This window comes from Pseudomonas fluorescens (genome assembly GCF_001623525.1).
GTDB lineage: Bacteria > Pseudomonadota > Gammaproteobacteria > Pseudomonadales > Pseudomonadaceae > Aquipseudomonas > Aquipseudomonas fluorescens_Q.
The window spans coordinates 1,545,271-1,601,037 of record NZ_CP015225.1; the positions used below are offsets into that span (position 1 = coordinate 1,545,271).

A 55,767-nucleotide genomic window follows, 5' to 3' on the forward strand; every position below is an offset into this window, starting at 1 on the left:
TACGCCGAACACTGCTTCGGCGAAGGCAAGATGCATGACACGGCGATGCTGCTGGGGTTGCTCGGCGGGCCGGACTACGACAAGCCTGCCGAAATCATCACCGAGCCTTTCGGCAGCTCCGGCACCGGACAGATCAACGCCATTTTTCCAGTCTGAACAGCAGCTGCAAGCCGCAAGCTAAAAGCTGATCGCTTGCAACTTGTCGCTTGTAGCTCTCCACTCAAAGCTGCCGACGCAGGAGGCCCCCATGCCGCATTTCATCGCCGAATACACCGACAACATCGAACAACAAGCCGACCTGCCCGGCCTGTTTGAAAAGGTCCACGCCTTGCTGGGCGACAGCGGCGTGTTCCCCCAGGGCGGCATCCGCAGCCGGGGCGTGCGCCTGGACACCTGGCGCATGGCCGACGGCAAGCACGACTACGCCTTCGTACACATGACCTTGAAAGTCGGCCACGGCCGCGACCTGGCCACGCGCCAGAAAGTCGCGGAAAAACTCTTCGAGGTGATCACCGCGCACTTTGCCGAGCTCCAGGCCCAGCGCCTGCTGGCCCTGTCGTTCGAGATGATCGAGCTGCACGAACAGCTCAATTTCAAGGCCAACAACGTCCACGCCTTCCTCAAGGGCCAGGCCACCTGAATCCGTCTGCCTCGCGTTCCCCATCGGCCTCTCTGACAAAAAGTACAAGATCATGAGCACAGCCCATACCGCCAACACCGCCGGCACCGTCGCGCACGACCGCACCCATGCCACCATCACCTGGCGGCTGATGCCGCTGCTGCTGGTCTGTTACCTCTTTGCCCACCTGGATCGCATCAACATCGGCTTCGCGAAGATGCAGATGAGCGCCGACCTGCAGTTCAGCGACACCGTCTACGGCTTCGGCGCGGGGCTGTTCTTCATCGCCTATGCGCTGTTTGGGGTGCCCAGCAACATGGCCCTGGACCGGGTCGGTCCGCGGCGCTGGATCGCCACGCTGATGGTGGTCTGGGGCGCTTTGTCCAGCGGCATGTTCCTTATCGACAGCGCCGCCGGTTTCTACGTGTTGCGCTTTCTGCTGGGCGTGGCCGAGGCCGGTTTCTTTCCTGGCATCCTGGTCTTTCTCAACCGTTGGTATCCGGCCCGGCGCCGGGCCCAGGTGACCGCGTTGTTCGCCATCGCCGTGCCGATGGCCGGGGTGATTGGCGGGCCTTTGTCCGGCGGCATTCTCGAGCACTTCCATGATGTTGGCGGTTTGCGTGGCTGGCAGTGGATGTTCGTCATCGAAGGGCTGCCGGTGATCCTGCTCGGCCTTGTTGTGCTCAAGTGCCTGCCGGACGATTTCGAGACGGTCAAGTGGCTCACACCGCACGCCAAGCAGCAGCTGCGCGAACAACTGAGCCTTGAAGAACAGCGCAAATCCATTACCTCGTTTTCGGCGATTCTCAACAATCCGCAGGTCTGGTTGTTGGTGGCGGTGTACTTTGCCGTGATGTTGGCGGTGAATACCCTGGCCTTCTGGATGCCCACCCTGATCCATGGCGCCGGCATCGGCAGCGACGGCAAGGTCGGGCTGCTCAGCGCGGTGCCCTACCTGGCCGGCTGTTTCTTCATGATCGGCTGCGGGCGCTCCTCCGACCGCCATCGCGAACGTCGCTGGCACCTGTGCGTACCGCTGTTGATGGCCGCGCTGGGCATTGCGGTCACCGGGCTCTCACCCGGCAATCCAATCCTGGTGCTCAGCGGCCTGATTGTCGCCGGCATGGGCGCCAGTGCGGCGTTGCCGATGTTCTGGCAACTGCCGCCAGCCTTCCTGTCCAACGGCACCCAGGCCGCCGGTATCGCGCTGATCAGCTCCTTCGGCAGCATCGCCTCATTCTTCGCGCCCTACCTGATCGGCTGGATGCGCGACACCACCCAGAGCGCCAGTCTCGCCTTGTATGCGCTCGCCCTGCTCATCGCCCTTGGTGGCTTGCTGGTGCTGCGCACACATGCCGCCATCGTCAACCCTCAATAAGAGACCCTTGCCATGCTTGACCAGAACCTCATCCAACAAGCCGCCGCCCGCCTCGACCATGCCGAACGCTCCCGCGAGCAGGTGCGGCAGTTTTCCCTCGATCACCCGGACATCACGATCGAGGATGCCTACGCCATTCAGCGCGCCTGGGTCGCGCAGAAAATCAAGGACGGGCGCAAGCTGGTCGGCCACAAGATCGGCCTGACCTCCCGGGCCATGCAGGTGTCGTCGAACATCACCGAGCCGGACTACGGCGCGCTGCTGGACGACATGTTCTTCGACGAAGGCACCGATATTCCGTTCGAGCGTTTCATCGTGCCGCGGGTGGAAGTGGAGCTGGCGTTCATCCTCGGCAAGCCATTGAAAGGCCCGAACGTGACGGTTTTCGACGTGCTCGACGCCACCGAATGGGTGATTCCGGCGCTGGAAATCATCGATGCGCGCATCCAGCAGATCGACCCGCAGACCAAGGCGACCCGCAAGGTGTTCGACACCATTTCCGACAACGCCGCCAATGCCGGCGTGGTCATGGGCGGTCGCGCCGTACGCCCGACCGAGATCGACCTGCGCAAGGTGCCGGCGGTGCTGTACCGCAACGGTGTGATCGAGGAGTCTGGCGTCTCGGCGGCGGTGCTCAATCACCCGGCCAAAGGTGTGGCCTGGCTGGCGAACAAGCTGGCGGCCTATGACGTCACCCTGCAACCGGGACAGATCATCCTCGGTGGTTCCTTCACCCGCCCCGTGGCAGCCAACCCCGGCGATACCTTCCATGTCGACTACGACATGCTCGGCGCCATCGCCTGCCGTTTCGTCTGATCGGAGACCGTTTCATGGACATGCCCATCAATACCTTCAAGCAACGCCTGCGCAGCGGCGAGGCGCAGATCGGCCTGTGGCTGGGGTTGGCCGATGCCTACTGTGCGGAACTGGCGGCCAACGCCGGCTTCGACTGGCTGCTGATCGACGGTGAACACGCGCCCAACGACTTGCGCACCTTGCTCGGCCAGCTCCAGGCCGTGGCCCCCTACCCCAGCCAGCCGGTGATACGCCCAGTGATCGGTGACACGGCGCTGATCAAGCAAGTGCTCGATATTGGCGTGCAGACCCTGCTGGTGCCGATGGTGGAAAGCGCCGACCAGGCGCGCGAACTGGTGCGCGCCATCCACTACCCGCCCCATGGCGTACGTGGTGTCGGCAGCGCACTGGCCCGGGCGTCACGCTGGAACAGCATCCCCGGTTACCTCGACAAAGCCGACGAACAGATGTGTCTGCTGGTGCAGATCGAAAGTCGCGAAGGCCTGGCCAACCTGGACGCCATTGCCGCGGTGGACGGTGTCGATGGAGTCTTTATCGGCCCGGCGGACCTGAGCGCGTCCATGGGTTTTCGCGGCAACCCCGGCCACCCGCAGGTACAAGCGGCCATCGAAGACGCCATCGCCCGCATCCGTCAGGCCGGCAAGGCAGCCGGGATTCTCAGTGCCGATGAAAAACTGGCCCGGCGCTATATCGAACTCGGCGCGGCGTTTGTCGCGGTGGGCGTGGATACGACGGTGTTGATGCGGGGCTTGCAGACATTGGCGGCGACGTTCAAGGACACACCAAAGCCTGCGGCTGGCGGTGTGTACTGACAGCACCACAAACCCCGTGGCGAGGGAGCTTGCTCCCGCTGGGTCGCGAAGCGGCCCCTTGATTCCGACAGTGAATTCAAGACTTTTGGGCCTGCTGCGCAGTCCAGCGGGAGCAAGCTCCCTCGCCACAAAAGCAGACCAGCCTCAGCGCCTGATCGCCTTCAGGTCATTGAGTAACCCCAGCAACGTCTGCAATTTTTCCTCCCCTAACTTGTCCTGCAGACGCTGATAGTTCGCTTCCATGCTCTGGCTCATCGAATCGAAGCTCGCCTGCCCTTGCGGCGCCAGGCGCACCAGCACCCGGCGCTGATCCTGTTCAGCCTTGCGCCGCACCACCATGCCTGCCGCCTCCATGCGCACCAGCACGCCGGTCATGCTGGGCTTGAGGATGCAGGCCAATTCGGCCAGGCGATTGATCTCCAGCTCATCGTGCTGGCTAAGAATGCGGATGACTCGCCATTGCTGCTCGGTCAAGCCATGTTGATTGAGGGAAGGCCGGAAAAAGCCCATGGCCGCTTCACGGGCCTGGAGCAGGGTCAGGGTCAAGGATTGGCGCAGCTTGGGCATGGGTGGGGTTCGCGAGAAGAGTTAGTTAATGAGTTAACTAAATCTTAACAGCTTCCAACCCATGTCGGACCATCCGTTCACAGAATCTGGATCAAGCGAGGCCTCTGTGGCGAGGGAGCTTGCTCCCGCTGGGCTGCGCAGCAGCCCCTGGATCAGTCGCAGCGGAGTGTCAGGCAATCTGAGCTTGGAGTGTTGGGGCCGCTTCGCGGCCCAGCGGGAGCAAGCTCCCTCGCCACACGTATCGATGCGAGTTCAAGCGCCCTTGATCACACCCTTGAGCACCGCTTTGAAATGCTCCACCTGGGCCTCGCCGAACTGGCCGAACACCTTGTCCTGCTGTTCCTTGGCGATGCCCCAGAGCCCTTCGGTCTCATCGATGCCCTTGGCGGTCAGGCGTACCCGTTCGCCTTCATCGGTCACCAGGCCCTTGCGCTTGAGGTTGGCTACGGCTTCTTCGATCTCGCGCGCCGGCATCGCCACTTCCCGCTGCAAGTCACACAGGTTCAGCCCGGCGTCGTTCTCCAGCACCATCAGCATTCGTGCCTCACTGGTGCGCAAGCCAGTGGACAACTGACGCGGCTGGTAGCTGGCCTGGTAAGCCCGCAGCGCCTGAGTCATCAGGTAATACAGATTGTGACTCAAGCGCCCCTGGAAGTGACTGCTGGGGGACTGGCCCTCTTCCCGTCTGGTCATGCGAGTGTGGGGCAGCACCATCGAGTAGGCGCCCTGGTGATAGAGCAATGGAGAGCGTCCAAAATCATCAAACGCCACGACCTTGCCGATCATGATCCAGTGATCGCCGCCATCGACCTGCTGGAATTTTTCACAGTGAAAACGCGCCGAGCAATCGACAAACACCGGGGCGCCGCCTTCGCCGGTTTCGAATTCGATTTCGGCGAAGCGGTCCTCCTTGGGTCGTGCGAAGTTGTTCGACAGGTCGATCTGGTCGGCGGCCAGCACGTTCACCGCAAAATGGCTGGCGGCTTCGAACACACCATGGCTGCTCGAACGCTTGTCGATGCTCCACAAGATCAATGGCGGGTCCAGGGACACCGAGTTGAAACTGTTGGCTGTCACACCGACCTTGCGGCCATCTTCAGTGGCAGCGGTGACCACGGTCACGCCGGTGGCGAAGTTACCCAGGGCCCGGCGGAATGCGCGGGTATCGAAAGCGGTATCACAAAGACTGGACATGCAAGACTCCCGGCCGCCTCGAGCGACGGCCTCGATTATTGTTCTAGGGGTACAACGAACAGGCGGTCAAACCATGGACGGATCAGGCTCAAGGCCCATCAACTCACGACCGAGAATCTGCGCACAAACGTCGTAGTCGGTATAGGCATGGGCGCCGGTCAGGTGGGCGTCGCGGAACAGCCGTTGCAACTCGTTGTTCTCGAACCAGGCGCCGCCGCCAGCCGCCTCCATCAAGCGGTCGACAGCCTGTATGCACATTTTGGTGGCATAGCCCTGGTTGGTCCGCCAGAACGCCAGGGTTTCCCGGCTGGGGTATTCGTGGCGCTCACCGTATTCGGCGTGCTCCTGCCAGGTTTTCTCCAGAAAGGCACGGGCCGCGGCCACCTGATGGGTCGACTCGGCCAGGCGCATCAACGCCGGGGTAGCGGCACCGACTGCCGCACCGGTGTAGGCCCGCACGCGGTTGCGGGTCTTCTCGCGAAAGACCTCCAGCATGCGTTCGGCCACGCCCAGGCTGACCGTGGAAAAACCACTGGCGAAGTAAGGGCGGTATGGCGAGTAGAAGATCTTGCTATCGGGGTACAGGCCGAATCCGCCGGACTTGCCCTCCATCATGTCCTTGGCTTTCTGGATCCGGTGTTCCGGCACGAAAGCGTTGTCGATGATCAACGTCTTGCTGCCACTGCCGCGCATGCCCACCGCGAACCAGTCATCGCGAATCTCATAGTCGCTGCGCGGCAGCACCGCAAAGCAATAGTCCTGGACGCCTTCGGCGTTTTTACGGCGAAACCCAACGATCGCCCATTCGGCATGATCGCAGCCGCTGCTCCAGCCCATTTCACCGCTGAACGTCACACCGCCCTCGACTTCCTCGGTGCGGCCAAACGGCGCGATACTGCTGCTGGCAGTGGCATCGGGATCATCGCCCCAGATTTCCTGCTGGGCCCTGGCCGGGAACATTGCCAACTGATGGCTGTGGGTGCACAACAGGCTCATGGCCCAGGCCGTGCTGGCGCAGGCGCCGGCCAGCAGCGCGATGCAATCGGCGAACTGCGGCAGGGAAATCTCCAGGCCACCGTAGGGTTTCGGCTGGAAGGCCCGGTGCATGCCGATGCTTTTGAGCAAGGCGATATTCTCGGCAGGGACGCTACGGTCCTTCTCCGCCTGGAAGGCATTGGCGGCAATGACCGGCAGGAGGGGCTTGAGGTCTTCGAGCAGCGGGTTTGGCTTTTTCATGGACAGGCTCTTTTATTATTGGCATCTGCCAATCCCGTCTCTGCCCGGCAACCTGAGGTTGCACAAACAGCGGGATCAGTGATTAAGGCCGGTCCAGTATGGGCAATCACAGGCGGGTGAAAAATGCACCTTCCAGATCCAAGATTGTACTTTTCATGGGGCAGCTTTCGGCGCCATGGCGCGCTCGGTCAAATCCCCCGGCACGGATGATCAAGACAAGCGCCCCGCCAAGGCTCTTAATAGGGCCATCCCCTGCAATGCCTTGCGAAGGCGTGGCAACGGAGTTTCCTTTCACTTTGTCAGGTTGCGTCATGATCAATATCGAAACGCCCACCTATTACACGGCCACCAAGAAATACAACCTCAGCTTCCCCACGTTGGAACAGGACGTGGACGCCGATGTTGTGGTCATTGGCGGCGGTTTCTCCGGGATCAATACCGCGCTGGAGCTCGCCGAAAAAGGCATCACCAACATCGTGGTGCTGGAGGCGCGTTACCTGGGGTTCGGCGGCACTGGGCGCAATGGCGGGCAGATTATGGCCGGCATCGGTCATGACCTGGAAAAGATCAAGAAGGACGTGGGTGAAGACGGCCTGCGCCAGATCTTCGAGATCAGCGACCTGGGCGCCGACATCATCAAGGACCGTATCGCCAAGTACGCCATCGATGCCGACTTCTGCCACGGCTACGGCTACATGGGCTTCAACGCGCGCCAGGAGAAAACCCTGCGGGCCTGGGAAAAAGACTTCAAGTCAGTCAATAGCAAACACGAGATCCGGTTTCTCGGCGGCTCCGACGTGCAGCAGATCATCGGTTCCAAGGCCTATGGCAGTGCCTTGCTGCACATGGGTGGCGGGCATGTGCACTCACTGAACCTGTTATTGGGTGAGGCCAAGGCCCTGGTCAGCCACGGCGTACGGATTTTCGAGAACAGCCCGGCGCTGGAAGTCAGTTATGGCGAGCGCATCACCGTGCGTACCGGGCGTGGCTCGGTCAGGGCCAGCAAGCTGCTCTGGGCCTGCGACAGTTTCCTCAACAAGCTGGAACCGGAGCTGCATCGCTCGACCATCAACACCTACGCCTTCCAGATGATGACCGAGCCACTGTCGGACGAACTGATCCAGCGCATCAGCCCGATTCGCGGTGCCTACAGTGACATTCGCCCGGTGATCGACTACTACCGCGTCACCAACGAAAACCGCCTGCTGTTCGGTGCCGCCACGCCGTTGGTGGAGCACATCCCCCAGGATCTCAAGGCCTGGAACCGACGCCTGATGCTGAAGATCTTCCCTTACCTCAAGGACGTGAAGATCGACCTGGCCTGGGGTGGCCCAATGGCGTGCAGCCCGAACCTGTTCCCGCAGATCGGCACCCTGCCCGGGCGCAGCAACGCGTTTTTCGTCCAGGGTTACTCAGGCTTTGGCGTCACGCCGAGCCACATCATCTGCAAGGTGCTGGCCGAAGGCATGAGCGAAGGCTCGGCGCGCTACGACCTGGTCAGCTCGATCCAGCGCCCGACCATCATCGGCAAAGACGCCATTCGTCCATTGCTGCTGACCGCTGGCAAGTCCTGGCACCAGCTGTCGGGCTACTGGAACGGCCGTCGCTGAGATGTGTGGTTGAACATACACCCTGTGGCGAGGGGATTTATCCCCGCTGGCTGCGAAGCAGCCCCATAAGCAGCGCAGATGCAGGTTTTTTCAGGGGGCGCTGCGCGCCCAGCGGGGATAAATCCCTCGCCACAAGAACCCCTTCCAACTTCGCTATTTTTTAATCATCAGGAGTTACTGCCATGCCCCTTATCACCGTCAAAAAAGACATCCAGCTGTCCGACCTGGACGCCTGGGGCACCGTCGCCGATCTCGGTTCGCAGATTCTCGAAGGCGAAGTCAAAGCCTTCGGCAAGATGACCTTCGGCGCACCCACCGACCCCGTCAGCAGCGCCTACTTCGGTACCACCCAAGGCAAGTTCCGGATGGTCTATCCCTTCGCCGAACAAGCCACCGTGGTCACCGGTGAAGTGGTGCTCACCGACGAGGCCACCGGCCAGAGCACCCGCTACAAGGCCGGCGACAGCTGGTTCGTGACCAAGGGCACACCAGTGCTGTGGGAAGTGGTCAGCGAGAGTTTCGTCAAACACTACTTCGCGGTAGCCTGATCGGACTTGGCTGCCGGCCCGACCGGCAGCCCTCTCGGCGAAGGTGCGACCATGAACCTCATCCCCACCCAGGACATCGCCGGCCAGTGCCTGCACGCATTTACCCAGCTCGTTCCCGTCAGCCGGGCGGCGTTCTACTGCGTTGATCGGCAACTGCAGGTCCACGACTTCAGCCTGCACAGGATGAGCGGCGAGATGCACCGCGACTATCTGGACAACTATCGCCAATTTGATCCGCTGCACCCGCGCCACTGCGTGTCCAGCGAGTTGGCCGTGGTGCCGTTGAGCCTGGCGATGACCCGCCAACCGCTGCGTGACAACCATCGTTATCGGGACTTCCTGCAGCGCTACGGCGTGGTCGACGTGGTGGAAGTCTTCGCCCATCGCGATGGTCAGCCTCAAGCCGCGATTTCGTTGTTGCGCACCGCCGAGCAAGGTGTCTTCACCAGCCAGCAGTTGAGCCAACTCAGCGCGTTGCAGGCCTTGCTGCAACTGGCCGCGGCCCATTTGCCCAGCCATGAGGACCCACTGGGCGACTTGACGCCCAAGGAGCGCCAGATTGCCTGGCTGCTGCGCCAAGGCGTCAGCAACAAGCAATTGGCCCGGGAGCTGGAGGTGGGCTTGCCGACCATCAAGACTCACCTGATCCACCTGTTTCGCAAGGTAGGCGTGAGCAGCCGCACCGAGTTGGTCAGCGCACTGTTCCTCTGATCAACCATTTGGTTGATAGGCCGCCGTTACCCGGCACCGCATGATCCGAGTGGCTAATTCAACCACCGGAGCCTTGTAATGAGCACATCTTCAGACTGGATCACCGTCGGCGCCCTGGCCGATGGCTTTGCCCCCGAAGCCTTCATCCTGCCAAACCTGGCCGACCTGGACGGCAAGACCTTCACCCTGCATTTCGCCAATGGCTGGCAGATCGAGCATCGCTTCGAGCAGGACACCCTGACCTGGAACGCCGCCGACGGGCACTCCAACGGCAGCGCGACCTACCGGGCCACATCCGTACGCCCGGGCCTATACCTGGTGGACTTCATCAAGCGCGAAGGCGAGCTGACGCTGTCGGTAAGCCTGGTGCTCGATACCGCCAGCGCCGCCTTCACCGCCGTGATCGGCCGCATGCCGAGCCAGCCGGAAACCGGCGAAGGCCTCTACAGCCGGGCGCTGGCCGGCAAGCCCCTGACCTCGGTTCAAGCGCAGTTCCTGCACGGCAGCCTCGATCGTCCCTGGCAGCCTGGCCTGTGCCCGCACGCACCGACCACCGAACTGGTGGGGCTGCGCAACCTGTATCGCTACAGCCCGAGCGAAGTCTACGAACACATTTACCTCAACGACCAGTTCTACTCGTGGCAGTGTCTCAAGGGCGTTGAGCAAGGCCTGTGCGACACCGATCGCTGCGACACCTACAAGATCGCCGATCAGTTGTACCTGTTCGTGTGGCGGGAAAAAATCATCCCGACCCTGGGCCTGGTGCTGATCGACCTGCAACAGCACCGCAGCGACGGCAAGATCTTCGGCTACGCCGGAGCGTCGTTCGATGAGTTCTCCAATTTCCCGGTCAGTTCCTACTGCCAGGTACTCAATCAGACGGAGTATCCCGATGCCTGAATCACGTACCGTGGTGATCACCGGTGCCGGTACCGGCATCGGCGCCGCCTGCGCCCGCCTGTATGCCGCCGAAGGCGCCAACCTGGTGCTGATCGGCCGCCGTCGCGAGCCCCTGGAAGCACTCGCCGAGGACATCGGCGGCCTGGTGCTGGTGGGCGATGCGGCCTGTCCGAACACCTGGGACGGCTTCGTCGAGCAGATTCGCAAGCGCCATGGCCGACTCGACGTGCTGCTGGCCTGTGCCGGTGGTATGGGCATGGGCAGCGCTACCGAGACTCATCCATCGGCCTGGGAAGCGGCCCTGCGCAGCAACCTCGACAGCGCCTTCTACAGCGCCCGGGCGTGCCTGCCGTTGCTGAAGGAAAGCGCCGGCAACATTGTGCTGATTGCCTCCATCGCTTCGTTGGCGGCAGGCCCCCACGTGTGCGGCTACACCACCGCCAAGCATGCGCTGTTGGGCCTCAACCGCTCCCTGGCAAGGGATTACGGGCCTCACGGCGTACGGGTCAATGCAATCTGCCCAGGTTGGGTCCGCACCCCCATGGCCGATGAAGAAATGCAGGCACTGATGCAGTTCCATGGCGAAACGTTGCAACAGGCGTATGACCGGGTCTGCGCCGACGTGCCGTTGCGCAGGCCGGCCAGTGCGGAGGAAATCGCCAACGTCTGCCGCTTCCTGGCCTCCCCTGATGCGTCGATCATCACCGGGGCGACGCTGGTGGCCGATGGCGGCTCCAGCATTGTCGATGTACCGACACTGGCCTTCAGCCGGATGGAGGCCAGCGATGTCTGAGGATCTGGATTTCAGCGGCCAGACCGTATTGGTCACGGGCGGCGCCCAGGGCATTGGCCGGGCCATTGTTGAAGCGTTTGCCCTGCGTGGGGCTCGCGTGGTCATCGCCGACCTTGGCCTGGCGCGCGCCGAAGCGGTGGCCGACGAATTGACCGCCGAGGGCTGTCAGGTACAAGCGGTGGGGGTTGACCTGGCCGACGCAACGGCGGTCTTCGGGATGATGGCCGAGCTGGAGCAGCGCTTGGGGAGGCTGGATATCCTGATCCACAACGCCGGGTATTTTCCGCTGACACCGTTCGCCGAGATCACCCCGTCGATGCTCGATCGTACGCTGGCGGTGAACCTGTCGGCGCTGTTCTGGCTGACCCAGGCCGCGTTGCCGATGTTCCGACGCCAGGGCCAAGGCTGCGTGCTGGTGACCTCCTCGGTCACCGGCCCGCGGGTGGCGTATCCAGGGCTCAGCCACTACGCGGCCTCCAAGGCCGGGGTCAATGGTTTCATTCGCAATGCCGCGCTGGAACTGGCGGCCGAGAATGTCCGCGTTAATGGGGTCGAGCCGGGCATGATCGCGACACCGGCCATGGCCAACCTGGGCGACGATGAAGTCAACCAGGACATTGCCCGCCGAGTGCCGCTGGGTCGATTGGGCCAACCGAGTGACATCGCCGGCGCCATGCTGTACCTGGCATCGAGCCTGGCCAGTTATGTGACCGGGCAGACTTTGGTGGTCGACGGGGGTTCGACGTTGCCGGAGGTCTGAACCTGAGTGGGGGGAGTCAGCTTGCGGTGAGGGTGGATGGACCACCGTCATCGCGAGCAAGCTCGCTCCCACACTTTCCAGTGTCACCCACAAAAATCATGTTCATCACAAATCCCTTTGTGGGAGCGGGCTTGCTCGCGATAGCGATCATCCAGTCAGCGACGACCTCATTCAAGCCACCCCCTGCCCCTCCTGCAGCCGGCTGGAACGAAACTCCTTGGGCGACAGCTCGAACTGCTTCTTGAACGAACGGCTGAAATGCGCCGAATCGGTAAAGCCCCATTTGTAGGCAATCGAGGTAATGGACTCGTCCCGCAGGAACGGATTGGTCAGGTCATCAGCGCTGCGCTTGAGCCGGGCCCGCTGGATATAGCGGCAAACGCTGTCATCCTGCTCTTCGAACAATCGATACAGGTGCCGCACCGAAATATTCAGTCGATTGGCCAGGCCCACCGGGCTGAGGCCGGGCTGGGTCAGTGACTCATCGATGACCTTCTGTACATAGCTGCGCAGATGGCTGCCCTGCAACGCAACCCCCTCATCACGGGCATCGCTACTGTGCTCCAAGGCCGAGCCCAACAGTGAAACGAAGGCACTCTGCAACGCTTCACCCTCGCCCGCGGCGCCCTCGCCGTCGGGTGTGTCCCTGCACAGCTGGTCCATCAAGACATGCAGCATCCGCCCACACGCCTTGCTGGACGAAACCTTGCCGAAAGTCTTGGTCTCCCCGCCCAGTTGTCGCGACACGTCCTGGCGAGACAAGGACAGCACCGCGTGCTCGATCAGGCCGAACGGGCTGATCTCAAGCGCCCCCACGGAATCCATCAGCAGCAGTTCACCGGGTGCCAGCTGAATGCTCAAGCCGTTCTGGGTAATGCGGCAATAGCCGCTGCGCTGGCTGACCAGGAAGCAATCCTGGTCATCGTCGTGATCCGCGTTGGGTAAGTGACGCTTGATGCTACCGGCGTTGGTGCGCAGGTTCGCGAGGGCAAGGCCACCCCGATGGAAATTCGACACTTCACCAATAAACAGCGAACGATTGAAGGCCAGCTCGGTATCGAAGTGGCCGCAAGTCGCCCGCAGATCCCGGTTCCAGGTGTCCAGACCGTCCTGCCCAACCTGTTGCATGCTCATGGCATTCTCCGCAGTGGCTTATTGTTTTTGTGCGGCAATAGTTAACATGTTATCTATATGCACGCAACAAGTACCTGATCGCCAGAGCAGTAGCAGGAATGATGCCAGGGCAGCACAACAGAATCAGAGCGTTGCCAGTACCCGCTGCAGACCGCTCAAGGTTGCCAGCAAGACGCCGCGCTGCTCGCGGCTCAACGGGATATACCGACGAAAGGCCGGCATGCGATTGACCACTTCGCTACCGCCCATGTGTTCCACGCGCACGCACCACTGGCGTCCCTGCAAATCGATGCGCAACCGTTTGAAATCCAGGGGCATGAGGGCCTGATACAGCACAAGATCCTGCTCCACCGCCGCCTGCAACCGGGCCGCCAGGTCACTGCGCCCGTCCCGCTGCCGGCAGCGAATACCACTGCGCCGAACAGCCCCGCCGTGGTGCAGCTCCAGGCGCGCCGTGCCCTCTCGGGAGGCAGGCACGCGTAGGACGAACTCGGTCATCACCAGGTGCATCAACAACTGCGACTCGGTGCGTTCGACGATCTCCAACTGCAAGCTGCCATCGTCGGTGGCTGCCGTCGCCGTAGTCGGGCCCGTCACCTCGAATTGCGCCAGCGCCAGGTTGCGCCGCAGGTGCTCCAGGGTCACCCCGGGCCGATACCCGGCCGGGGTGCGCTGGGCGCTGAACGACTCAGACAGTTTTTGCAGCAGGGTCGACAAACTCGCCCGCAAGTTGCCCTGGCTCATGGGAGAACTCCTTGGCCAGCACGTCTTCTACCGGCGCTGGCTTGAATGGATTGACCTTCTGTACCACCAGGGTCCAGAACAAGGCGTACGCTGCCGTGCCGCCGAGCATCACCGCGAAGGGCACGTAGATGTCTGCCGGGTTCATGCCGGGCGGCGTGATGAACCACATGCCCAGCATAATGCCGACACTGGACAGGATCTGTGGCAACGGGAACCACGGCGAGCGATAGGCCCGCGGCAGATCGGGGCGACGAATCCGCAGGCTGACCACCGACACGGTCACCAACAGGTAGGCAAAACTCCAGGCGCACACCGCAGCCAGCACCAGGTGCATGATGTTGTCGGTATTGCCGCCCAGCCACCACGCGTGCAGGCACGGAATCAGCATCGCCACCAGGATGCACAGTAACGGCGTCTTGAAGCGCGGGTGCAGATAGGTGAAGATTTTCGGCAACGCACCGTCCACCGCCATGCCGTAGAGAATCCGCGGTACGCCGGCCATCAGGGTGTTGATGGTCGCCGCACCGGCAAACAGAAAGCCAATGCCCAGCCACATCGGACCGATATCGCCCATGACCTGTTCGGCGAAGCGTGGAATCGCCATGGGGGTGTCCAGCAGATGCACGCCGCTGGTGGCATCGAGCAGCACGTTTTCCACTTGGCGCTTCATCGCCGCACCGTAGATGAACATGCAGGTGGCGACGCTGAACAAGCCCAACATCATCGCCCGGGGCATGGTCCGGGCGGACTGGCGCAGGTCCGGTGCCAGCGGCGTGACGAATTCGCAGCCGACAAACATGAACATGGCCATGCCCACCAGCGACAGCACCGTGACCATATCGGTGCCCACCACGGACGCGCCGAACCAGCCCTCCAACTCCACTGCCGGAGCGGCGATCAGGCCCAGCACGCCGAACACCATCAGGGTGGTCCACATGCCGAACGTCAGGATGATTTCGGCCCGGCCAAAGGCGCTGACGCCGAACGCGTTGAGCACGCCAAAGACCACCACGAACCCCACGCCCAGCAACCAGGAGCCGCCTGCCGATTCGGCCAGGGTGTTGAGGTGCTCGAAGTTCACCAGGGCCATGACGCCGGCCAGGATGGTCTCGGCGGTTCCGGCGAACACATGGACGATCAGATAGGCCGACAAGGTGCCCGTAATCGCGAAGAAACGTCCCATGCCACAGTTGATGTAGTCATAGACCGAGCCGGTGGTCGGAAGAATCGACGCCGCCTCGGCAAACGTCGTCGCCTGGGCCAGCATCATTACCACGGCGATCAGCATCGCCACGGCAAAGGCGCTGCCGCCAATGCCAAAGCCCATGGTCGCGGTGAGAATCACGGGACTTGCCATGATCAGGCCAATGGTGCTGGCCAATGCGGTGGGAAAGCCCACCGAACCCCGGTTCAAGTGCTCGGTGAGCCTGTCATTGATCGACATGGTGCAAGGTCCTCGAAAGCGGATTTTTAGTATGGATGCCACAGCCGTCCAGGAACCGGCGATCATGCCTTCCCCAACCAGTCCCTGATCGAAACGGCGTTGCGTGCAGCCTTACTCTGCGCCGCGCCGCGCCGGGCGTCTTGCCCATGTCTGCCGCCGGTTTTGTTGCTGCCTGCCAACACCGCCGCGCTGGCGGCCTGGATCAACTCCATGGCAGGCAGGTGAAAGACTTCCCTGGGTACCTCTCCCCTTAATGCGCGCTCTACTGTCCTATCGCACTGGGGAATCCACCATGGAGCACACACGCCGTACACCTTTGCTGCGCAATGCCATCGGCCTGGGCATTGCCCTGATGGTCGCCGATTCATCGGCCCAGGCCTATGAGCTTTATTCCGACGAAGACACCACCGTCACCGGCAACTTCCTGGCGGTCTACGGGCTGTTCAACAGCCGCAAGAACTACGACGGCACCGCCGGTGGTTCGAGCTGGCGCGAAGGCTTCATTAAGTATGGCCTGAGTATCGACCAGACACTCGGCAGCCTGGGCAGTGTCTACGGGACGGCCAACCTGGTCAGCTCCGGCACTTGGGGCGATGGCGATGCAGCCGGCTTGAGCGACGGCTCCGAACGCACCACCAAGTTCGATGAAGCCTTTGCCGGCTGGCGTTCGGGGGACCTGTTCCCGGCATTGGGCAAAGACGGTGTCGACCTGTCCTACGGCCGCCAAGTGATCACCCTGGGAGACGGTTTCATCATCAACGACGATGGCCTGAACCTGGGCAAAGGCGTGGCCGATGGCGAGCTCAACCGGGGCGGCGCCTATTACCTGGCGGCCCGGCATGCCTTCGACGAGACCGCTGTCGTGCGCCTGGGAGGCAAGGAAGGCCTGCACGGCAGCCTGATGTGGATCAAGTCCGACAACCGCGCCCAAGCCAACACCGAAATGGCCGCCGGCACCCTGGAATACACCGCCGCGCCTGGCACCCTGGGGCTGACCTATATCCATGGCATCGATGTCGATGACCGCTACGCCAGCGACTTCCAGAAACAGCGCGAAGGCATGGACATCTATAGCCTGCGCGGCGCCGGCAATGCTGGCATCGAAAACGCCCACTTCGCCTTCGAGTACGCCTGGCAGGACAAGGACGCGGGCCCGGAGAAAGCCTGGTACGGCGAAGCCGGCTACACCTTCGCCGACCTGCCCTGGACACCGGACCTGACCTATCGCTACAGCCGTTACTCCAAGGACTGGGACTCGATGTTCAACGGCCAGAACCGCGGCTACGGCACCTGGTTCCAGGGTGAAGTGGCGGGCAACTATGCCGGCCCGTTCAATAGCAATACCGCCATCCAGCACGTGGGCCTCAAGCTCAAGCCGGCAGAAACCGTGACCATTGGCGCACTGTTCTTCGACTACCAGACCCTGCATGCCCGTGACGCGCTGAACCTCGATGCGCAGGAGCTGGACCTGTACGTGGAATGGGCGGTGAATGAACACCTGATCATCACGCCGCTGGTGGGCCTGTACAAGCCTGAGAAGGACGCGGACAGCGGTGGCAATCAGGTCGCCGGCAACGGCACCAACGTCTACAGCCAGTTGGTGGTGGCGGTTCCGTTCTGAACGTGGCGGGAGCTGCCCCGACGGCAGCTCCCGCTCGGCTTACTGTTTGTGCTGATGCAACATGGTCTGGATCTGATGGGTCGCCTGCCGGGTGCTCTGCGCCAGCTTGCGCACCTCATCGGCCACGACTGAGAAACCGCGCCCGACATCTCCGGCCCTGGCGGCTTCAATCGCGGCGTTCAAGGCGAGCAGATTGGTCTGGTCGGCAATGCCCTTGATCACCCCCACCACCGTGGCAATCTGGGCGTAGGTCACCTGGTTCTGTTCGAGCATGCGCTGATGGGTGGACTGGGCCGAGCGCTCATCGCTGATATCACGCACCGCACCAATGACCCGCACCAGTTGCCCATGCGAGTCGCGTACCGCCCGACCGCGTTCACGACACCAGATGTAATCCCGGGTCTTGTGGCGCATCCGGTATTCGAAGACGTATTCACCGCTGCCCTGGGAGCCAAGGATTTCCCGGTCGAAAATGGCCATGATCTTGGGCAAGTCGTCCGGGTGGGTGATGCCGACCTGGGCATCCCAGCCATCGGGCAAGTCATCCGGCCCATACCCCAGCAGCGAACGGAACTGACTGGAAAAGCGCATACCACTGGCCGGGTGCTGGAGGTCACCGTTGACGACCGTGATATCCCAGCAGCCTTCAGTCAAGGTCGATTGCAGCAACTCCCAGATCTGCGCATCCTGGCGTTGTTGCTGTAGCTGCTGGCGGTGTTCGCCCAGACGAACTTCAAGCGCCTGCTCGCGCTCAAGGGCTTGCTCCAATTGCTGGCGAAACCTGTGCATCTCACGCTCGCAATGCTGCCATTGCAGGGTTTGCGCCTGCACTTGTGCTTCGACCTGATGCAGATGTGCAGTCGCGCTCGCCACCTGCCGTGCATGCTGTTCAAGGACGGTGCGCAGTTGCGGATACGCGTCGAGCTGCGGCGTGTCCTCCGTTTCGCCGGTCAGCACGCGTTGCACCTGCGCAGTCAACGCCAGTCTCTGTTTGTTGGTCTGGAGAAACATCGCCCGCCCCTATGCCATCAAGTCGAAACCCGGATCTGATCGCAAACCGGCCAGGCTGGCTTGTCCCTGCCTGCACGAGGCCTTGCTCCTGGCTGCCAACCACCCAGGCTGGCAGCCACAGACATACGGCGCGGCAGGCACAGTCAAGCTGGATGGTCCTGCCGGGATTACCCTCGGGGCTTTCCCTATTCGTGATCAGGAAACCCTCATGAGCGATATTGCCCTGCTGCCTCAGGTCGAAGCCTTCCTCGGCAGACATCACGCCCTGTTCATCGACGGTGGCTACGTCGAAAGCCAGAGCAGCCAGACACTTGACGTCGTCAATCCTGCCAACGGCCAAGTCATCGCCCAGGTCAGCGACGCCACTTCCGGCGACATTGATGTGGCGGTGGAGTCGTCCCGCCGCGGCTTCAAGCAGTGGTCCCAAACGGCACCCGCGGTCCGCGGCCATGTGCTGCTCAAGTTGGCAGACCTGCTGGAACGCAACCGCGAAGAGCTGGCGCAGATCGAGACCTGCCAGTCGGGGAAGATCATCCACATCTCCCGGGCCTTCGAAGTCGACCAGGCCGCTCATTTCCTGCGTTACTACGCTGGCTGGGCGACCAAGATCAACGGCGAGACGATCACCCCATCACTGCCCTCCTTCGCTGGCGAACGCTACACCGCGTTCACCTTGCGCGAACCGGTTGGGGTGGTGGTCGGTATCGTGCCGTGGAATTTTTCCACCATGATCGCCATCTGGAAATTGGCCTCAGCCCTGGTGACCGGTTGCAGCATCATCATCAAGCCCAGCGAGTTCACCCCGCTGACCATCCTGCGCATCGCAGAACTGGCCATCGAGGCCGGCCTTCCGGCCGGTGCCCTGAATGTGTTGACCGGCGGCGGCCAAGTGGGCAAAGGGCTGATCGAACACCCGGGCACCAACAAGGTCTCATTCACCGGTTCCGTGCCCACCGGCCTGGCGGTGGGCCAAGCGGCCATGGGCGCCGGGTTGACCCGTGCAACCTTGGAACTGGGCGGGAAGAATGCGGCGGGGTTCCTGCGGGATATCGATCCCGAGGTGGCGGTCAACGGCATCATCGAGGCCGGCTTTCTGCATTCGGGACAGATCTGTGCCGCAGCGGAACGGTTTTTTGTCCATCGGTCGCAGATCGAGTCGATCATGGACAAACTGGCCCAGCGCCTGAGCAAACTCACCATCGGCTCGCCCCTGGACGAACGCACCGAATTCGGCCCGGTGACCAACCGCCAGCACCAGCGCAAACTCGCGGAATTCTTCGCCAAGGCCCGCGCACAGAACAACACCATCGTCCACGGCGGCAAGCTGATCGATGGACCGGGTTGCTATGTGGAGCCGACCATCATCCTCGCCAATCGCCGCGACGACAGCCTGCTCAACGAAGAAACCTTCGGCCCGATCGCCACGTTCTTCCCTTACGACAGTGAGGAGGAACTGCTGGAGCTGATGAACGACACTCCCTACGGCCTGAGCGCCAGTCTCTGGACCAACGACCTGGGCAAAGCCCTGCGCATGGTTCCCGCCATCGAAGCTGGCACGGTCTGGGTGAACATGCACACCCTGCTCGACCCGGCGGTGCCTTTTGGCGGCAGTAAATCTTCAGGGATAGGCCGTGAATTCGGCAGTGCATTCATTGATGATTACACCGAACTGAAGTCGGTGATGATCCGCTACTGACCTTCAAGGGCTCTGTGACAACCCCAGAGCCCTACCCGCAAAAATCCCCCTTGTGGGAGCGGGTTTGCTCGCGAAAGCGGACTATTCAGTCAACCATGATGCCGACTGACCCAACGCCTTCGCGAGCAGGCTCGCTCCCACAGTTTCACCGCCGGCAGGCGTTGACCCGTGGAACTCGGCCGCGCCAGGGCTGGGCGCGTTCCAGTTGGGCGGCCAGGGCCAGCAAAGTGTTTTCCTCGCCAAAGCGACCGGCAAAATGCGCCCCCATCGGCAGGCCATTGGCGCTCCAGGACAACGGCACGGACATCGCCGGCTGACCGCTGGCATTGAACAGTGCAGTGAATGGCGAATAGCTGTGGTAGCGCTCGATCAGTTGATCCAGGCTCATGCACACATCCTGCAGATCCAACTCGCCAATCAGCACCGGTTCACGGGTCAGGACTGGGGTCAGGATCACGTCGTAGTCCTGCATGAACACCGCCAACTGCCGGCCGAGGGCATGAATCCATTCCACCGCCGCGGCATATTGGGCGCCGCTGACGTTGCCCTTGTCCCGCAAGATGATCCGGGTGCGCACCTCCAGCTCTTCGGCCTGCACGGCAAACCCACGCATCTGGCCCAGCAGGTCGACATAGTGACGAGAGCTGGCGCCAATGATGGTGAACACGTGGTCGAGAAACTCCAGCAATCCCACCGGCAGGCTCACCGGTTCGACACGGTGCCCCAAGGACTCGCACAACCGCGCGGCCTCGCCCACCGCCTGAAGGCTCTGGGGTGACGTAGGCCAAGGCTCGAGTTGCTCGACCAGGGCAATGCGCAACGGCTTGGGATCAGCCTGCACCGCCATCACATACGGCAACGCCTGGACCGGCGCGGCATAGGGCGCCCCCAGGTCCATCCCGGCGGTGGCGTCCAGCAGCGCCGCACTGTCGCGCACCGACAAGGTAATCGCATGGGGCGTGCCCATCCCCGCCCAGCCCTCGCCCACTATCGGCCCCGACGGCAGCAAGCCACGGCTGGGCTTGAACCCGAACACACCGCAGCAAGACGCCGGCACCCGCAATGAACCACCGCCGTCGTTGCCATGGGCGAACGGCACCACCCGGGCCGCCACCAACGCCGCCGCGCCGCCACTGGAGCCACCGGCGCTGTGGTCGGTGCTCCAGGGGTTGCGGGTGGCGCCGAAGCGCGCGGACTCGGTGGAGTACGAGGTGCCGAACTCCGGCGAAGTGCTGGTGCCCATCACTTGACATCCGGCACGACGCAGACGCGTCACGACTTCCGATTCGAAATCCGCCCGGAAGTCGCCCAGTGCGCGTGAGCCGTTAGTCATCGCCGCGCCGTGGACCGGCGAAAACAGGTCTTTGATCAAGGTTGGCACACCGGCCAGCAAACCTTGGCCAACCTCTGGCGTACGCGCCGCCTCCCGAGCCGAATCGTACAAACGCTCTGCCACCGCATTGAGCTGCGGCTCGACCCGCTCCAGGCGCTCGATGGCGGTTTCCAGCAGTTCGCCGGGCTGGACTTCGCCACGCCTGACCCACTCGGCCAGCGCCGTGGCGTCTTCACTGTCCATCAAATGGTGGATGTCTTGCATACCCATGTTTCAGATTCCTTATGTCACGACGATTGATGTGATCCGACGGTGCTCGCCTGCCCCTGGCCCCGTGCACGCAGACCGGCAATGACCCAGAACAATGCCAAGGTAAAACTGGCCAGGGCCAGCCACTGGATGGCGTGACGCAGGTCACCGGCGAAGACAACCACCGACGCCACCACCAGCGGACTGACGAATTGGCCGATGTACAGGCACGAGGTAAACCCGCCCAAACCCCGGCCGCGGGTGTTGGCGGTCAAGGCATTCATCACCGGCGCCATCACATTGGGCACCAGCAACCCGGCCCCCAGGCCCTGGATGAACACCGCCACCAGCACAGCGTTGTAGCTTTGTCCGCGCATCAGCAACCACAGCCCCAGGCCCATCAAGCCGAGCAACAATGCGTTGCAACCGGCGATGCCGAAGCGACGGCGCAGCAACGGCCACATCAGCGAACCGCCCAAGGTCGCCAACAGGCTCAGCCCCGCCGCCAGGCCGATCAGCGTGCTGGAGGTGATGCCCAGGCTGACCAACAACGTCGGCGCCTGGATAGGCATGATGAATGTCAAGACCATGCCGCCCAGAATCATCAGGTAGCCGACCAGCAGTGGCAGCACGGCGACCTTGGCCGGAGCCGACTCATCGACGCGCTGCTCGACCTTCTGCTGCTTCGTCACCGGCGGTTCCCAGAGGACTTTCATCATGGCCGGCACCAGCAGCAGTGGCAGCAGATACAACAGGAATGGCGCACGCCACGAGTGCTCGCCGAGCACACCGCCCACCACGAAAAACAGCGCCCCCACCAGGCCAATGGTCACCACCTGCCGGTTGACGTAACGCAACCGCTCCTCGCCCTGCCAATAGTCAGCGATCAAGGTTGCGCAGCAGGTCATCACCGCAGCCTCCGTACACCCGAACAACAGCCGCACACCGACTATCGAAGGCAGGCTATCGAGCAGGGCCGGCAATGCGCCGAGCAAGGCGTAGAGCACCGTGGCAATCACCAGCAACGCCTTGCGTCCAACCCGGTCGGCCAACCAGCCAGCCAAGGGTGCGCACACTGCAATCGCCAGGGCGGGACCGGTAATCGCCAACGGCACCAGCAGATCGGCGCGCGGTTCCAAGGGACCGAATTCGGCCCCCAACCGGGGCAGGATCGGCGTGACCATCACCGCGCCCATGATCGTCAGGCTGCTGCCCAGCATCAGCACCCCGCCTTCGCGCCAACTGGCCTGGCGCGACGGGGTGGCCGCCGTTGAAACGGAACTTGATTGGTTCATGACGAGCCCCTTCTAGAAACTGTGGGAAATACGCAGCGCCGCGGTATAGCCCTCGGCGCGGTTGCGCGCATCGAGCTCCTTGTAGACATGCAGCCACACGGGTGGAATGCCGGGCTTGAAGTAGCTCACCGCCGGCCCGACCGCCAACACCCGGGCGCGATTGCCGGTTTCCAGCCCCGGCGCGTCGTCATCGGTGAACTGCCGGTAGTAGTACCCGCCCACGCCCAAGGTCCATGGCCCGACGTGCTGGCCCACGGCAAATTCGTGACGGTACTCGACGCCATTCTTGTAGTCGGTGGCGTGGTTGCGGGTGTTGATGTCGGCTTCAAAGCTGGAAGACACCTCGAAGCCGCTGTCGAAGATGTAGGTGGCGTTGAGGATCGGCGAGAAGGTCCAGTGGTTGAGACCCGGCGAGATCAAGCGATCCTTGTCGTAGTCGCCCGTGGGGGCCTGGATCTGGAACTGTGCATTGACGAACAGGTTCGGCGACAGGGTCCATTGCAGGATAACCGGCAACACCTGGATATCAGCCAGGCGAAACGGGTCGGCCGCAAGGTCCAGCGGACCGACAGGCGTCTGCACCTGTAGCGAAGCGTCCATCTGGAAAAACGGCACGACGGCGCCGAAGCCATACTTGGCACCCAGCACCGTGTAATCGGTCATGCGCATGTAGGCGACGCCGATGGACAAGACATCCAGGGAGAAATTGTTGTCCACGGACTTGCCGTGGCGATCCTTCTGCACGTTGGCCGAATAGAACGCTGTACGCAGGCCGACGGTGCCAAAGGGCGTGGCCGGCGGCATCATGCCCGCGCCGAAATCATAGACCCCGACCGCCGTGGTCGGCGCGCCGTTTTCGGTGCCATGGGCAACGGTGCAGGCACCGAGCAGCCCCAGGGTTAACCACGTACAGTGCCAGACGTTTGTTTTTTTGTTTTGGTACATCGAATGCCCCTCCGACCATGTGGTGTTGGGGTCATCCTAGGGAGCCAGCCGGTCAGCCGTTATCCGTTTTCAGCACAGATGCGTGCGACGCAAGGTGTGTGACGGGGTTTCGCCAAACAGGGTCCGGTAATCACTGGAAAACCGGCTCAAATGCCAGAACCCCCAGCGTGCCGCCACCTCCTGCACACCCAGCACCTGATCGCCATTGCGCAGCTCACGGCGCACCGCATTGAGGCGCAACGCCCGCAGATAAGCCACCGGATTGATGCCCAGGGTCTCCTGGAAGCAATACTGCAGTTTGCGTCGGCTGGCACCGATGTGATTGCACAGGTCGAGGATCGACAGCGGCTCATCGACATGGGCCAAGGCGTACTCCCGGGCGCGGTCGACCATGCGTTTGCGCGCCGTGGGACTGAGCGGTGGTGCTTCGTCCGGCGCCACCAGTTCCAGTATGTGCAACATCACCGTGTCGCGCAGGCCCCGGCGAATCGACTCGTACCCCAGCAACGAGTCACGCCCCTGCTCGCCCCCTTCAAGCTCATCGAACAACGCCGCAAGCTCGGCGGGCAGCGTCGAGTTGCCAAGACGGTAACACTTGGGAAGATCGGTAATTCGAAAGCGACTGCCTTGTCGCTCCAGCACATGCTCCAACGCCTGCTCGTCGATGGCGACACCGAGCAGATCCAGATGCTGGGGCGTGCGCAACTCAGGCAGGTTATGCCCATGGGCGACCAATAGGCTCGGTTCGACAATCGGGTGCCCGGAGCAAAAGACCGGCCCATCCGCACTCAGTGGCACGCTGAAGGTGATGGCGCCCTCCCAGGCCATGCCTTGCTTGGTCAGGGCCTGATTAGAGCGGTCGCGCACCAACTGCATCCAATCCGAGCGGAACTCGATCAACTCGCCGTCGAAGCGACCGGGGGTCAACTGGTCATAGCAGACCTGCCACCCCCCCATGTTGCGGGCGTGCTCATCGATGTCAGCGGTGCGGAACCGATTGATCGGCAGCGTCGGCAACAGGTCCGACGAGACCGCTGGCTGCGCCATGTTGGAGTTGTTCATTGACCCGACCTTTGATGATTCCAGGGCTTACGGGTCAAAGCTCAGGCAAGTTCCATTCCGCCCCGTGGACCGGTCGGGCAATTGTGCCGAAAACGGATAATCGGCCCGGATTCAGCTGCCGGCGTCGGCATGGGCCTCTTCGAAGAAATAGTCCTTCCAGCTGTCGGCCTTGTTTTTCAACACGCCCAGTTCATGCAGTTTTTCGGCATAGATGTAGGTGCGTTGCGGAACGACGATGAAGTCGATTTCGGGGTCGGTGACGATTTTTTCCACCAGCGCCAGCGGCAACTTGGACTGTTCAACGCGGATGTAGGTCTGGGCAGCGGCCGGCTTGTCGGCCTTGATGATGCCTTGCGCCTCCACCAAGGCATCGTAGAACGCCTTGTAGGTCTTGGGGTTTTCGTCGTGGAATTTTTCCGTGGTGTAGAGCACGTTGAACGTCGCCGGCCCGCCCAGCACATCATAGGAACTGAGCACCTTGTGCACATTGGGGCTTTGCAGTGCCTGGTACTGGAACGGTGGGCTGGAGAAGTGCGAATTGATCTCCGACTGGCCGGCGATCAGCGCCGCCGTCGCATCCGGGTGCGGAAGGCTGACCGAGATGTCGTCGAATTTCTTGAAATGATCGTTGCCGAACACCTTGGCGGTTTCGATCTGCAACGTGCGCGACTGGAACCCGACACCCGCCGCCGGGACGGCGATCCGGTCCTTGTCGGTGAAGTCCTTGAGGCTCTTCACGTTCGGGTTGTTGGTCAGCAGGTAGTTGGGCATCGACCCCAGCGAGGCGATGGCCTTGACGTTCTGCTTGCCGCGGGTCCGATCCCAGATCGTCAGCATCGGCGGAACGCCCGCCGACACCACATCCAGGGCGCCGGTCAGCAAGGCCTCGTTCATCGCCGTCGCGCCGGAAATGCTGTTCCAGTCCACTTTGATATCCAGGCCCTGGGCCTTGCCATGCTTCTCGATGAGCTGCTGGTCACGCACCACATCCAGGATCAGGTAGCCGATACCGAATTGCTGGGCAATGCTGATCTTGCCCTCGGCATGGGCCAAGGGATTGAGCAGCGCAGTGGCCGCCAGGGAAACCAACAAGGTGAGCGCAGGACGCTTGAAAGCCATGGTCTGGTGAACCTCACAGTAGGTGAAAAGACTGAAGGTCACGACTTTAAAGCTATAAGAATATTAATTTAAATACCTTAATAGAATATAAATAGCACCTAAATATTCAGTATCCGAGCCTATGAAGCCGCACTCACGGGCACGATCACTTGATAACCTTGCAGACCTCCCCTGACGAACACCCGGCGCGAAGCGAACATGAACGAGATGTCCCTGGATATCGGCATCGCCACCGAGTCCGCTTTCAAATGGCCCAGGTGCTGGAATGGCGCCTGGCTAACACAGGTCGGTAGTCAATCGAGCATTTCGGCACTTTGGCCGAGCGTTTCGGCACAGTAACCACTCCTTGTTCATCCTAGACTCGAGCTTCACTTTTAAGCCCCAGATGGAATCACGATGAAAATCAGGTCACTCCTGCCTGCACTCACCATGGCCGTAGCATTCAGTGGATACGCTGCCGATTTCTCACTGACCAGCCGGGATATTGCTGACAACCGTCCGCTGACCAGTCGCGAAGTGTTCCAGGGCTTCGGTTGCGAAGGTGGCAACACGTCTCCTGAGCTTTCCTGGACAAACGCCCCCGCGGGGACCAAAAGTTACGCGATCACGGTCTATGATCCCGATGCGCCGACGGGTAGCGGTTGGTGGCATTGGACAGTGGTCAACCTACCCGCTTCTACCCATAGCTTGCCAAGCGGAGTGGGAGCGAATCTGCCTGCCGGTGCCGTACAAGGGCGAACCGATTATGGCCAGCCAGGATTTGGCGGGGCTTGCCCACCGGTAGGGGATAAGCCCCATCGCTATCAATTCACCGTATGGGCATTGAAAGTCGATAAGCTCCCCCTCGACGGTGAGGCCAGTGGCGCCTTGGTTGGATACATGCTCAATGCCAACGTCCTGGCCAAAGCGACGATCACTTCAACTTACGGACGTTAAAAACGATGCGCGCTTGTGACGGCATACAGCACCGGGAAAACATTATCGATGCGTGTGTCATACAGGCGCGACAACCCCTTAGCTTGTCAAGGGTACCGGTGTTCGCGACCACTCTGTGTCGAGTGCGGCAGGGGGAAAAACTGTTGCAATGGGATGACCGGGAGATGCGCGCGGGGCCGCAACATCTGATTCTGATGCCGGCCGGACGCGAGCTTGGTATCTCGAACTTCCCCGGCCCTCACGGTCACTACATCGCCGATGCGGTCACCTTTCCGCTCTCGACACTGCGTAACTTCAGCAGCCGATATAGCCAACAGATCATGAGCCGTCGCGGTGCACTGAAGACCGATCTGTGCGTCCCTCTGGACAGGCACACGACACAGGCATGGAATCAGCTGTTGGCCTCCATCAATGCGAACGCCCCGGACGCATTACGCACGCTCTATGGGGAAGCGGTTCTTCTGAGCCTGTGCCTTGGTGGCCAGATCGGACCTTTGCTGATGGGGCGCAACGATCCCATTTGCGAACGTGTGCAGCAGATGGTGATGGGCAGCCCGGAGAGAGACTGGACGGTGGCGAGCGTTGCCCAGCAACTTAACCTGGGTGAGTCGACATTGCGCCGCCAACTGGCGAATGAGGGGGACAGTTTCCGGAGCATCCTGGAGGGCGTTCGACTGGCGACAGCATTGCAATGGTTGCAAACAACGTCTCGTCCCATCGGTGAAATTGCCGGAGCCTGCGGTTACGCCTCGGCCTCACGTTTTGCGGTGCGCTTTCGCTCGCGCTATGGCCTGTCGCCACGTGAATTGCGGGCAACGATTTAAGCATTGCGGTGAGGTTCCCTCCGCTCGACATAACCTGGCACACCGTCGATATCCTTCGGGTCTTCGCCGGTCTTTCCCGACGCCTGCCAACGATCCTTGGGCAGGCGTTTTTTCCGGTGCTCGTCCCCAAGCCAGCCTGAATATCGTCACTGCCCAGCAAAATCCGCATCAATGCCCGCCCATCGCCCTCCGTGCACAAGGTAAGGTAGGCAGAAATCATCCGGATCGAGGTGTGCCGTGGCGTCCTATTCCTTGCGTCAGCTGAAGTACTTTGTCACCACCGTCGAATGTGGCAGTGTCGCCGAAGCCTCTCGCAAGCTGTACATCGCCCAGCCGTCGATCGCTTCCGCCATCAAGGGCTTGGAAGACAGTTTCGGTGTGCAATTGCTCATTCGTCATCACGCCCAGGGGGTATCGCTGACGCCCGGCGGCGCGCGCTTCTATCGCAAGGCCCAGGAGCTCTTGCGCATGGCCCGGGAGTTCGAGCAGAACGCGCTGGCCGATAACGATGTGGTCAGCGGACAGATCGACATCGGCTGCTTCGAAACCGTCGCCCCGCTCTACCTGCCACGGCTGATCGCGGGCTTTCGCGAGCGCTTCCCGGGGGTGGAAATCCGCGTGCAGGATGGCGAGCAACAGGAGCTGGTGCAAGGCCTCACAGGGGGGCGTTTCGACCTGGCGATTTTTTATGAACACGACCTCGACAGTACCATCGAGACCGAAGCACTGACGGCGCCGCAACGCCCCTACGCGTTGTTGCCGGTGGGGCACCGCTTCGCCGACCAGGCCCAGGTGTCGCTGCGCGACCTGGCCCTCGAACCGATGATCCTGCTGGATGTGCAGCCCAGTCGCACTTATTTCGTGAGCATCTTCGAGGAGCTGGGCCTGACGCCCAACATTGTCTTCAGTTCGCCGTCCATCGAGATGGTGCGGGGCATGGTCGGCCAGTCCTTTGGTTTTGCCGTACTGGTGACCCGCCCGCACTCCACCTGCACCTACGATGGGCAACACCTGGTGTGCGTCGACATCGCCGAGGACGTGACCGGTTCGGCACTGGTGGCAGGCTGGCTCAAGCGCGCGCACCTTACCAAGCCGGCGCAGTTGTTTGTCGACTACTGCAAGGAACAGTTCAGGCAATGGTTGCCTTGAGCCACGACAGGCCAGGCACAATTGCCCGCCCCGGCCTGTAAGTAAAACACCAACCCCGTGGCGAGGGAGCTTGCTCCCGCTGGGTTGCGCAGCGACCCCATGCAAGCCGAACGCGGTCAGGCTGATACACCGAGGCGCCTGGTGTCGGGGCTGCTGCGCAGCCCAGCGGGAGCAAGCTCCCTCGCCACAAGGGATATGTCTAGCGAGCGGCCCAGGCGTTGAAGCGTTGTTCCAGTTCCTCGCCATGATCGACCCAGAACTCCGCGTCCACGGCTTGGGCTTCAGCCAGGTTGGCCTCGGCGGTGGGCAACTGTTCCTGTACCGCCGTCGGCAACAGCGCCAGCGTCTTGCGGTGCACCGGCCCATAAGGGATGTTTTCCGAAAACACCTTCTGGGTCTGCGGCTGGCTGGCAAAGGCAATGAACTGCTCGGCCAGGGCCTTGTTCGGCGTGCCCTTGACCACGGCCCAGTACTCCGGGTCGTAGAGGCTCTGCGGCCAGACGATGCTCAGCTTCATGCCTTCTTTCTGCGCCGACGCGATGCGTCCGTTGTAGGCCGCACTCATCGCCACGTCCCCCGCCACCAACCACTGCGCCGGTTGCGCGCCGGCTTCCCACCACTGGATGTTCGGCTTGATCTGGTCGAGCTTGGCGAATGCCCGGGACACGCCTTCCGGGGTGTTCAGCACCTTGTACACGTCCTGCGCCTTGACCCCGTCGGCCAGCAAGGCGATTTCCAAAGTGTACTTGGCGCCCTTGCGCAGGCCGCGCTTGCCCGGGTACTCGGCAACGTTCCAGAAATCCGCCCAGGACTTGGGGGCCTTGGCCAGCTTGCTCTGGTCATAAGCCAGGACCATCGACCAGACGTAGGTGGCGACCCCACATTCATTGAGCGCTCCCGGCACATAGTTCGCCGGGTCGCCCAGGCGCCCCAGGTCAAGCTTCTCGAACAGCCCCTCCTCGCAACCACGCAACAGCTCGGGGCTCTCCACTTCGACGACGTCCCAGCTGGTGTGGCCGGCGGCGACCATGGCCTTGATCTTCGACAATTCACCGTTGTATTCGCCAGCCACGATGTTTCCCGCACCGCTGGCGTTGAAAGGTTGGAAGTAGGCCTTGTCCTGGGCCTGCTTGGTGGCGCCGCCGAAGGAAATCACGGTCAGGCTCTGTGGCGCGGCCAGGACACTGGTACTCAGCAACGCCAGGGCACACGCAATATTGCAACGCAAGGATCTGGACATGAAGCGGTTCCTCGAAAATACCGGCTCGCCCGCACGAGCCGGTGACGGGACTCAAAAGTGACCGTAAATACGGGCGGCAAGGTCTACAGCAAAGGCTCTTGTCGGCCTGTTCATGGGTGTCGCCTGGCTGACCACGAGGAATCTCCTTCCATTGAAATCGTGCTCCTCAGGCACCTTGCGGTCAGCAATCATTGGGTTCACAGAGATAGCTCGCCAGCCGATCCATCAAGCGGTCGCAGGCGGCCATTTGTTCAACGCTCACGTATTCGTCGGGCTTGTGCCCCTGGTCCATGCTGCCGGGACCACAGACCACCGTCGGCACCCCGGCCTGATGGAACAGGCCGCCTTCGGTGCCAAAGGCGACGGTGCCGAACGCGTCGCTGCCGCACAGTTGCGCAATCAGTCGGGCGGCCGCGCTGTCCGGCGAAGTGGCCAGGCCCGGGTAGGCCGACAACGGTTCGAAGCGGATAGCCGTATCCCCCGCCACCGCCTGCATGGCCGGCAGCAGGGTCTGCTCGGCATAACCTTGCAATTGCTCGACCACCACGAGGGGATCGAAATCCGGCAAGGCGCGCACCTCGAAATCGAAACGACAGTCCGCCGGGACGATGTTCAGCGCCGTGCCGCCGTGGACCACCCCGACCTGCACCGTGGAACACGCCGGGTCGAAGCGCGGGTCGTGCCGTGAGGGTTCGGCCAACTGCGCGCCGATCTCGCCCAACCGCCCGATCAGGCGCGCCGCCTGTTCGATAGCGTTGACCCCATAAGGGGCGTAGGCCGAATGGCAGGCCGCCCCTCGCACATGACAACGCATCGCCAGCTTGCCTTTGTGCCCCAGCACCGGTCGGAGTTGGGTGGGTTCGCCAATCAGGCACAGGGCCGGTTGCGCGATCCGCCGAACCAGCACCTCCAGCAAGCTGTGAACGCCCAGGCAACCCACCTCTTCGTCATAGGAAAACGCCAGGTGCACCGGTCGCCGAAGCGGGCTGGACAAGAACACCGGCACCGCCGCGAGCACCGAGGCCAGATACCCCTTCATGTCCGCCGTGCCGCGCCCGAACCATTTCCCGTCCATCTCGGTCAGGCAGAACGGATCGACCGTCCAGGCCTGCCCGTCCACCGGCACCACATCGGTATGCCCGGACAACACCACGCCACCGGGCACCGCAGGGCCAATGCTCGCCAGCAGGTTGGCCTTGGTTCGCTCGGCGTTGTAGATCAGCTCGCTGTTCACGCCCAGCCCTTGCAAGTAGTCGCGCACGAACTCGATCAAGGCCAGGTTCGAATCGCGGCTGACCGTGGCAAAGCTCACCAGCTCGGCAAGCAGCGCGCGACTGCGCAGCTCACTCATCACCCGGCACCCCATAACTCGGCGCCAGGGTCGGGTTGAGCGCACGGGTCAGGTAATCCTGCAATTGCGGCTGATAGGCGAGCCAGAGTTTTTCCAGCTCGCCGATGGGACTTTCCTCGGCCCAATCCACCCGCAGATCGACGATGGGCCAGGTCAGGTCATCCACCACCGACAACGCCGCCGAGTGCACCGCCCCGGCTTCGCCACCGGCCGCCTGCCCGGCCTGCAGCGCGCTCAGCAGGCGTGACGCGAGACAGCCTTCGCTGCGTTCGAAAGCCGCGACCATGGCCTCGATCACCCCCGGGTTGGCCAACAGATTGCCGGCCACCACGCACTGATCACCGGCCAGTGCGTTGTGAATGCCCAGGGCGTGACTGCCAGTGAAAATCGCCGTGTGTCCGTGGGCATCGACCACGGCCACCTGGCGGTACTGGCTGTAGCCGTTGCGCGCCAGGGCGCGGTCCACCGCCTCTTGCGCCGTCAGGCCGCCCGCCAGCTCATCCAGGATCAGCGGGCCGAGGGCCGGCAGCGTAATGTTCTGGCTCGACACCGCGCCGACGCCGGCGCGCAACCAGGGGCAACGGGCACCGACGGCAATGCTCGAGGAACTGATGGCGATGCCTAACTGGCCAGTTTCGGCGCAGCGCCCGACGATGGAAAAAGTCATGCCGCACTCCTTATTCGGGGATCACCGCAATCACGTCGATTTCCATCAGCCACTGCGGCTGGCCCAGGGCACTGACCACCAGGCCGGTGGAGATCGGAAACACGCCCTTGAGCCACTTGCCGACCTCCTGGTACACCGGCTCGCGATAACGCGGGTCGATCAGGTATGTCGTGGTCTTGACGATGTGGCTCAGGTCGCTGCCGGCCTCTTCCAGCAATTGCTTGACGTTGCGCATGGCTTGCTCGGCCTGGGCGCGAGGATCGCCCAGGCCCACCAGTTGACCGTTGAAGTCGGTGCCGACCTGGCCGCGCACATAGACGGTGTTGCCGGCGCGCACGGCCTGGCACAGATCGTTGTCCAGCGTCTGGTTCGGGTAGGTGTCCTTGGTATTGAACATGCGAATACGCGTGTGAGTAGGCATCAACGAACTCCCGTGAGACTGGTTTTCGAACGCTGTGAATCGCTGTCGAGCGCCGACGCCTGGCGCTGGGCAGCATCCTGATAGGCGAGATAAATGCGTTGCTTCACGATGTGGTCGGCAATATGCCGGGCGTCATGCCAGACGCCCCAGATGAACGCCGAGCCCCGTCGCGACAGCCAGGGCAAGCCGACGAAATACAGGCCCGGTTCCCTGGAAACGCCACGCTGATGCCGAGGCTTGCCATTGGCGCCGAGGGCGTCGACCTTCAGCCAGCAGTAATCCACCGAGTAGCCGGTGGCCCAGATGACACTGGTCACGCCGGCGGCGACCAGGTCCAGTTCCAGGATCGGCTGGGTCAGGCATTGCGGATCGGGCAGCCGATGACGAGCTTCAGGTTCGATCGGCAGGTCCAGGCCGTTGCGGGCGATGTAGGCGTCGGCGGCGTCCAGCAGCGCCAGGTAGTTTTCGTCGCCGCGGGCGATGTTTTCGGCCAGATTCGGTTCAAAGGTCACCACGCTGCCATTGAACGATTTCGTCAGCCCCACCAGGGTGATGCCCTCCTGGGCCAGCCGGCGAAAATCCACGGTATGGCCACCGCGGGCACCGCTCACCGCGATAGTGACGTGCTCCTTGCCTGGCTGGACCGCCTCCGCATCCCACTCGCCCAGCACACCCAGCCACCAGCAGAAATCGCGGTTGCGATAGGCCCGGGGCGGACGATCGTGGGCGCCCACCGAGAGATAGACCTGTTTGCCGGCGCGCTGCAGTTCATCGGCGATCTGCACCCCCGACGACCCGGCGCCCACCACCAACACAGCCCCCTCGGGCAATTGCCGGGGATTGCGGTACTGGGCCGAGTGCAACTGGGTAACCGTCGCCATATCGGGTGCAATCGGTGGAATCACCGGCCGCTGAAAAGGCCCGGTGGCGACGACGACATGGATCGCCTCGATCAAGCCTTCAGAGGTTTCAACGGTGAACCCCGGACGGCCGACATTGCGCTCGACTTTCCTGACCTCCACGCCGGTACGGATCGGCGCGTTGAACTTGTTGGCATAGGCTTCGAAATAATCGGCCACCTGGTCCTTTGTCGCGAAGTCATCAGGACCGAGTCCCTCGAATTCCAACCCCGGAAAACGGTCATGCCAGGCCGGGCCATTGGCGACCAGCGAATCCCAACGTGATGTGCGCCAAGCTTCGGCAATGCGGCTTCGCTCCACCACGAGATGCGGCACGCCTTGCCGGCTCAAGTGCTCACTCATGGCGATGCCGGCTTGGCCGGCGCCTATGACGAGCGTATCGATGTGTAGGGTTTCAACGGGCATGTCTGTGCACTTCCGGCAGTAGGTTCGATTCAGGCGGGCATGGCGCCGCCTCGGGTTCGGCTTTCTTGTTGTTCTGCGGTTGCGGTTATCGAGATGAGGTGTCGAGGCGATTGTGTTGGCAGGCGGGAATTTGCGAAACGAGGGTTTTTATCGTTGCTGGGAAGGAAAAAAATGGGCTACTGCCCGGGCGTGATACCCAAAGGAACAAGGCGAGCCTTGTTTGCAACTGAGACATACGGAACCTGTGGCGAGGGAGCTTGCTCCCGCTGGGCTGCGCAGCGGCCCCAAACCTATCACCAAGGTCTGTCAGGCGGACTGCGTCCAGTTTTTAGACTGCTGCGCAGCCAGCGGGAGCAAGCTCCCTCGCCACGGTATTGAGGTGCGGCACAGCGGGCTTATCCCGCCACGCCACCGGCCTGGATGGCTCACTCACTGCATCCGCGCCGGAAACGCCTTGAGCTCAAGCTTCTCCATCACCAACCCGATGAATGCCGAAACCGCCAGCGGCAACTGCCGCCGGCTCGGATAGAGCACGTTCAGACCGAAGCCGACGCGTTGGTATTGTGGCAGGACACGCACCAGCCTTCCGGCTTCCAGATCGAGGCTGCTCAGCGCCCCGGGCAACACGGCGATGCCAAGGCCTGCGACGGTCGCCCTGCGCAACGCCTGGGCGGTGTTGGCGTGGAATCGGCTGGCGATCTGCACCTGTTCCTCGATGCCGTCCGGGCCAACGAATCGCCAATGGGTCATGCCGCCGGGATGAGCGAAACTCACGCCGTCGTGGTGAGCCAGATCCTGCAACGAAAGCGGTGCGCCGCGCGCGGCAATGTACGCGGGGCTGGCGACCATGCCGTCACCGTCGTTCTTGAGCAGTTGGCGACCGACATACCCCGAGTCCTGCAAGGGACCGCCGCGAAAGGCAACGTCGATGCGGTCGGCAATCAGATCGACCCGGGCGTCGCTGAGCACGAAATCAAGTTGCACTCGCGGATGCGCGGCTAAAAAGTCGGCCACCCATTGCATCGGGAAGAAATCGAAAAAATCCGCCATCGCCGCGATGCGCACCAGGCCGCTGGGTTCCTCGCTGCCCATCATCAGTTCCTGTCCGGCATCCATCAGGCCGTCCACCGCATCCACGCAGCGCTCATAAAACCCCTGGCCCGCATGAGTCAGCGTGAGTTTGCGGGTCGAGCGCTGCAAAAGTCGCGATTCAAGCTGCGCCTCCAACTGCTGAACCCGTCGGCTGACGGTATTGGAAGGCATGCCCAAGCGTCTGGCGGCTTCGGCGAAGCTGCCGCTGCGGACCACCTGAACGAACAGCGCAACATCGTTGAGATCGAGCATGGCACTGACATTCCTTCGTTTTATGGATGAGTTCAATCCGATTGTATCGGCTAATCAATCTATTGGCAGGCACTTATCCTTCTCGCATCGAGGCCCAACGCCCAAGACTTGGAGGCACCCCATGAACAGCATCGTCGCAGCACCGCCCCGCGCCATCGTCCATCGCACCTCCGGCAACAGCCACGGGCCGATCACCCGGCTCATGAGTCCCGGTGACCTGGGCCAGCTCTGCAAGCCATTCGTGTTTCTCGACCTCTTCGCCTTCAACGCCGACGCCCTGCACAGAGGTTTCGGCATGCACCCACATTCCGGGATCGCGACGCTGACCTACATGATCGAAGGTCAGGTGGCCTACGAAGACACCACCGGGCAATCGGGTGTACTGCCCAGCGGTGGCATGGAGTGGATGCAAGCTGGTAACGGCGTATGGCACAACGCGCGGCCAGTCGGCAGCTCGTCGATCCACGGTTTCCAGCTTTGGGTCGCGCTGCCGGCCGCTGAAGAAAACGCTCCGGCCCACAGCGTCTACCTGGCACCCGCCGATATCCCCCGGGAAGGTCCGGTGCGGGTGCTGCTCGGCCAATATGGCGCGGCTCGCAGCAGCGTTGCAGCCCCCGCGGACATGAACTACCTGGCCGTGCAGTTGAAAGACCAAGAACGCTGGCGCTATACGCCTCCGGCCGGGCACACCGTCGCCTGGCTGGCGGTCAACGACGGCAGCCTCGACGCCGGCGGTCGCGTCAATACCGGGGAAATGGTGGTCTTCGAAGAGTCCGGCGCAGCCATCGACATCGTTGCCCGGGGCGCGACCTCCTTCGTGCTCGGCTCGGCGGTCAAGCATCCCCATGACCTGGTGATGGGTTATTACTCCGTGCACACCAGCGAGGCAGCCCTGGAAAAAGGCGAGCAAGAAATCCAGCGCATCGGCGCCCTTTTGCAACGAGAGGACCGGCTGGCTTAGCCGACTCTCGACTCAATCCCTAATTCATACCCGATCCCTTAGAGGTGAATCATGACTGACATCGGTCTCGATCTTCTGCTGTCCCGTACTCAAGTCGGCAAGCTCTCCCTGAACAACCGCATGATCATGGCGCCAATGACCCGCAGCCGCGCAGGCGCTGGCGATGCCGCCACGCCCTTGATGGCCGAGTACTACAGCCAACGGGCCAGCGCCGGCCTGATCATCAGCGAAGGTTCCCAGGTCTCGGCCCAGGGCAAGGGTTACCTGAGAACGCCAGGGATCTTTACCCCTGAGCAAATCACCGGCTGGAAACAGGTGACCGACGCAGTTCATGCCGAGGGCGGACAGATTTTTCTGCAGCTCTGGCACGTAGGCCGTCTTTCTCATCCGCTGGTGCAGGTCAACGGCGCCCAACCCGTAGCCCCTTCGGCAATCAAGGCCGATGGCGAGATCTACACCGCCGAAGGTCTCAAGCCCTATGAACTGCCACGGGCCCTGGAGCTCGATGAAATCCCCGGTGTGGTCGCCGACTTCCGCCAGGCCGCGGCCAACGCGAAGCTGGCCGGCTTCGACGGCGTGGAGATCCATGGCGCCAATGGCTACCTGATCGACCAGTTCTTGCGTGACGGCACCAACCAACGCACCGATGCCTACGGCGGCTCGGTCGAGAATCGTGCCCGCTTCCTCAAGGAGGTGGTCGAGTCGGTGATCGAAGTCTTCGGGGCCAGCCGTGTCGGTGTTCGCCTGTCGCCGATCTTCAGTTACTTCTCGATGAGCGACAGCAACCCGCAAGCGACCTTCGACTACACCGCCAGAATGCTCAGCCGCTACGGCCTGGCTTACCTGCACATCGTGGAATTGGGCGAAGGCCCGTTCGACTTCCTGGAACTCAAGCGTCGCTTCGGCGGGCCGTACATTGCCAATGGCGGCTACAGCGCCGAACGCGCGGCCACCGCCATCAGCAATGGTGAAGCTGACCTAGTGGCGTTCGGCACGCCGTTTCTGGCGAACCCGGACCTGGTGGAGCGTTTCAAACGGGGCCAGGCGCTGAACGCCCCTGACGCATCGACGTTCTACCAGGGCGACGAGCGCGGTTATACGGACTATCCGACCTTGGCCGGGGCTTGACGCCCAGTGTCCAGCGCGTGCCTCGCCTGGACTTGTACAAAATAGTGAAATTACTTATACAAAAAACTTTAATTTGTACAGCGCGTGCAGTAGGCTTCTGAAAACTTGTACAGGAATAATTTCCTGTACAACAATCGGAGCCTATGCATGTCCGTCTACCTCCAGCGTTTCGCCCACGCTTTCGCCGAGCTGGACGCCAGTCGCCTGGCTGCGCTCGATGAACTCTACAGCGCCGACATACAGTTCCAGGACCCTCTGCACCGGATCGACGGCTTGCCGGCCCTGCGCGCTTACTTTGCCCAGTTGTACGCCAACGCCAGCAACCTGCGCTATGACTTCCACGCCTTCGATGAAGTCGGTCCCGGAGAGGGCTATTTGCGCTGGACCCTGCATTTCAGCCATCCGCGCCTGGCGCAAGGAGCACTCATCGCGCTGCAAGGCTGCAGCTATCTGCGTTGGAATGATCGAGTCTACCTGCATCAAGACTTTTTCGACGCAGGCGCCCTGCTCTACGAACATCTGCCGCTGTTCGGATCGGTGATTCGCTGGCTCAAGCGGAGGTTGGCATGAGCCGTGTCTGGCTCACCGGCGCCAGCAGCGGCATTGGCGCGGCATTGGCGGCGGTCCTTCTGGAACAGGGGCATCTCCTGGCGGTGAGTGCGCGCCGGACCCAACCCCTGGAGACCTTGGCCACACGTTATCAAGACCAGATATTGGTGCTACCGGGCGACCTGACCGACCCACATCAGGTCGCCACGATCTGCCAGCAGATTGACCTTCATTGGGGGGCGCTCGATCTGGTGATCCTCAATGCCGGCACCTGCGAATACCTGGAGCCAGGCCACTTCGACACCCGCCTGGTCGAACGGCTCATCAACACCAACCTGTTGGGTACTTGCCATTGCCTGGAGGCCGCCCTGCCCTTGCTGCGCCGGGGCCAGCGTCCACATCTGGTGGCGGTGAGCAGTGCGGTCACCTGGCTGGCCCTGCCTCGCGCCAGCGCCTACGGTGCGTCCAAAGCCGCGTTGCGTTATCTGATCGAATCCTTGCGCATCGACCTGGCCGCCGAGGGTATCGATGTCACGCTGGTCAGTCCGGGCTTCGTCGACACCCCACTGACCCGACGCAACGACTTTCCCATGCCCATGCGCTGGTCGGCGCAACGAGCCGCCCGCCATATCGCGCGACGCCTGCCGGCGCGCCCGCTGGGCATTACGTTTCCATGGTCCTTTACGCTGGTCCTGCGCCTGCTCGGGCATTTGCCCACCCGCTGGCGGTTGGCCCTTGGCCAACGCCTGGCACGCCCTTCCAAGGAGTCTTGAAGCATGCGCATCGCGATCATCGGCAGCGGCATTTCCGGGCTGACATGTGCTTACCTGTTGGCCCGCAGGCACCAGATTACCCTGTACGAGGCCGACGACAGGATCGGTGGCCACACCCACACCGTGGATGTCGATTGGCAGGGGCAACGCTATGGCGTAGACACAGGCTTCATTGTGTACAACGACTGGACCTACCCGAATTTCATCCGTCTACTGGACCAGTTGGGCGTCGCGTCTCGGCCCACTGAAATGAGCTTCTCCGTGCATGATCCGGCCACCGGCCAGGAGTATAAGGGCCACACCCTGCGCAGCCTGTTCGCCCGCCGCCGCAATCTATTTTCGCCCGGGTTCTGGGGCATGCTGTGGGACATACTCAGGTTCAATCGACAGGCCACCGCCGACCTGCAGGCGCAGCGCATCGACCGCAGCGCCCGGCTCGGCGACTACCTGCACAGCCAAGGGTATGGCCAACGTTTCATCGATCACTACATCGTGCCCATGGGCGCAGCTATCTGGTCGATGTCGCCAGCCGGGATGCTGGCGTTCCCGCTCGAGTTCTTTGTGCGCTTCTGCCATAACCACGGCCTCATGTCGGTCAATCAGCGCCCTCAATGGCGCGTGATCGCCGGCGGCTCACGTGGTTACATCGAGCCTATGTGTACAGCCTTTCGCGAACATATCCGGCTCAATTGTGCAGTGCAGTGTGTCAGTCGCAACGCTGCCGGGGTCAGCGTGACCAGCAGCGCTGGCACCGAGCATTTCGATAAGGTGGTGTTCGCCTGTCACAGCGACCAGGCCCTCGCCCTGCTCGAGGCGCCAAGCATGGCTGAGCGTGAAGTACTCGGCGCCCTGACCTACGCCAGCAATGAAGTGCTGCTGCACACCGACACCCGCCTGCTGCCCCTGCGACCCCAGGCCTGGGCGAGCTGGAACTATCGCCTCGGCGGCCCTGCGCAAGCACCTGCCGCAGTGACCTACAACATGAACCTGCTCCAGGGCCTGGATGCCCCGGTGACCTTCTGCGTAAGCCTCAACCAGGGCAACGCGGTCGATCCGGCCAAGGTGCTTGCACGCTTCGATTATGCACACCCTCAGTACAGCCTCGCAGCCATTGCCGCCCAGGCCCGCCAAGGTGATCTGCAAGGCCATCAGCACAGCTATTTCTGCGGCGCGTACTGGGCCAACGGCTTCCATGAAGATGGCGTGGTCAGTGCGCTCGACGTGGCGAAGTATTTCGGAGAACAGCTTTGAATAGCAGTGTGTGTCGTGGCTGGATTGATCATCGGCGCCATACGCCGCGAATCCACGCCTTCCGCTATCGGATCGGCATGCTTTACGTGGACCTCTCCGAACAGGAACACATGCTGGGGTTATCGCGCCTGCTGCGAACCTGGTCTTGGGCCCCCCTGTGCTGGCGCGAGCACGATTATCTGCCATCGCGCACCCGCCTTGGGGTACCCCTGGTCGACGCCGTGCGCCAGATCCTCGACGAAGCCCTGGGTGCCGCTCCCCAAGGGGCGATTCACCTGCTGACTCAACCGCGCAGCTGGGGGCTGTCGTTCAACCCGGTGAGCTTCTATTTCTGCCATGAAACCAACGGACGCCTGGCGGCAATCCTGTGTGAAGTGCGCAACACGCCGTGGCGCGAGCGCCATCACTATGTATTGCCGGTACCGCCTGGCGAGCCCTGTGCCTTCAAGGTGGCCAAGGCGTTTCACGTATCGCCGTTCCTGTCACGGGAGATGGACTATCACATGGCGTTCCTGATCCAGGACACGCACATCCGCATACGCATGGAGAACTGGCGCGACGGCCACAAGGTGTTCGAGGCGGACCTGGCGCTCAAGCGCCAACCCCTCGACGCCTCTTCGCTGCGCCGACATGTCCTGGCTTTCCCCTGGATGAGCCTGCGCACCGTAAGCGCCATTTACTGGCAAGCCCTGCGCCTGCTTTTCAAACGCACGCCCCTCTACACCCATCAGGCCAGCGACGACGGCCTGAGTCTGGGTCAAACCGCTTATAAGGATCCCCATCATGCCCGAACCGACCCTGAGCGCTACCAAGGCTGGTAGTTACAGCTTCTTTAACGGGGGCTTTTTCAAGCAAGCCGTGCTGGGTCAGTTACGCCGCCTGCGTCACGGCCACCTGCGACTGCTATTGAATGGCGAGCCATTGAGCTTCGGCGACCTGGCCAGCCCCTTGCAGGCAGAGGTGGAAATCCTCGACGACGCTGTCTGGGGCATGGTTGCCAGCAACGGTTCCATCGGGGCCGGCGAGGCTTATGTCCACGGCTACTGGCGCAGCGGCGACCTGACGGCGGTCACGCGCCTGTTCGTTGCCAACCTGGATGTGCTCGATGCCATGGACAGCGGCCTGGCACGCATCGGCCGCCCGCTGTTGCGCTGGCTGCACTGGCTCAACCGCAACAGTCGACGGGGTTCACGGCGCAATATCATTGCCCATTATGACTTGGGCAATGCTCTGTTCGAGCGCCTGCTCGACCCCACCATGATGTATTCAGCCGCCCTGTTCGAAAGCCCCGAACAAAGCCTGGAAGAAGCCCAGCTCAACAAGCTCGCCCGTATCTGCCGCAAACTCGACCTGCGCCCCGGCGACCATTTGCTGGAAATCGGCACGGGCTGGGGCAGCCTCGCCATCTACGCAGCCAGCCATTACGGCTGCAAGGTGACCACCACCACGCTGTCCCTGGAGCAATACACCCACACTTGTCGACGTGTCGAAGAATTGGGCCTGCAACAGCAGGTTCAAGTGTTGCGCAAGGACTACCGTGACTTGCAAGGGCGCTACGACAAGCTGGTGTCCATTGAAATGATCGAAGCCGTCGGGCATCGCTATCTACCCGAGTACTTCCGGCGCTGCGCCGCGTTGCTCAAGGACGACGGGCTGATGCTGCTGCAATCAATCACCATCCGCGACCAGCGTTATGAGCAGGCCCGACGCTCGGTCGACTTTATCCAGCGCCATGTCTTTCCCGGTGGCGCGTTACCGTCACTGTCGATCCTGCTGAAGACTGCCAGCACCCAGACGCCACTCAACCTCCTGCATCTCGAGGATTTCGGGGCGCACTACGCCCGCACACTGCGGCACTGGCACGACAACTTTCGCCAATCGCACCAGGCATTGGCGCAGTTGGGCTACGACGAAACCTTCCAGCGCCTGTGGGAGTTCTACATGTGCTACTGCGAAGGTGGATTCATCGAGCGTGCCATCGGCGTGGCCCAACTGCTCTTCGCGGGGCCCGGCACCCGTCGAGCCGCCCTGCTGGAGTACCAGGCTACGTGATGAGCCGCACCGGCCGGATCGTCAATGCCCTCTGGTTGCAACTGGGTTGGTGGGGCTGTGTGCTCGGGGCACGGGATCCGTGGTGGCTATTATTGGTGGTCATCGGATTGCTGGCCCACCTGTGGCTGTGTCCTGCTCCTCGGGCCGAGCTGTTTGCGATGATGCGTGTCGGGCTCAGTGGCATGCTGCTGGACTGGAGCCTGGGTACGCAGGGCTTGTTCATATTCAAGCAAACCCCACTGCCGCTCTGGCTGGCGCTGCTCTGGCTGGTGTTTGCCACAGGCCTGCGTCATAGCCTGGCCTGGGCCATGCGGCCAGTATCGCGCGGCGTATTGCTGGGCTTGGTCGGTGGCCCGCTGGCTTATTGCGTGGGGGCACCACTGGCGGACGTCGCCTTGCCACTGGGGAGCGTTGGCACCGCGCTGTTCCTGGCACCGCTATGGGCACTATGGCTACCCCTGGCGCTGCGTCTGGCCGAGCCGAACTGAATGGGCCCCAGAACGCCGTGGCTACCAGGGCTCATCGAGGAAAAGCGGCATGCGCAGGGGCTCGATCGGCCCCTCGCGCTGGCCGCACATCTCATCATGGACAACCTGTTGCACCAGCGTGCAGGGCAGCCGCGGGACGAAACGCAGCAGCTCACGCAGATGGGTGGTGGAACGGATAGGCAAAGTCTTTCCAGACTCATCGAGCAACGTACGCAGGCCACCGTCCAGTCGGGCGCGCAATACGTAGATGCCACCCTCCAGTGACAACAACTCCAGTTCGTGGACCCGCCCGTCGACGGCCAACTCCGTGAGCGCATGCAAGTTCATGGCGAGCCCACGGCCTGACGACGGAAAAACAGGGTCACCTGCCCTAATTCGACACCCAGCTTGCTCATGCTGGAGCGATTGATCAGTGTGTCCTCATCCATCAGGTACATCCAGTCATCAAACTCCACCTCGTAGGTCGAGCCATCAACCGGCAGGTTCAACCGATAACGCCAGCGCAGGGCATTGCCGGCCACTTCTCCGCGCGCCAGGCCGATCACATCGTCAGCGCGACCACGCCACAGGCCGGGTCCCTCGGGAGTCAGTGTCCAGACCCGTCGCTGACGGCTGCCGTCGCTATAGAGAAAGCGCTCATCAAGGATCAGGTGCTCTCCCTCGTGACGACTGGAAATGTCCACCTCAAAGCGCTTGATCACTTCGCCCGAACGCTTTTGATAGATCCCCCAGGCCCTGACGGGTTGGCTGAAAAAGCGCTCCAGATCCAGTCGGGGTTGCTGGTCGGTATAACGTTCGACATTCACATTCCCGCAACTGGTCAGGCCCAGGATCAGCAGCAACGCCATCAAAAAATGCCTCACTGATTTTCTCTCCTTTCACTTGAGGTTTGGATTCCAAGTAATTGATTTCGAAGATCAGGCTCTCGAGTTCGAGGATCGAGCCAGATGGCAAAAAAAGCCCGGGCGAATAGCGGGTCCGTGACCGCCAGAGACAGTTTTTCACCCACGTAGAAACGACAGCCCTGCCCCGGTAGGTACAGGCCAGTGATACGGCTTCCAGGTTTCACATCAATAAAGGCACGGCGCATTTGAGCGGCCCATTCGTCCCGGCGCTTGGCGTCCAAGGGCGCACCGTTGAGACGTTGCATTTCCTTCAGGCTCGTTTCGACCAGAGATTCTCTGTCGATGGCACGTCGGTAATTGAGTTCCAGGGCAAATGCCGTTTCCAGGCTTGGCGCAGCGGCCGCGCTCCAGAGCCTGGCCTGATAGAGGTCGAACCCATACCAGTCGAAATCGGCTTGCCCAATCAGGCGCGTGCCTGCCAATACGCCGCGCCAGTCTGACAAGGCTTGGGGGCAATAAAGCGTAAACATGCAAAGCGCTATGGCGACCAGGCTTTTCCTGAGCGCGAACGACCGGGCCATGAAGGCGTTACCCGCTTATCAAGGGAACCCTGATAATTGTACATAATTTTAATTTTGTACAGGTTTAGTGCAGCTATACGCTTTCCGCTACATCAACCTGAAGCGGCACCACCCGCCTCGGCGCCGGGCCTGGCGAGGTGGTAGTTGCTACCTCGACCAAGGCTTCGACTGCCTGTTCGGCCATGGTCACGACGGGATGAGACAGCACCGCCTGGACCAGCCCCGTCTTCAACGTCTCGCGTGTCAACGGCGTCAGGTCATGGCACACCACCACAGGCAAGCGAATCTTCTGTTTCTGGAGGCTACGCAAGGCCCGCAATACGCCGGCGATACCACCACCGGCCACATAAAGCCCTACCAGGTCGGGCTCTGCGGTGAGCAAATCCAGCGTGTTGCCATACGCGAACTCATCGTCCTCCAGCGTCAGGCGCGACGCGAGCAGCTCCCATTCGCTGGAGTGCACGGCCAGATAACAGCGAAAGCTCAGCTCACACAATTCCTGGCACTGGAAACGCTGGCTCCTACGTCGACAAATACTTCAAGTAAGCGTGTCCATCACTCCAGCAACTGGACCAGCCGCGGCTCGATCGCGCCAGCGCTCACCTCGACCAACGCCAGCGTCACCGGCAGCGTAAACCGCCGCCGGCCGGCGCTGCCAGGGTTTAGGTACAGCCGATCGCCACGCCACTCGATGCCCGGCTTGTGGGAATGGCCGCTGATCACCCAGTTCACGCCCGGGTCGAGCGAGTCCTGTACATCGGCAATGTCGTGAACCAGCAAGACCTGCCATCCGCACAGGTCGAATTGCAGTCTGTCAGCAAGCGGCCCAGCCCAATCTGCCCCTAGGTCGTTATTGCCGCGCACCACGTGCAATGGCGCAATCGACGCCAATTGATCCAGGATCTCGGGGCTGCCGATGTCACCGGCATGGATGATACGCTCACACCCCTCCAATGCTGCCAGCGCTTGCGGGCGGAGCAGACCATGGGTGTCGGAAATGACGCCAACTTTCATGAAACCTCTCTCCCCAATCGTGTGTCGCCGGTTGTACCTGCCTCGTCGTAGCGAGCTAACGTGCTGAAATCGAATAAGATAGGCTGCGCATCAATAGTGTGCAGACCCGTCGTAAAAGGAAATGTTGATGCTCGGACGCAAACGGCCAGAGCCAAAGATTGAAAACACTGATGAGGTCTTTTCTCCTCAGAGCGCCCAGGCCGGAGCGGCGTTGCGGCTCACCGTGAGCTTCATGCTGGTGGTGGTTGTGGCCTTCCTGGCCGTCGAAGGTTGGCGGACCTGGCGCGACTACCGCGCCGCTTTTGCATCTGCCCGGGATTCAGTGACGAACCTGGCGCGGGCGACGGCCCAGCACGCTGAAGACACCATTCGACAAGTGGATGTGGTCACCGCCGCCCTCGCCGAACGGGTGGAGGGCGATAGCCTGCAGAACATGGATATCCCACGCATCCATAAACTATTGGTGCAGCAGGCCGCCATCATGCCGCAACTGCACGGGTTGTTTATCTATGGCCCGGACGGCCAATGGCTGGTGACGGACAAGGAGACGATCCCGGAAATGGCGAACAACGCCGACCGCGATTACTTCCAATACCACCGCACCCACAAGGATCAAGGCGTGCGCATCGGTGACGTCGTCAAGAGCCGTTCCACCAATGACCTGATCATCCCCATTTCCCGCCGCCTGAACAACCCCGATGGCTCGTTTGCCGGCGTATTGCTGGGAACAGTGAAGGTGAGCTATTTCGTCGACTACTACGGCGACTTCAAGATCGATGGCAAAGGCGCGCTGGTCCTGGCCAAGCGCAGCGGAACGATCCTGGTCCGACGTCCCTTCGTCGCTTCGGTGATTGGCAAGAGCCTGGTTAACAGCGTGATTTTCAGAGAACATTTACCCACCTCCAACCAAGGGGTTGCCGAAGCCAAGGCCGTCGTCGACGACACCGAGCGCCTATACGGCTACCGGGCGCTGACCACTTACCCGCTGGTGGTGGAAGCCGGCTTGTCCCGCGAATCGATCATCGCGCCCTGGCGCCGCGACCTGTTCAAGACCGGTTTGGTGCTGATTTTCCTGATCGCGATACTGGTGGGCTTCGGGCTCATCGTGTTGAGCCAACTGCGCTACCGCATGGCCATGGAGAAGCAGATTCGCAGCGCCCACCAGGCCATGCGCGACATGGCGCTGACCGACAGCCTGACCGGGCTGGGCAACCGCAGGCGGCTGGACATCGCCCTGGCCGATGAGATCCGCCTGGCCAGGCGCCAGGGTTCGTCCCTGGCCCTGATCATGCTCGACGTCGATTACTTCAAGCGTTTCAACGACAGATACGGCCATGCCGCCGGGGACGATTGCCTGCGGGCGATTGCAGCCGCGCTCAGGCAGACCATCAAGCGGCCGGGCGACCTGGCTGTCCGCTACGGCGGTGAAGAGTTCACCGTGCTGCTGCCAAACACCGACAGCGCCGGCGCCACCAGGGTCGTGCAGCAAATCCTCGAAGCGGTCAGGGCCTTGAACATTGAACATGGCGACCATCCCTTGGGCATCGTGACCATCAGCGCGGGCGTCACCACCTGCCAGCCGAGCGGCGAGGACGTCACCCCGGCCATGCTGATCAGGGCCGCGGACGCCTTCCTGTACCTGGCCAAGAACACCGGGCGCAACCGCTGGTGCAGCGCCGGCTCGACGCCTGGGTGACCCCAGCAGGACCGCCGCGTATCGGTCAAGGTCGTGCTAACCCAAGTCCACAGGTGCCTGCAAGGCGCCTGGCGGCTACAATGCTCGCTTCGACCGTGACCAGCCTGACTAAAAACAAATGTCCTTGCCCAAACATCATCTGGAATTGCTCAGCCCCGCCCGCGACGTGACCATCGCCCGCGAGGCCATCCTGCATGGCGCCGACGCCGTCTACATCGGTGGCCCGAGTTTCGGCGCACGTCACAACGCCTGCAACGAAGTGGGCGATATTGCCCGGCTGGTGGAGTTCGCCCATCGCTACCACGCCCGTGTGTTCACGACCATCAACACCATCCTGCACGACAATGAGTTGGAGCCAGCCCGCCAACTGATCCACCAGTTGTACGATGCCGGCGTCGATGCGCTGATCGTCCAGGACCTGGGGGTAATGGAGCTGGATATTCCACCCATCGAGCTGCACGCCAGCACCCAGACCGACATCCGTACCCTGGCCCGAGCGAAGTTCCTCGACCAGGCTGGTTTCTCGCAACTGGTCTTGGCCCGTGAGCTGAACCTGCAGGAAATCCGCGCCATCGCCGACGAGACCGAGGCGGCCATCGAGTTCTTCATCCACGGCGCGCTGTGCGTGGCGTTTTCCGGCCAGTGCAACATCTCCCACGCCCAGAACGGCCGCAGCGCCAACCGTGGCGACTGCTCCCAGGCCTGCCGCCTGCCCTACACCCTCAAGGACGACCAGGGTCGGGTAGTCGCCTACGAAAAACACCTACTGTCGATGAAAGACAACAACCAGAGCGCCAACATCCGCGCCCTGGTCGAAGCCGGCGTGCGTTCATTCAAGATCGAAGGCCGCTACAAGGACATGGGTTATGTGAAGAACATCACCGCCTATTACCGCCAGCGCCTGGACGATGTCCTCGAAGACCGTCCGGACCTGGCCCGCGCGTCCAGCGGCCGCACCGCGCACTTCTTCGTCCCCGACCCGGACAAGACCTTCCACCGTGGCAGCACCGACTATTTCGTCAGCGAACGCAAGGTCGACATCGGCGCCTTCGATTCGCCGACCTTTACGGGCGTGCCGGTGGGCGTGGTGGAAAAAGTCGGCAAACGTGACCTGCAAGTGGTGACCTTCGATCCGCTGTCCAACGGCGACGGCCTCAATGTGCTGGTCAAGCGCGAAGTCGTCGGTTTCCGCGCCAACATCGCCGAGCCCAAGGGTGAGTTCGAAGAGGACGGCCAGAAGCGTTACCGCTACCGTGTCGAACCCAACGAGATGCCGGCCGGCATGTACCAGTTGCGCCCCAACCACCCGTTGAGCCGCAACCTGGACCACAACTGGCAGCAAGCGTTGCTCAAGACCTCCTCCGAACGCCGCGTCGGCCTGGCCTGGGTTGCGCGCCTGCGCGAAGAGCGCCTGGAACTGACCGCCACCAGCGAAGAAGGCATCAGCGCCAGCGTCGCCCTGGACGGACCGTTCGGCCAGGCCAACAAGCCGGAACAGGCCCTGGAGCAATTGCACGACCTGCTCGGCCAACTGGGCACCACCGAATACCACGCCACCGCGATCGAGCTGGATGCGCCCCAGGCGTTCTTCGTCCCCAACTCGCAGCTCAAGGCCTTGCGCCGCGAAGCCATCGAGGCCCTGACCAGCGCCCGCATCAAAGCCCACCCACGCGGTGGCCGCAAGGCCGAGACCAACCCGCCGCCGGTGTACCCGGAATCGCACCTGTCGTTCCTGGCCAACGTCTACAACCAGAAGGCCCGGGACTTCTATCATCGTCACGGCGTCAAGCTGATCGACGCGGCGTTCGAGGCCCACGAGGAAACGGGAGAAGTGCCGGTGATGATCACCAAGCACTGCCTGCGCTTCTCGTTCAACCTCTGCCCCAAGCAGGCCAAGGGGGTCACTGGCGTGCGCACCAAGGTGGCGCCGATGCAGCTGGTACACGGTGATGAAGTGCTGACGTTGAAGTTCGATTGCAAACCCTGCGAAATGCATGTGGTCGGCAAGATCAAGGGACACATCCTCGACCTGCCGTTGCCTGGCAGCACGGCGCAGCCCGTGGTCGGCCACATCAGCCCTGAAGACCTGCTCAAGACGATCCCCCGCGCACCGCATTAAGCAATGCGCTCCTATGGCAGCGAGCTTGCTCGCGATAGCGGTGGGCCTGCTTGCATTGAGGCTGAATGTATCGCCGCCTTCGCGAGCAAGCTCGCTGCCACATGGGTTCTCGGGTGTTTGATGGCCCTGCGCCATTTTTTTTATTTCTGCGCCGTTTTTGCTTCGCTGTGCGACAGATTTTCCTGCAGGACTCCCCCACCCTTTCCTCGCGGTGTTAGGTTGCAAGCGTTTGTGTCATCAAATCAGACACTTGTCTCCTACCGCCTGCAAAGGAATGCCCAGCAATGGACTTCTCGCTCAAACATCTGGCAGTGACCACCCTGCTGCTGTCCAGCCTCGCTTCGATCACCACACCAGCATTCGCCAACATCACCGCCCAACAGGGCGCAGCCATCGTCAAAACCTTCTCCAACACCTCTGTCACCGATTTCAGGCAGTTCCTGGCCGACGTGGCCAAGAGCGACCCGGGCAAAGCCGCGAACCTCGGCCCGGCCATCAGCGCGTTCCAAGGCAACAAAACCCTTTCCGCTGAACAGCAGAATGAAATCCATCGCCTGTTGGGTCTCTATGCCCGAGTGAAATACGGCCAAGCGGCCACCGAGACGCTGAAGGAACTGGTCGCCATCCCGACTTTTCGCAAGGACGGCGTCGCCCAGCACGAGAACCCGGAATTTCTCAAGATCGCCGACAAGATCAAAAGCCTCGCCGAAGCGTTCAACCTCAACTTCCGCAATGTCGACAACCGCGTCTATGAGATTTCCCTCGAAGGCGGCGGTGACGAAGTCGTCGGCATTCACGCCCATGCCGACGTGGTGCCGGTAACGCCGGAAAACTGGGTGTTGAAAGATGGCACCCGCCTCGACCCGTTCAAGGTCACCCTGGTGGGCGACCGCATGTATGGCCGCGGTACCGAGGACGACAAGAACGGCATCGTGGTCGCGCTCTATGCCATGAAAATCATCAAGGAAGAGAAACTGCCGCTGGCGCGCAACTTCAAGCTGCTGGTCGACACCACCGAGGAAACCACTGGCGACGCCATCCCCTATTACTTCGAACGCAACCCGACGCCCAACTACAACCTGGCGCTGGATGGCGGCTACCCCGTAGTGATCGCCGAGAAAGGCTATGGCACCATCATGGCGAACTTTACCCGACGCGCTGCACAGGGCAAGGGGGCAGAAATTACCGCGCTGACGGGCGGCCTGGCGACCAATCAGATTCCGTCGACGTCCGTTGCCACCTTCGCCAGCGACAAGCCCGCCGAATTGGCTACCAGCCTGCTCAAGGCCGGTACCGACTATGCCAAGCGCAATGGCGGTCACTTCGAGGTGGCCAGCCAGGTTGTCGGCAAGGATGTCCAACTGACCTTCACTGGCGTGTCCGCCCACTCCTCCGAACCCGAGTCAGGCGTCAACCCGGTAGCAAGGATGCTGGACTTCATCCATGGCCTGGACGGCAAGGTCGCGCTCAAACGCAACCACATCACCGACGCCGCCCGCTATGCCGCCGACAACTGGGGCCTGGACTATCTGGGCAGCAAACTGGGAATTGGTTTTTCCGATGCTTTCATGGGCCCGCTGACCGCGTCCCTGACCTACGTCGGCATGGACGAGAAGACCTTCAAGTTGGCGGTCAACCTGCGAGTGCCAGTGGGCAAGACCACAGCAGCCCTCAAGACTGAAATCGCCGACAAACTGGCCGCCTGGAGCAAGAAGTCCCACGTCGCGGTGGCCTTCGACTATTCCATTGACGAGCCGATGTACCGCAACCCCGAGGGGGAATGGGTCAAGGCACTGCTGGCCGTGGCAAGTGAAAACCTGGGCATGGAACACAAATACGGCACCTCTGCCGGCGCCACTTCGGTTCATGACTTGCCCAATGGCGTGCAATTCGGCCTGGCCATGCCCGACGTCAAGTACACCGGTCACAACGACAACGAGTTCAAGACGGTCGAGCAGTTCCTGTTGGACTTGCAGATCGTGACCGAGATGATGGGGCGGATCGGGCAGTTGCCCAAGTTGTAGATATCCCTGCTTGGTAAAGCCATCGAGGTTTGCTGGGTTCTAAATGTGGCGAGGGGATTTATCCCCGCTGGACTGCGCAGCAGTCCCAAGATTTTGCGGTTGCTGCGCAACCGAGCGGGGATAAATCCCCTCACCACAGGTGCCCCTCACCACAGGTTTATTTCATTCCTTCGGGTGAGTGGCGCTTGGATCGATGACCTTGGCGGTGATATCGAGCAGCTCCAACCCCCAATCCCCGTGCAGATACCAATCCTCCCCAATCATCTCAGCCGGATGCATCGTTCGATCGGCACCGTTGCCGCAGGCCAGCGCACTGGTTGGACAGTAGCGATCACACCCCCAGCAAATGCGCTCGGGATGTTTGGGACTGATGGGAAAGGGCTTTGCCATGACGACCCCGTATAACGGATGGGTGTACCCGCACCCTACCGCGTCGGGGCGCCGTGCCCCTTGATCGCGATCAAGAACAACCGCGCAGGAACGAGTCGTCACTCGTTGTTGGAAAATTCGCGCTGAAAATTGACAAGAATCATTATTATTCGCAGCAAAGCTTCCTAGACTCGGCGCCATCATTTAGCCAACCAGGAAGTCATCATGCGCACACTTGCAACTCTGCCTCTGGCCCTGCTGTTTCTCGCACCGCTGGCCCAGGCCAAGGAATACCCCATCGGCGAACCGCAACTGTGCCCGGGACTGGAGGTCGGTGCGGTGTATTTGCAGCCGATTGAAATGGCCCCGGCCGGGATGATGCGCGCCACTGCCGATTCCGACGTGCACCTGGAAGCCGACATCCGCGCCACGGCGGACAATAAGCAGGGCTTCCAGGAAGGTAGTTTCGTGCCCTACCTCAATGTGTCGTTCCAACTGAAGAAACAAGGCAACGACACCGAACTCAAGGGTGACTTCCACGCCATGGTCGCCAACGACGGGCCGCACTATGGCGACAACGTCAAGCTGCTCGGCCCTGGCAAATATCAACTGACGTTCACCCTCCTGCCACCTGGCGGCCATGGCTCCCTCGGCCGTCATACCGACAAGGAAACCGGCGTGGCGCCATGGTTCGAACGTTGCGAACTGCATTACGAATTCGTCTACGCCGGGATCGGTAAAAAAGGCGGGTACTGAGCATGCGCCACTCATCCTGCCCACGGCACGTCGCGCCTCATCGACGCCTGGCCTGGCTGACGCTGGCCGGTTTGCTGCTGCCCTCGATCGCCCATGCCGAACTGCCAACCTACGAGCTGAGCATACGCGACGGGCATTTCACGCCGTCGCAACTGGAAGTACCGGCCGGGCAACGCTTCAAGATCGTGCTCAAGAACATCGGCCAAGGCCCGGCGGAGTTCGAAAGCACGCCTTTGCGCGTCGAGAAAGTGCTCTCGCCCGGTGTCACGACCTTCGTGGTCATCCACCCACTGCGCCCAGGGCACTATCCGTTTTTCGACGAATTCAATCCGCAACTGCCCGAGGGCGGGATTCTCGCTCAGTAGTTGGTCTGCAGGAGGCATTTGCATGACTCAATCGATGTTCATTGTATGGCGCGAAAGCGTCGAGGCGTTGTTGGTGATCGGGATTCTCCAGGCCTGGGTCAGCCGGCAACACCAGGCCAGCCAGCTGTTGCGCTATGTATGGACCGGCGCGGCGCTGGGCCTGTTGCTTTCGGGCGTGCTGGCCGGCCTGATCCTGCTGGCCGGCGAGGCCATGAGCGGGACGGCCAATGAATGGTTCCAAGCGTCGCTGGCACTGGTCGCCAGCCTGCTGATTGTGCAGATGGTCGGCTGGATGCATCGAAACGCAAGGACGCTCAAGCATGACCTGGCGCGCCACGCCGACCAGCGCCTGAGCCGCCAGGGCGGCCTGGGCCTGTTGGTGCTGGCCCTGCTGGCGGTCAGTCGCGAAGGCAGTGAAACCGTGGTGTTCTTGTATGGTGCCGGTGGGCGCCTGCAAGGGCCGCAACTGGGCTTGTTCGCTGTGGGCGCGCTGGCCGGGCTGGTGCTGTCGCTGCTGACCGTCTCCTTGCTGCACAGCAGCCGCCGGTTCATTTCATGGCCGCGTTTCTTTGCCATCAGCGAAGCGATCCTGCTGCTGTTGGGGGCGGCGTTGCTGGTCAGCGGTATCGAGCGCGTCGGCGGGCAACTGCTCGCGATGGATTGGCCCGAGGCGGTGTATCGCGCCATTGGCGACGCGCTGTGGGACAGCAGCGCGATACTCGATGACGGCCATGGTTTCGGCGGGTTCCTGGCGGACTTCACCGGGTATCGGGCCAGCCCGAGTGCGATGACGCTGCTGGTGTGGCTGGGCTATTGGGGCGTCGTCGCGGGCTGGCTGCGGCCACGCAAGGCGGAAAACCTGCCATGCCCGACCTGACCCCCTGGCTCCAACGCCTGGGCGACGGCATGCGGCGCCACGGTGCAACCATTCGTGCCGTGCAATGGGTGGTAGTGCTGTTCTACGCGGTGCTGCTGGTGGTGCCGGCCCTGCTGCCATTGCCCAGCGGCCAGGCACGACTGTTCGACAATCTCACGCTGCTGGCGCAGTTTCTGTTCTGGGGCCTGTGGTGGCCGTTCGTGTTGCTGTCGATCGTGTTGTTCGGGCGGCTCTGGTGTGGCGTGCTGTGCCCGGAAGGCGCCTTGAGCGAATGGGCCAGCCAGTACGGCAAGGGCTTAGGGGTGCCGCGCGGCTTGCGCTGGGCTGGCTGGCCGACCTTGGCGTTCTGCCTGACGACCCTCTACGGTCAACTGATCAGCGTCTACGACTACGCCCAGGCGGCGTTGCTGATCCTGGGCGGCTCGACCGTCGCTGCGGTGATCGTCGGCCTGTTGTTCGCCCGGGGCAAGCGGGTGTGGTGCCGCTACCTGTGCCCGGTCAGCGGCGTCTTTTCCCTGCTCGCTCGCTTGGCGCCGGTGCACTTTCAGGTGGACGAACAACGCTGGCTGGAAAACCCCGCACCGCGTCGCCCTCCTCCCAACTGCGCGCCCCTGCTGGACATCCGCCGCATGCGTGGCGCCGCCGATTGCCACGCCTGTGGTCGCTGCAGCGGCCAGCGCGATGCGGTGCGCCTGATTGCCCGCTCCAGCAGCGAGGAAATCCTGCACTCGACGGCTAACACCCTCTCGCCCTGGGATGTTCGCTTGCTGTTGTTCGGTGTCATCGGCCTGGCCATGGGCGCCTTCCAGTGGACTGTCAGCCCATGGTTCATCGACCTCAAGCAAAGCCTGGCCCAATGGCTGGTCAGTCATGATTGGCTCTGGGCACTCCAGGACAACGCGCCCTGGTGGCTGTTGACGCACTATCCGCAACTCAATGACAGTTTCAGTTGGCTCGATGGTTTTTGCATCGTCGCGTACCTGGGCATGAGTGCGCTACTGATAGGCACTTCGCTGATGCTGCTGATGCGCCTGGCGGCACGCCTCTCGGGTGACAGCACACAATATCCGCCCTTAGCCATCACCCTGACGCCCCTTGGCGGTGCAGGGTTGTTCCTCGGCTTGTCGGCCACCACGGTCAAGCTGCTGCGCTATGAAGGCCTACTGCTGGAATGGGTACAACCGGCTCGGGCCGTATTGCTGATAGCGGCGATAGCCTGGAGTTTATGGCTGGGCTGCAAACGCCTGCAGCAGGCGCAGACTCCACCGATCCGACGATGGCCAGCCATGGCCTGCCTGGTCTTGGCCAGCAGCCTGGTGGGTTATGGCTGGTGGCTACAGTTCTGGGGATGGTGATGTGTTCACACTACCTGAATCCGATACAACACCCTGTGGGAGCTTGCTCGCGATGAGGCCAGCAAGCCCGACATGCATGTGACTGACCACCGTCATCGCGAGCAAGCTCGCTCCCACAGAGTAAACGCGATCACCAAAGAACCACACCACGCGGGCTTAACGCAGGTATTGCGCAATGCCATATCACCCTCTAACCCACCGCCCCTGCCGACTCAACTCAGGCTTTTTTAAAAACACCCTCTGCGGCAACAGCAACCAAGCCAACGCCGGCAGCAAGATCAAGGCCCCGAGCATGTTCACCAAGAACATGAAGGCCAGCAAAATCCCCATATCAGCTTGAAACTTGATCGGCGAGAACGCCCAGGTCGACACCGCCACAGCCAAAGTCATGCCCGTCAACAACACCACTTTGCCGGTGAACAGAAGCGCCTGGTAATACGCCTGGGCCAAGGTGTCACCGGCCCGCATTCGCGCCAGGATCACGCTCAACACATAGAGCGCATAATCGACCCCGATGCCCACGCCCAGTGCAATGACCGGCAGCGTCGCGACTTTCACCCCCATGCCCAGCCCCACCATCAGCGCCTCGCACAGGATCGAGGTGAGCATCAGCGGCAGCATCGCGCACAGGGTTGCGCGCCAGCTGCGGAAGGTCACCAGGCATAGCAGGCTGACCGCGCCATAGACCCAGAACAGCATCTCGCGCATGGACTTCTTCACCACGATATTGGTCGCCGCTTCGATCCCCGCACTGCCGGCCGCGAGCATGAACTTGACCTCCGGCATCTGGTGCCCGGCGATAAACTGCTCACTGGCCTCCACCACCCGGTTCAAGGTGTCAGCCTTGTGATCGGCCAGGTAAACGTACAGCGACAGCATCGAGCAGCCCTGATTGAACAGTTCTCGCGGGGCACGGGTTTGCACGGCCCCCAGTGCGCCGTCATTGGGGATCAGTTCATACCATTTGAAGTTGCCTTCGTTATAACCGACCGTGGCGATCTTGCTCAGCGCGGCCATCGAGGTGGTCGATTCCACGCCGGGCAATTGCTCCAGTTGCCAGGCCAGCGCATCTACCGCGGACAAGCTGGCGTAACGGGTGCATTGATCCTCGGGGGTCTTGATCATGACCACGAAAATATCCGAGCTGGCCGCATAGTTCTGGGTCATGAACAACGCATCGCGGTTGTAGCGCGAGTCGGCACGCAACTCTGGAGCGCCAGGGTCCAAGTCGCCGATTTTCAGGTGCAGGCTCACGGCAAAACCAGACGCGGCCAACAGCAAGCCAGTCAACATGGCGCCCGTGGCCCAGCGCCGCTGGGTGAACAGATCAAGCACACGCCACAGGGGATGCTTGATCTGCGCCTGTTGCTCGGTGGTTTCCGCACTCAGGCTGCGTTGCGCTGCCGCCGGGCTGACGCCGATATAGCTGAGCAGGATCGGCAGCAGGATCAGGTTGGTGAAAATCAGCACCGCCACCCCGAGGCTGGCGGTGATTGCCAGGTCCTGGATCACCCGAATGTTGATCAGCAGCAACACCGCGAAGCCCACCGCATCGCAGAGCAAAGCGGTGATGCCGGCGGCGAACAGTCGGCGGAAGGTATAGCGCGCGGCGACCACCCGGTGGGTGCCGCGGCCGATGTCCTGCATGATGCCGTTCATCTTCTGCGCGCCATGGCTCATGCCAATGGCGAACACCAGGAACGGCACCAA

The 55,767-nt window shown here is 62.1% G+C and carries 55 protein-coding genes and 1 pseudogene (2 of these 56 cut by a window edge); 31 read left to right on the forward strand and 25 right to left on the reverse strand.

From position 1 onward, the window contains the following. From hpaD to hpaI, 5 genes are all read left to right on the forward strand, one after another. A protein-coding gene (hpaD, locus tag TK06_RS06660) for a 3,4-dihydroxyphenylacetate 2,3-dioxygenase (RefSeq protein ID WP_063321378.1) crosses the window boundary here: on the forward strand, positions 1–156 show its 3' end. It extends 702 nt beyond the left edge of the window; only the last 156 of its 858 coding nucleotides appear in the window; its start codon lies beyond the left edge, outside the window; it ends in the stop codon at positions 154–156. A gap of 91 nt (positions 157–247) precedes the next feature. Beyond that, positions 248–640, forward strand: a complete 393-nt coding sequence (locus TK06_RS06665) for a 5-carboxymethyl-2-hydroxymuconate Delta-isomerase (protein WP_063321379.1) — start codon at positions 248–250, stop codon at positions 638–640. A gap of 52 nt (positions 641–692) precedes the next feature. After that, entirely contained in the window at positions 693–1,997 is a 1,305-nt protein-coding gene (locus tag TK06_RS06670; RefSeq protein ID WP_063321380.1) for an MFS transporter, read from the forward strand. Positions 1,998–2,009: 12 nt separating this feature from the next. Further along, positions 2,010–2,813, forward strand: a complete 804-nt coding sequence (hpaH, locus tag TK06_RS06675) for a 2-oxo-hept-4-ene-1,7-dioate hydratase (RefSeq protein ID WP_063321381.1) — start codon at positions 2,010–2,012, stop codon at positions 2,811–2,813. Between the two features lie 14 nt (positions 2,814–2,827). Then, positions 2,828–3,625 (forward strand): 4-hydroxy-2-oxoheptanedioate aldolase, encoded by a 798-nt coding sequence (gene hpaI, locus TK06_RS06680; RefSeq protein WP_063321382.1) that lies wholly within the window; start codon positions 2,828–2,830, stop codon positions 3,623–3,625. A 144-nt stretch (positions 3,626–3,769) separates the two neighbouring features. On the opposite strand, the gene hpaR is transcribed toward hpaI, so the two are convergent. From hpaR to TK06_RS06695, 3 genes are all read right to left on the reverse strand, one after another. Beyond that, entirely contained in the window at positions 3,770–4,192 is a 423-nt protein-coding gene (gene hpaR, locus TK06_RS06685) for a homoprotocatechuate degradation operon regulator HpaR (RefSeq protein ID WP_063321383.1), read from the reverse strand. A gap of 252 nt (positions 4,193–4,444) precedes the next feature. Then, the gene (locus TK06_RS06690; RefSeq protein ID WP_063321384.1) at positions 4,445–5,386 is read right to left on the reverse strand and encodes a p-hydroxyphenylacetate 3-hydroxylase reductase component; all 942 of its coding nucleotides are present in this window, start codon (positions 5,384–5,386) and stop codon (positions 4,445–4,447) included. Between the two features lie 66 nt (positions 5,387–5,452). Continuing rightward, positions 5,453–6,622: a p-hydroxyphenylacetate 3-hydroxylase oxygenase component gene (locus TK06_RS06695; RefSeq protein WP_063321385.1), complete on the reverse strand. Its 1,170-nt coding sequence runs from the start codon at positions 6,620–6,622 to the stop codon at positions 5,453–5,455. Positions 6,623–6,933: 311 nt separating this feature from the next. On the opposite strand from TK06_RS06695, the gene TK06_RS06700 reads away from it, so the two are divergent. The 6 genes from TK06_RS06700 (at position 6,934) to TK06_RS06725 (ending at position 11,944) form a co-directional block, all read left to right on the forward strand. Beyond that, complete coding sequence (locus tag TK06_RS06700) at positions 6,934–8,232, forward strand: NAD(P)/FAD-dependent oxidoreductase (RefSeq protein WP_063321386.1); 1,299 nt, start codon at positions 6,934–6,936, stop codon at positions 8,230–8,232. A 182-nt stretch (positions 8,233–8,414) separates the two neighbouring features. Further along, a complete protein-coding gene (locus TK06_RS06705; protein ID WP_063321387.1) occupies positions 8,415–8,780 on the forward strand; it encodes a cupin domain-containing protein in 366 nt (121 codons plus the stop codon). 51 nt (positions 8,781–8,831) lie between these two features. Further along, positions 8,832–9,491 carry a helix-turn-helix transcriptional regulator gene (locus TK06_RS06710; RefSeq protein ID WP_063321388.1) on the forward strand — a complete coding sequence of 220 codons (660 nt, stop codon included), beginning with the start codon at positions 8,832–8,834 and terminating at the stop codon, positions 9,489–9,491. Positions 9,492–9,569: 78 nt separating this feature from the next. After that, positions 9,570–10,391, forward strand: coding sequence for a molybdenum cofactor biosynthesis F family protein (locus tag TK06_RS06715; protein WP_063321389.1), 822 nt, complete (start codon positions 9,570–9,572; stop codon positions 10,389–10,391). Next, on the forward strand, positions 10,384–11,184 hold the full coding sequence (locus tag TK06_RS06720) for an SDR family NAD(P)-dependent oxidoreductase (RefSeq protein ID WP_063321390.1): 801 nt from the start codon (positions 10,384–10,386) through the stop codon (positions 11,182–11,184). Before TK06_RS06715 ends, TK06_RS06720 begins: the two co-directional genes overlap by 8 nt. Then, positions 11,177–11,944: an SDR family oxidoreductase gene (locus TK06_RS06725; RefSeq protein ID WP_063321391.1), complete on the forward strand. Its 768-nt coding sequence runs from the start codon at positions 11,177–11,179 to the stop codon at positions 11,942–11,944. The genes TK06_RS06720 and TK06_RS06725 overlap by 8 nt, the downstream gene beginning before the upstream one ends. Before the next feature lie 171 nt (positions 11,945–12,115). Here TK06_RS06725 and feaR read toward each other — a convergent pair whose 3' ends face one another. From feaR to TK06_RS06740, 3 genes are all read right to left on the reverse strand, one after another. Next, a complete protein-coding gene (gene feaR / locus TK06_RS06730) occupies positions 12,116–13,078 on the reverse strand; it encodes a transcriptional regulator FeaR (RefSeq protein WP_063321392.1) in 963 nt (320 codons plus the stop codon). Positions 13,079–13,201: 123 nt separating this feature from the next. Continuing rightward, positions 13,202–13,822, reverse strand: coding sequence for a DUF3156 family protein (locus tag TK06_RS06735; RefSeq protein WP_063321393.1), 621 nt, complete (start codon positions 13,820–13,822; stop codon positions 13,202–13,204). Next, on the reverse strand, positions 13,767–15,266 hold the full coding sequence (locus tag TK06_RS06740) for an APC family permease (protein WP_063321394.1): 1,500 nt from the start codon (positions 15,264–15,266) through the stop codon (positions 13,767–13,769). Before TK06_RS06740 ends, TK06_RS06735 begins: the two co-directional genes overlap by 56 nt. Positions 15,267–15,558: 292 nt before the next feature. Between TK06_RS06740 and TK06_RS06745 the strand changes: the two genes are divergently transcribed. Further along, complete coding sequence (locus tag TK06_RS06745) at positions 15,559–16,887, forward strand: alginate export family protein (RefSeq protein ID WP_063321395.1); 1,329 nt, start codon at positions 15,559–15,561, stop codon at positions 16,885–16,887. Positions 16,888–16,926: 39 nt separating this feature from the next. Here the strand turns inward: TK06_RS06745 and TK06_RS33195 are convergent, their stop codons facing one another. Further along, complete coding sequence (locus TK06_RS33195; RefSeq protein ID WP_063321396.1) at positions 16,927–17,898, reverse strand: methyl-accepting chemotaxis protein; 972 nt, start codon at positions 17,896–17,898, stop codon at positions 16,927–16,929. A 208-nt stretch (positions 17,899–18,106) separates the two neighbouring features. Here TK06_RS33195 and TK06_RS06755 point away from each other — a divergent pair, with 208 nt between their 5' ends. Continuing rightward, the gene (locus TK06_RS06755; RefSeq protein ID WP_063321397.1) at positions 18,107–19,594 is read left to right on the forward strand and encodes an aldehyde dehydrogenase family protein; all 1,488 of its coding nucleotides are present in this window, start codon (positions 18,107–18,109) and stop codon (positions 19,592–19,594) included. Between the two features lie 145 nt (positions 19,595–19,739). On the opposite strand, the gene TK06_RS06760 is transcribed toward TK06_RS06755, so the two are convergent. From TK06_RS06760 to TK06_RS06780, 5 genes are all read right to left on the reverse strand, one after another. After that, positions 19,740–21,197, reverse strand: a complete 1,458-nt coding sequence (locus TK06_RS06760) for an amidase (RefSeq protein ID WP_063321398.1) — start codon at positions 21,195–21,197, stop codon at positions 19,740–19,742. Positions 21,198–21,214: 17 nt separating this feature from the next. Beyond that, positions 21,215–22,471 (reverse strand): MFS transporter, encoded by a 1,257-nt coding sequence (locus tag TK06_RS06765; protein WP_063321399.1) that lies wholly within the window; start codon positions 22,469–22,471, stop codon positions 21,215–21,217. A 12-nt stretch (positions 22,472–22,483) separates the two neighbouring features. After that, a complete protein-coding gene (locus TK06_RS06770; RefSeq protein ID WP_063321400.1) occupies positions 22,484–23,416 on the reverse strand; it encodes a SphA family protein in 933 nt (310 codons plus the stop codon). Between the two features lie 69 nt (positions 23,417–23,485). Then, complete coding sequence (locus tag TK06_RS06775) at positions 23,486–24,478, reverse strand: helix-turn-helix domain-containing protein (RefSeq protein ID WP_063321401.1); 993 nt, start codon at positions 24,476–24,478, stop codon at positions 23,486–23,488. A gap of 111 nt (positions 24,479–24,589) precedes the next feature. Continuing rightward, positions 24,590–25,597: an ABC transporter substrate-binding protein gene (locus TK06_RS06780; protein WP_063321402.1), complete on the reverse strand. Its 1,008-nt coding sequence runs from the start codon at positions 25,595–25,597 to the stop codon at positions 24,590–24,592. A gap of 396 nt (positions 25,598–25,993) precedes the next feature. Here TK06_RS06780 and TK06_RS06785 point away from each other — a divergent pair, with 396 nt between their 5' ends. From TK06_RS06785 to TK06_RS06795, 3 genes are all read left to right on the forward strand, one after another. Then, complete coding sequence (locus TK06_RS06785) at positions 25,994–26,533, forward strand: kinase inhibitor (protein ID WP_063321403.1); 540 nt, start codon at positions 25,994–25,996, stop codon at positions 26,531–26,533. A 5-nt stretch (positions 26,534–26,538) separates the two neighbouring features. Beyond that, positions 26,539–27,357, forward strand: coding sequence for a helix-turn-helix transcriptional regulator (locus TK06_RS06790; RefSeq protein WP_063321404.1), 819 nt, complete (start codon positions 26,539–26,541; stop codon positions 27,355–27,357). Between the two features lie 237 nt (positions 27,358–27,594). Then, a complete protein-coding gene (locus TK06_RS06795) occupies positions 27,595–28,506 on the forward strand; it encodes a LysR family transcriptional regulator (protein ID WP_063321405.1) in 912 nt (303 codons plus the stop codon). A 199-nt stretch (positions 28,507–28,705) separates the two neighbouring features. On the opposite strand, the gene TK06_RS06800 is transcribed toward TK06_RS06795, so the two are convergent. From TK06_RS06800 to TK06_RS06825, 6 genes are all read right to left on the reverse strand, one after another. Continuing rightward, positions 28,706–29,746, reverse strand: a complete 1,041-nt coding sequence (locus tag TK06_RS06800; RefSeq protein ID WP_063321406.1) for an ABC transporter substrate-binding protein — start codon at positions 29,744–29,746, stop codon at positions 28,706–28,708. 181 nt (positions 29,747–29,927) lie between these two features. After that, a complete protein-coding gene (argE, locus tag TK06_RS06805; RefSeq protein ID WP_063321407.1) occupies positions 29,928–31,097 on the reverse strand; it encodes an acetylornithine deacetylase in 1,170 nt (389 codons plus the stop codon). Next, complete coding sequence (locus TK06_RS06810) at positions 31,090–31,764, reverse strand: DUF1028 domain-containing protein (RefSeq protein ID WP_063321408.1); 675 nt, start codon at positions 31,762–31,764, stop codon at positions 31,090–31,092. Before TK06_RS06810 ends, argE begins: the two co-directional genes overlap by 8 nt. Before the next feature lie 10 nt (positions 31,765–31,774). Next, positions 31,775–32,185 carry a RidA family protein gene (locus TK06_RS06815; RefSeq protein WP_003201555.1) on the reverse strand — a complete coding sequence of 137 codons (411 nt, stop codon included), beginning with the start codon at positions 32,183–32,185 and terminating at the stop codon, positions 31,775–31,777. Beyond that, on the reverse strand, positions 32,185–33,510 hold the full coding sequence (locus TK06_RS06820; protein WP_063321409.1) for a flavin-containing monooxygenase: 1,326 nt from the start codon (positions 33,508–33,510) through the stop codon (positions 32,185–32,187). The genes TK06_RS06815 and TK06_RS06820 overlap by 1 nt, the downstream gene beginning before the upstream one ends. Before the next feature lie 429 nt (positions 33,511–33,939). Further along, positions 33,940–34,854 carry a LysR family transcriptional regulator gene (locus tag TK06_RS06825; protein WP_063321410.1) on the reverse strand — a complete coding sequence of 305 codons (915 nt, stop codon included), beginning with the start codon at positions 34,852–34,854 and terminating at the stop codon, positions 33,940–33,942. A 121-nt stretch (positions 34,855–34,975) separates the two neighbouring features. Between TK06_RS06825 and TK06_RS06830 the strand changes: the two genes are divergently transcribed. The 8 genes from TK06_RS06830 to TK06_RS06865 all read left to right on the forward strand — a co-directional run bounded on the left by TK06_RS06830 (position 34,976) and on the right by TK06_RS06865 (position 42,056). Further along, positions 34,976–35,815: a pirin family protein gene (locus TK06_RS06830; RefSeq protein ID WP_063321411.1), complete on the forward strand. Its 840-nt coding sequence runs from the start codon at positions 34,976–34,978 to the stop codon at positions 35,813–35,815. 51 nt (positions 35,816–35,866) lie between these two features. Then, entirely contained in the window at positions 35,867–36,943 is a 1,077-nt protein-coding gene (locus tag TK06_RS06835) for an alkene reductase (protein WP_063321412.1), read from the forward strand. Between the two features lie 147 nt (positions 36,944–37,090). Beyond that, the gene (locus TK06_RS06840) at positions 37,091–37,513 is read left to right on the forward strand and encodes a nuclear transport factor 2 family protein (protein WP_063321413.1); all 423 of its coding nucleotides are present in this window, start codon (positions 37,091–37,093) and stop codon (positions 37,511–37,513) included. Continuing rightward, positions 37,510–38,265 (forward strand): SDR family NAD(P)-dependent oxidoreductase, encoded by a 756-nt coding sequence (locus TK06_RS06845; RefSeq protein ID WP_063321414.1) that lies wholly within the window; start codon positions 37,510–37,512, stop codon positions 38,263–38,265. Before TK06_RS06840 ends, TK06_RS06845 begins: the two co-directional genes overlap by 4 nt. Positions 38,266–38,268: 3 nt before the next feature. Then, entirely contained in the window at positions 38,269–39,516 is a 1,248-nt protein-coding gene (locus TK06_RS06850; protein WP_063321415.1) for an NAD(P)/FAD-dependent oxidoreductase, read from the forward strand. After that, on the forward strand, positions 39,513–40,337 hold the full coding sequence (locus TK06_RS06855) for a DUF1365 domain-containing protein (RefSeq protein WP_063321416.1): 825 nt from the start codon (positions 39,513–39,515) through the stop codon (positions 40,335–40,337). Before TK06_RS06850 ends, TK06_RS06855 begins: the two co-directional genes overlap by 4 nt. After that, positions 40,300–41,568 (forward strand): SAM-dependent methyltransferase, encoded by a 1,269-nt coding sequence (locus tag TK06_RS06860; protein ID WP_063321417.1) that lies wholly within the window; start codon positions 40,300–40,302, stop codon positions 41,566–41,568. The genes TK06_RS06855 and TK06_RS06860 overlap by 38 nt, the downstream gene beginning before the upstream one ends. Then, positions 41,568–42,056 (forward strand): DUF2878 domain-containing protein, encoded by a 489-nt coding sequence (locus TK06_RS06865; protein WP_063321418.1) that lies wholly within the window; start codon positions 41,568–41,570, stop codon positions 42,054–42,056. Before TK06_RS06860 ends, TK06_RS06865 begins: the two co-directional genes overlap by 1 nt. Before the next feature lie 21 nt (positions 42,057–42,077). On the opposite strand, the gene TK06_RS06870 is transcribed toward TK06_RS06865, so the two are convergent. The 5 genes and pseudogenes from TK06_RS06870 to TK06_RS06890 form a co-directional block, all read right to left on the reverse strand. Beyond that, positions 42,078–42,383, reverse strand: coding sequence for a DUF6482 family protein (locus TK06_RS06870; RefSeq protein WP_063321419.1), 306 nt, complete (start codon positions 42,381–42,383; stop codon positions 42,078–42,080). After that, positions 42,380–42,904, reverse strand: coding sequence for a DUF3833 domain-containing protein (locus TK06_RS06875; RefSeq protein WP_063321420.1), 525 nt, complete (start codon positions 42,902–42,904; stop codon positions 42,380–42,382). The genes TK06_RS06870 and TK06_RS06875 overlap by 4 nt, the downstream gene beginning before the upstream one ends. An 11-nt stretch (positions 42,905–42,915) precedes the next feature. Further along, positions 42,916–43,482, reverse strand: coding sequence for a chalcone isomerase family protein (locus TK06_RS06880; protein WP_063321421.1), 567 nt, complete (start codon positions 43,480–43,482; stop codon positions 42,916–42,918). 73 nt (positions 43,483–43,555) lie between these two features. Next, positions 43,556–44,002: pseudogene (locus TK06_RS06885) on the reverse strand (substrate-binding domain-containing protein); the annotation flags it as partial. Positions 44,003–44,037: 35 nt separating this feature from the next. Further along, a complete protein-coding gene (locus TK06_RS06890) occupies positions 44,038–44,496 on the reverse strand; it encodes a metallophosphoesterase family protein (protein WP_063321422.1) in 459 nt (152 codons plus the stop codon). 127 nt (positions 44,497–44,623) lie between these two features. Between TK06_RS06890 and TK06_RS06895 the strand changes: the two genes are divergently transcribed. From TK06_RS06895 to TK06_RS06905, 3 genes are all read left to right on the forward strand, one after another. After that, positions 44,624–46,192 carry a sensor domain-containing diguanylate cyclase gene (locus tag TK06_RS06895; RefSeq protein WP_063321423.1) on the forward strand — a complete coding sequence of 523 codons (1,569 nt, stop codon included), beginning with the start codon at positions 44,624–44,626 and terminating at the stop codon, positions 46,190–46,192. Positions 46,193–46,310: 118 nt separating this feature from the next. Next, a complete protein-coding gene (locus tag TK06_RS06900; protein WP_063321424.1) occupies positions 46,311–48,311 on the forward strand; it encodes a peptidase U32 family protein in 2,001 nt (666 codons plus the stop codon). Positions 48,312–48,595: 284 nt separating this feature from the next. Further along, a complete protein-coding gene (locus TK06_RS06905) occupies positions 48,596–50,335 on the forward strand; it encodes a dipeptidase (RefSeq protein WP_063321425.1) in 1,740 nt (579 codons plus the stop codon). Positions 50,336–50,497: 162 nt separating this feature from the next. On the opposite strand, the gene TK06_RS06910 is transcribed toward TK06_RS06905, so the two are convergent. Continuing rightward, positions 50,498–50,725, reverse strand: a complete 228-nt coding sequence (locus TK06_RS06910) for a DUF3079 domain-containing protein (RefSeq protein ID WP_063321426.1) — start codon at positions 50,723–50,725, stop codon at positions 50,498–50,500. Between the two features lie 204 nt (positions 50,726–50,929). On the opposite strand from TK06_RS06910, the gene TK06_RS06915 reads away from it, so the two are divergent. Genes TK06_RS06915 through TK06_RS06930 form a run of 4 tightly spaced genes read left to right on the forward strand, consistent with a single transcriptional unit; the run spans position 50,930 to position 54,057 of the window. Beyond that, a complete protein-coding gene (locus TK06_RS06915) occupies positions 50,930–51,460 on the forward strand; it encodes an iron transporter (protein WP_063321427.1) in 531 nt (176 codons plus the stop codon). Positions 51,461–51,462: 2 nt separating this feature from the next. After that, entirely contained in the window at positions 51,463–51,825 is a 363-nt protein-coding gene (locus TK06_RS06920; protein WP_063321428.1) for a cupredoxin domain-containing protein, read from the forward strand. Between the two features lie 22 nt (positions 51,826–51,847). Continuing rightward, the gene (locus TK06_RS06925; RefSeq protein ID WP_063321429.1) at positions 51,848–52,702 is read left to right on the forward strand and encodes an FTR1 family iron permease; all 855 of its coding nucleotides are present in this window, start codon (positions 51,848–51,850) and stop codon (positions 52,700–52,702) included. Further along, entirely contained in the window at positions 52,690–54,057 is a 1,368-nt protein-coding gene (locus TK06_RS06930) for a 4Fe-4S binding protein (protein WP_063321430.1), read from the forward strand. The genes TK06_RS06925 and TK06_RS06930 overlap by 13 nt, the downstream gene beginning before the upstream one ends. Before the next feature lie 183 nt (positions 54,058–54,240). Here TK06_RS06930 and TK06_RS06935 read toward each other — a convergent pair whose 3' ends face one another. Beyond that, a protein-coding gene (locus TK06_RS06935; protein WP_063321431.1) for an efflux RND transporter permease subunit crosses the window boundary here: on the reverse strand, positions 54,241–55,767 show its 3' portion. It continues 894 nt past the right edge of the window; 1,527 of the gene's 2,421 nt are visible here — the last part of the coding sequence; its start codon lies off the right edge, out of view; the stop codon is at positions 54,241–54,243.

What these genes read in the sequence shown, in the direction of transcription:
- TK06_RS06745 (WP_063321395.1), top strand. Translation starts at nt 15,559, where the DNA reads ATGGAGCACACACGCCGTACACCTTTGCTGCGCAATGCCATCGGCCTG.
- TK06_RS06875 (WP_063321420.1), bottom strand. Translation starts at nt 42,904, where the DNA reads ATGGCGTTGCTGCTGATCCTGGGCCTGACCAGTTGCGGGAATGTGAAT.
- feaR (WP_063321392.1), bottom strand. Translation starts at nt 13,078, where the DNA reads ATGAGCATGCAACAGGTTGGGCAGGACGGTCTGGACACCTGGAACCGG.
- TK06_RS06725 (WP_063321391.1), top strand. Translation starts at nt 11,177, where the DNA reads ATGTCTGAGGATCTGGATTTCAGCGGCCAGACCGTATTGGTCACGGGC.
- TK06_RS06670 (WP_063321380.1), top strand. Translation starts at nt 693, where the DNA reads ATGAGCACAGCCCATACCGCCAACACCGCCGGCACCGTCGCGCACGAC.
- TK06_RS06700 (WP_063321386.1), top strand. Translation starts at nt 6,934, where the DNA reads ATGATCAATATCGAAACGCCCACCTATTACACGGCCACCAAGAAATAC.
- TK06_RS06830 (WP_063321411.1), top strand. Translation starts at nt 34,976, where the DNA reads ATGAACAGCATCGTCGCAGCACCGCCCCGCGCCATCGTCCATCGCACC.
- TK06_RS06780 (WP_063321402.1), bottom strand. Translation starts at nt 25,597, where the DNA reads ATGGCTTTCAAGCGTCCTGCGCTCACCTTGTTGGTTTCCCTGGCGGCC.
- TK06_RS06810 (WP_063321408.1), bottom strand. Translation starts at nt 31,764, where the DNA reads ATGACTTTTTCCATCGTCGGGCGCTGCGCCGAAACTGGCCAGTTAGGC.
- TK06_RS06915 (WP_063321427.1), top strand. Translation starts at nt 50,930, where the DNA reads ATGCGCACACTTGCAACTCTGCCTCTGGCCCTGCTGTTTCTCGCACCG.
- TK06_RS06930 (WP_063321430.1), top strand. Translation starts at nt 52,690, where the DNA reads ATGCCCGACCTGACCCCCTGGCTCCAACGCCTGGGCGACGGCATGCGG.
- TK06_RS06920 (WP_063321428.1), top strand. Translation starts at nt 51,463, where the DNA reads ATGCGCCACTCATCCTGCCCACGGCACGTCGCGCCTCATCGACGCCTG.
- TK06_RS06765 (WP_063321399.1), bottom strand. Translation starts at nt 22,471, where the DNA reads ATGAACCAATCAAGTTCCGTTTCAACGGCGGCCACCCCGTCGCGCCAG.
- TK06_RS06705 (WP_063321387.1), top strand. Translation starts at nt 8,415, where the DNA reads ATGCCCCTTATCACCGTCAAAAAAGACATCCAGCTGTCCGACCTGGAC.
- TK06_RS06840 (WP_063321413.1), top strand. Translation starts at nt 37,091, where the DNA reads ATGTCCGTCTACCTCCAGCGTTTCGCCCACGCTTTCGCCGAGCTGGAC.
- TK06_RS33195 (WP_063321396.1), bottom strand. Translation starts at nt 17,898, where the DNA reads ATGTTTCTCCAGACCAACAAACAGAGACTGGCGTTGACTGCGCAGGTG.
- hpaI (WP_063321382.1), top strand. Translation starts at nt 2,828, where the DNA reads ATGGACATGCCCATCAATACCTTCAAGCAACGCCTGCGCAGCGGCGAG.
- TK06_RS06800 (WP_063321406.1), bottom strand. Translation starts at nt 29,746, where the DNA reads ATGTCCAGATCCTTGCGTTGCAATATTGCGTGTGCCCTGGCGTTGCTG.
- TK06_RS06900 (WP_063321424.1), top strand. Translation starts at nt 46,311, where the DNA reads ATGTCCTTGCCCAAACATCATCTGGAATTGCTCAGCCCCGCCCGCGAC.
- TK06_RS06735 (WP_063321393.1), bottom strand. Translation starts at nt 13,822, where the DNA reads ATGAGCCAGGGCAACTTGCGGGCGAGTTTGTCGACCCTGCTGCAAAAA.
- TK06_RS06770 (WP_063321400.1), bottom strand. Translation starts at nt 23,416, where the DNA reads ATGTACCAAAACAAAAAAACAAACGTCTGGCACTGTACGTGGTTAACC.
- TK06_RS06890 (WP_063321422.1), bottom strand. Translation starts at nt 44,496, where the DNA reads ATGAAAGTTGGCGTCATTTCCGACACCCATGGTCTGCTCCGCCCGCAA.
- TK06_RS06695 (WP_063321385.1), bottom strand. Translation starts at nt 6,622, where the DNA reads ATGAAAAAGCCAAACCCGCTGCTCGAAGACCTCAAGCCCCTCCTGCCG.
- argE (WP_063321407.1), bottom strand. Translation starts at nt 31,097, where the DNA reads ATGAGTGAGCTGCGCAGTCGCGCGCTGCTTGCCGAGCTGGTGAGCTTT.
- TK06_RS06715 (WP_063321389.1), top strand. Translation starts at nt 9,570, where the DNA reads ATGAGCACATCTTCAGACTGGATCACCGTCGGCGCCCTGGCCGATGGC.
- TK06_RS06835 (WP_063321412.1), top strand. Translation starts at nt 35,867, where the DNA reads ATGACTGACATCGGTCTCGATCTTCTGCTGTCCCGTACTCAAGTCGGC.
- TK06_RS06905 (WP_063321425.1), top strand. Translation starts at nt 48,596, where the DNA reads ATGGACTTCTCGCTCAAACATCTGGCAGTGACCACCCTGCTGCTGTCC.
- TK06_RS06775 (WP_063321401.1), bottom strand. Translation starts at nt 24,478, where the DNA reads ATGAACAACTCCAACATGGCGCAGCCAGCGGTCTCGTCGGACCTGTTG.
- TK06_RS06785 (WP_063321403.1), top strand. Translation starts at nt 25,994, where the DNA reads ATGAAAATCAGGTCACTCCTGCCTGCACTCACCATGGCCGTAGCATTC.
- TK06_RS06850 (WP_063321415.1), top strand. Translation starts at nt 38,269, where the DNA reads ATGCGCATCGCGATCATCGGCAGCGGCATTTCCGGGCTGACATGTGCT.
- TK06_RS06895 (WP_063321423.1), top strand. Translation starts at nt 44,624, where the DNA reads ATGCTCGGACGCAAACGGCCAGAGCCAAAGATTGAAAACACTGATGAG.
- TK06_RS06870 (WP_063321419.1), bottom strand. Translation starts at nt 42,383, where the DNA reads ATGAACTTGCATGCGCTCACGGAGTTGGCCGTCGACGGGCGGGTCCAC.
- TK06_RS06910 (WP_063321426.1), bottom strand. Translation starts at nt 50,725, where the DNA reads ATGGCAAAGCCCTTTCCCATCAGTCCCAAACATCCCGAGCGCATTTGC.
- TK06_RS06720 (WP_063321390.1), top strand. Translation starts at nt 10,384, where the DNA reads ATGCCTGAATCACGTACCGTGGTGATCACCGGTGCCGGTACCGGCATC.
- TK06_RS06690 (WP_063321384.1), bottom strand. Translation starts at nt 5,386, where the DNA reads ATGTCCAGTCTTTGTGATACCGCTTTCGATACCCGCGCATTCCGCCGG.
- hpaH (WP_063321381.1), top strand. Translation starts at nt 2,010, where the DNA reads ATGCTTGACCAGAACCTCATCCAACAAGCCGCCGCCCGCCTCGACCAT.
- TK06_RS06665 (WP_063321379.1), top strand. Translation starts at nt 248, where the DNA reads ATGCCGCATTTCATCGCCGAATACACCGACAACATCGAACAACAAGCC.
- TK06_RS06865 (WP_063321418.1), top strand. Translation starts at nt 41,568, where the DNA reads ATGAGCCGCACCGGCCGGATCGTCAATGCCCTCTGGTTGCAACTGGGT.
- TK06_RS06755 (WP_063321397.1), top strand. Translation starts at nt 18,107, where the DNA reads ATGAGCGATATTGCCCTGCTGCCTCAGGTCGAAGCCTTCCTCGGCAGA.
- TK06_RS06710 (WP_063321388.1), top strand. Translation starts at nt 8,832, where the DNA reads ATGAACCTCATCCCCACCCAGGACATCGCCGGCCAGTGCCTGCACGCA.
- TK06_RS06815 (WP_003201555.1), bottom strand. Translation starts at nt 32,185, where the DNA reads ATGCCTACTCACACGCGTATTCGCATGTTCAATACCAAGGACACCTAC.
- TK06_RS06740 (WP_063321394.1), bottom strand. Translation starts at nt 15,266, where the DNA reads ATGTCGATCAATGACAGGCTCACCGAGCACTTGAACCGGGGTTCGGTG.
- TK06_RS06880 (WP_063321421.1), bottom strand. Translation starts at nt 43,482, where the DNA reads ATGGCCCGGTCGTTCGCGCTCAGGAAAAGCCTGGTCGCCATAGCGCTT.
- TK06_RS06825 (WP_063321410.1), bottom strand. Translation starts at nt 34,854, where the DNA reads ATGCTCGATCTCAACGATGTTGCGCTGTTCGTTCAGGTGGTCCGCAGC.
- TK06_RS06925 (WP_063321429.1), top strand. Translation starts at nt 51,848, where the DNA reads ATGACTCAATCGATGTTCATTGTATGGCGCGAAAGCGTCGAGGCGTTG.
- TK06_RS06760 (WP_063321398.1), bottom strand. Translation starts at nt 21,197, where the DNA reads ATGGGTATGCAAGACATCCACCATTTGATGGACAGTGAAGACGCCACG.
- TK06_RS06860 (WP_063321417.1), top strand. Translation starts at nt 40,300, where the DNA reads ATGCCCGAACCGACCCTGAGCGCTACCAAGGCTGGTAGTTACAGCTTC.
- TK06_RS06820 (WP_063321409.1), bottom strand. Translation starts at nt 33,510, where the DNA reads ATGCCCGTTGAAACCCTACACATCGATACGCTCGTCATAGGCGCCGGC.
- hpaR (WP_063321383.1), bottom strand. Translation starts at nt 4,192, where the DNA reads ATGCCCAAGCTGCGCCAATCCTTGACCCTGACCCTGCTCCAGGCCCGT.
- TK06_RS06845 (WP_063321414.1), top strand. Translation starts at nt 37,510, where the DNA reads ATGAGCCGTGTCTGGCTCACCGGCGCCAGCAGCGGCATTGGCGCGGCA.
- TK06_RS06790 (WP_063321404.1), top strand. Translation starts at nt 26,539, where the DNA reads ATGCGCGCTTGTGACGGCATACAGCACCGGGAAAACATTATCGATGCG.